The 57,310-nt window shown below is 59.6% G+C and carries 50 protein-coding genes and 2 pseudogenes (2 of these 52 cut by a window edge); 25 read left to right on the top strand and 27 right to left on the bottom strand.

Going from position 1 to position 57,310, the window contains the following annotated elements:
- The 12 genes from trbB to ABIE33_RS18830 form a co-directional block, all read left to right on the top strand.
- A protein-coding gene (gene trbB / locus ABIE33_RS18885) for a P-type conjugative transfer ATPase TrbB (protein ID WP_429127924.1) crosses the window boundary here: on the top strand, window positions 1–766 show its 3' portion. 212 nt of this gene lie to the left of the window's left edge; only the last 766 of its 978 coding nucleotides appear in the window; its start codon lies beyond the left edge, outside the window; its stop codon occupies window positions 764–766.
- Window positions 756–1,139, top strand: coding sequence for a TrbC/VirB2 family protein (locus ABIE33_RS18880; protein WP_429127922.1), 384 nt, complete (start codon window positions 756–758; stop codon window positions 1,137–1,139). The genes trbB and ABIE33_RS18880 overlap by 11 nt, the downstream gene beginning before the upstream one ends.
- A complete protein-coding gene (locus ABIE33_RS18875; RefSeq protein ID WP_429127920.1) occupies window positions 1,132–1,431 on the top strand; it encodes a conjugal transfer protein TrbD in 300 nt (99 codons plus the stop codon). The genes ABIE33_RS18880 and ABIE33_RS18875 overlap by 8 nt, the downstream gene beginning before the upstream one ends.
- Before the next feature lie 8 nt (window positions 1,432–1,439).
- Window positions 1,440–3,896: a conjugal transfer protein TrbE gene (locus ABIE33_RS18870; protein ID WP_429127918.1), complete on the top strand. Its 2,457-nt coding sequence runs from the start codon at window positions 1,440–1,442 to the stop codon at window positions 3,894–3,896.
- Window positions 3,868–4,671, top strand: coding sequence for a P-type conjugative transfer protein TrbJ (gene trbJ / locus ABIE33_RS18865; protein WP_429127916.1), 804 nt, complete (start codon window positions 3,868–3,870; stop codon window positions 4,669–4,671). The genes ABIE33_RS18870 and trbJ overlap by 29 nt, the downstream gene beginning before the upstream one ends.
- Window positions 4,665–4,841: an entry exclusion protein TrbK gene (locus ABIE33_RS18860; protein WP_429127914.1), complete on the top strand. Its 177-nt coding sequence runs from the start codon at window positions 4,665–4,667 to the stop codon at window positions 4,839–4,841. Before trbJ ends, ABIE33_RS18860 begins: the two co-directional genes overlap by 7 nt.
- 4 nt (window positions 4,842–4,845) lie before the next feature.
- The gene (gene trbL / locus ABIE33_RS18855; RefSeq protein WP_429127912.1) at window positions 4,846–6,030 is read left to right on the top strand and encodes a P-type conjugative transfer protein TrbL; all 1,185 of its coding nucleotides are present in this window, start codon (window positions 4,846–4,848) and stop codon (window positions 6,028–6,030) included.
- 16 nt (window positions 6,031–6,046) lie between these two features.
- Window positions 6,047–6,709 (top strand): conjugal transfer protein TrbF, encoded by a 663-nt coding sequence (locus tag ABIE33_RS18850; protein WP_429127909.1) that lies wholly within the window; start codon window positions 6,047–6,049, stop codon window positions 6,707–6,709.
- A gap of 16 nt (window positions 6,710–6,725) precedes the next feature.
- On the top strand, window positions 6,726–7,538 hold the full coding sequence (gene trbG / locus ABIE33_RS18845; RefSeq protein WP_429127979.1) for a P-type conjugative transfer protein TrbG: 813 nt from the start codon (window positions 6,726–6,728) through the stop codon (window positions 7,536–7,538).
- A gap of 2 nt (window positions 7,539–7,540) precedes the next feature.
- Window positions 7,541–7,978 carry a conjugal transfer protein TrbH gene (trbH, locus tag ABIE33_RS18840; RefSeq protein ID WP_429127906.1) on the top strand — a complete coding sequence of 146 codons (438 nt, stop codon included), beginning with the start codon at window positions 7,541–7,543 and terminating at the stop codon, window positions 7,976–7,978.
- Between the two features lie 10 nt (window positions 7,979–7,988).
- On the top strand, window positions 7,989–9,272 hold the full coding sequence (gene trbI / locus ABIE33_RS18835; RefSeq protein WP_429127903.1) for an IncP-type conjugal transfer protein TrbI: 1,284 nt from the start codon (window positions 7,989–7,991) through the stop codon (window positions 9,270–9,272).
- A 226-nt stretch (window positions 9,273–9,498) separates the two neighbouring features.
- On the top strand, window positions 9,499–10,203 hold the full coding sequence (locus ABIE33_RS18830; RefSeq protein ID WP_429127900.1) for an autoinducer binding domain-containing protein: 705 nt from the start codon (window positions 9,499–9,501) through the stop codon (window positions 10,201–10,203).
- On the opposite strand, the gene ABIE33_RS18825 is transcribed toward ABIE33_RS18830, so the two are convergent.
- Window positions 10,156–10,524, bottom strand: coding sequence for a transcriptional repressor TraM (locus tag ABIE33_RS18825; protein WP_429127978.1), 369 nt, complete (start codon window positions 10,522–10,524; stop codon window positions 10,156–10,158). The genes ABIE33_RS18830 and ABIE33_RS18825 overlap by 48 nt on opposite strands.
- Before the next feature lie 186 nt (window positions 10,525–10,710).
- Between ABIE33_RS18825 and ABIE33_RS18820 the strand changes: the two genes are divergently transcribed.
- On the top strand, window positions 10,711–10,923 hold the full coding sequence (locus tag ABIE33_RS18820; RefSeq protein ID WP_082523577.1) for a helix-turn-helix domain-containing protein: 213 nt from the start codon (window positions 10,711–10,713) through the stop codon (window positions 10,921–10,923).
- 255 nt (window positions 10,924–11,178) lie between these two features.
- Complete coding sequence (locus tag ABIE33_RS18815) at window positions 11,179–12,402, top strand: ATP-binding protein (RefSeq protein WP_429127897.1); 1,224 nt, start codon at window positions 11,179–11,181, stop codon at window positions 12,400–12,402.
- Window positions 12,403–12,490: 88 nt separating this feature from the next.
- On the opposite strand, the gene ABIE33_RS18810 is transcribed toward ABIE33_RS18815, so the two are convergent.
- The 4 genes from ABIE33_RS18810 to traA are packed head-to-tail and all read right to left on the bottom strand — an operon-like array spanning window position 12,491 to window position 18,149.
- Entirely contained in the window at window positions 12,491–13,108 is a 618-nt protein-coding gene (locus ABIE33_RS18810; RefSeq protein WP_429127894.1) for a TraH family protein, read from the bottom strand.
- Between the two features lie 16 nt (window positions 13,109–13,124).
- The gene (locus ABIE33_RS18805) at window positions 13,125–14,288 is read right to left on the bottom strand and encodes a conjugal transfer protein TraB (protein WP_429127892.1); all 1,164 of its coding nucleotides are present in this window, start codon (window positions 14,286–14,288) and stop codon (window positions 13,125–13,127) included.
- Entirely contained in the window at window positions 14,278–14,844 is a 567-nt protein-coding gene (traF, locus tag ABIE33_RS18800) for a conjugative transfer signal peptidase TraF (protein ID WP_429127889.1), read from the bottom strand. Before traF ends, ABIE33_RS18805 begins: the two co-directional genes overlap by 11 nt.
- On the bottom strand, window positions 14,841–18,149 hold the full coding sequence (gene traA, locus ABIE33_RS18795; protein WP_429127886.1) for a Ti-type conjugative transfer relaxase TraA: 3,309 nt from the start codon (window positions 18,147–18,149) through the stop codon (window positions 14,841–14,843). Before traA ends, traF begins: the two co-directional genes overlap by 4 nt.
- Before the next feature lie 253 nt (window positions 18,150–18,402).
- On the opposite strand from traA, the gene traC reads away from it, so the two are divergent.
- From traC to ABIE33_RS18775, 4 genes are all read left to right on the top strand, one after another.
- Window positions 18,403–18,705 carry a conjugal transfer protein TraC gene (gene traC / locus ABIE33_RS18790; RefSeq protein ID WP_429127883.1) on the top strand — a complete coding sequence of 101 codons (303 nt, stop codon included), beginning with the start codon at window positions 18,403–18,405 and terminating at the stop codon, window positions 18,703–18,705.
- A gap of 4 nt (window positions 18,706–18,709) precedes the next feature.
- Window positions 18,710–18,925: a type IV conjugative transfer system coupling protein TraD gene (traD, locus tag ABIE33_RS18785; protein ID WP_429127881.1), complete on the top strand. Its 216-nt coding sequence runs from the start codon at window positions 18,710–18,712 to the stop codon at window positions 18,923–18,925.
- Complete coding sequence (gene traG / locus ABIE33_RS18780) at window positions 18,912–20,822, top strand: Ti-type conjugative transfer system protein TraG (protein ID WP_429127878.1); 1,911 nt, start codon at window positions 18,912–18,914, stop codon at window positions 20,820–20,822. The genes traD and traG overlap by 14 nt, the downstream gene beginning before the upstream one ends.
- Before the next feature lie 410 nt (window positions 20,823–21,232).
- Window positions 21,233–21,490 carry a WGR domain-containing protein gene (locus ABIE33_RS18775; RefSeq protein ID WP_429127976.1) on the top strand — a complete coding sequence of 86 codons (258 nt, stop codon included), beginning with the start codon at window positions 21,233–21,235 and terminating at the stop codon, window positions 21,488–21,490.
- 99 nt (window positions 21,491–21,589) lie between these two features.
- Here ABIE33_RS18775 and ABIE33_RS18770 read toward each other — a convergent pair whose 3' ends face one another.
- The 5 genes from ABIE33_RS18770 to ABIE33_RS18750 form a co-directional block, all read right to left on the bottom strand.
- Window positions 21,590–21,754, bottom strand: coding sequence for a hypothetical protein (locus ABIE33_RS18770; RefSeq protein WP_429127876.1), 165 nt, complete (start codon window positions 21,752–21,754; stop codon window positions 21,590–21,592).
- Between the two features lie 290 nt (window positions 21,755–22,044).
- A complete protein-coding gene (locus tag ABIE33_RS18765) occupies window positions 22,045–22,353 on the bottom strand; it encodes a DUF736 domain-containing protein (protein ID WP_115422174.1) in 309 nt (102 codons plus the stop codon).
- A gap of 627 nt (window positions 22,354–22,980) precedes the next feature.
- Window positions 22,981–23,397, bottom strand: coding sequence for a hypothetical protein (locus tag ABIE33_RS18760; protein WP_429127875.1), 417 nt, complete (start codon window positions 23,395–23,397; stop codon window positions 22,981–22,983).
- Window positions 23,394–23,660, bottom strand: coding sequence for a type II toxin-antitoxin system prevent-host-death family antitoxin (locus ABIE33_RS18755; RefSeq protein ID WP_429127872.1), 267 nt, complete (start codon window positions 23,658–23,660; stop codon window positions 23,394–23,396). Before ABIE33_RS18755 ends, ABIE33_RS18760 begins: the two co-directional genes overlap by 4 nt.
- 127 nt (window positions 23,661–23,787) lie before the next feature.
- On the bottom strand, window positions 23,788–24,051 hold the full coding sequence (locus tag ABIE33_RS18750; RefSeq protein WP_429127870.1) for a DUF736 domain-containing protein: 264 nt from the start codon (window positions 24,049–24,051) through the stop codon (window positions 23,788–23,790).
- 173 nt (window positions 24,052–24,224) lie between these two features.
- Here ABIE33_RS18750 and ABIE33_RS18745 point away from each other — a divergent pair, with 173 nt between their 5' ends.
- Window positions 24,225–26,588 (top strand): TOTE conflict system archaeo-eukaryotic primase domain-containing protein, encoded by a 2,364-nt coding sequence (locus ABIE33_RS18745; protein WP_429127867.1) that lies wholly within the window; start codon window positions 24,225–24,227, stop codon window positions 26,586–26,588.
- Window positions 26,589–26,715: 127 nt separating this feature from the next.
- Here the strand turns inward: ABIE33_RS18745 and ABIE33_RS18740 are convergent.
- A pseudogene (locus ABIE33_RS18740) lies at window positions 26,716–26,866 on the bottom strand (DUF736 family protein); the annotation flags it as partial.
- Between the two features lie 709 nt (window positions 26,867–27,575).
- Entirely contained in the window at window positions 27,576–27,884 is a 309-nt protein-coding gene (locus ABIE33_RS18735; RefSeq protein ID WP_115422174.1) for a DUF736 domain-containing protein, read from the bottom strand.
- Window positions 27,885–28,363: 479 nt separating this feature from the next.
- Between ABIE33_RS18735 and ABIE33_RS18730 the strand changes: the two genes are divergently transcribed.
- On the top strand, window positions 28,364–28,540 hold the full coding sequence (locus ABIE33_RS18730) for a hypothetical protein (RefSeq protein WP_429127864.1): 177 nt from the start codon (window positions 28,364–28,366) through the stop codon (window positions 28,538–28,540).
- A gap of 20 nt (window positions 28,541–28,560) precedes the next feature.
- Here the strand turns inward: ABIE33_RS18730 and ABIE33_RS18725 are convergent, their stop codons facing one another.
- The 7 genes and pseudogenes from ABIE33_RS18725 to ABIE33_RS18695 form a co-directional block, all read right to left on the bottom strand.
- A complete protein-coding gene (locus ABIE33_RS18725) occupies window positions 28,561–29,499 on the bottom strand; it encodes an ArdC family protein (protein WP_429127861.1) in 939 nt (312 codons plus the stop codon).
- 302 nt (window positions 29,500–29,801) lie between these two features.
- Window positions 29,802–30,389, bottom strand: coding sequence for a hypothetical protein (locus ABIE33_RS18720; protein WP_429127858.1), 588 nt, complete (start codon window positions 30,387–30,389; stop codon window positions 29,802–29,804).
- A gap of 736 nt (window positions 30,390–31,125) precedes the next feature.
- Window positions 31,126–32,865 carry a ParB/RepB/Spo0J family partition protein gene (locus ABIE33_RS18715; RefSeq protein ID WP_429127855.1) on the bottom strand — a complete coding sequence of 580 codons (1,740 nt, stop codon included), beginning with the start codon at window positions 32,863–32,865 and terminating at the stop codon, window positions 31,126–31,128.
- Window positions 32,866–33,601: 736 nt separating this feature from the next.
- Window positions 33,602–38,706: pseudogene (locus ABIE33_RS18710) on the bottom strand (DEAD/DEAH box helicase family protein).
- Window positions 38,707–38,793: 87 nt separating this feature from the next.
- Window positions 38,794–39,399, bottom strand: a complete 606-nt coding sequence (locus ABIE33_RS18705; protein WP_429127853.1) for a DUF1419 domain-containing protein — start codon at window positions 39,397–39,399, stop codon at window positions 38,794–38,796.
- A gap of 73 nt (window positions 39,400–39,472) precedes the next feature.
- On the bottom strand, window positions 39,473–40,495 hold the full coding sequence (locus tag ABIE33_RS18700; protein ID WP_429127850.1) for a DUF3991 and toprim domain-containing protein: 1,023 nt from the start codon (window positions 40,493–40,495) through the stop codon (window positions 39,473–39,475).
- A 226-nt stretch (window positions 40,496–40,721) separates the two neighbouring features.
- Window positions 40,722–40,898 (bottom strand): hypothetical protein, encoded by a 177-nt coding sequence (locus tag ABIE33_RS18695; RefSeq protein ID WP_429127847.1) that lies wholly within the window; start codon window positions 40,896–40,898, stop codon window positions 40,722–40,724.
- A 409-nt stretch (window positions 40,899–41,307) separates the two neighbouring features.
- Between ABIE33_RS18695 and ABIE33_RS18690 the strand changes: the two genes are divergently transcribed.
- A complete protein-coding gene (locus tag ABIE33_RS18690; protein WP_429127845.1) occupies window positions 41,308–41,709 on the top strand; it encodes a SyrB-like regulator in 402 nt (133 codons plus the stop codon).
- A 113-nt stretch (window positions 41,710–41,822) separates the two neighbouring features.
- Window positions 41,823–42,386 (top strand): hypothetical protein, encoded by a 564-nt coding sequence (locus ABIE33_RS18685; protein WP_429127843.1) that lies wholly within the window; start codon window positions 41,823–41,825, stop codon window positions 42,384–42,386.
- A gap of 115 nt (window positions 42,387–42,501) precedes the next feature.
- On the opposite strand, the gene pepT is transcribed toward ABIE33_RS18685, so the two are convergent.
- The 7 genes from pepT to ABIE33_RS18650 form a co-directional block, all read right to left on the bottom strand.
- Window positions 42,502–43,737 (bottom strand): peptidase T, encoded by a 1,236-nt coding sequence (gene pepT, locus ABIE33_RS18680; protein WP_429127840.1) that lies wholly within the window; start codon window positions 43,735–43,737, stop codon window positions 42,502–42,504.
- A 73-nt stretch (window positions 43,738–43,810) separates the two neighbouring features.
- Window positions 43,811–45,046: a CapA family protein gene (locus tag ABIE33_RS18675; RefSeq protein ID WP_429127838.1), complete on the bottom strand. Its 1,236-nt coding sequence runs from the start codon at window positions 45,044–45,046 to the stop codon at window positions 43,811–43,813.
- A gap of 89 nt (window positions 45,047–45,135) precedes the next feature.
- Window positions 45,136–46,860, bottom strand: a complete 1,725-nt coding sequence (locus ABIE33_RS18670) for a dipeptide ABC transporter ATP-binding protein (protein ID WP_429127835.1) — start codon at window positions 46,858–46,860, stop codon at window positions 45,136–45,138.
- Entirely contained in the window at window positions 46,857–47,732 is an 876-nt protein-coding gene (locus ABIE33_RS18665) for an ABC transporter permease (protein ID WP_429127832.1), read from the bottom strand. The genes ABIE33_RS18670 and ABIE33_RS18665 overlap by 4 nt, the downstream gene beginning before the upstream one ends.
- Window positions 47,733–47,743: 11 nt before the next feature.
- Window positions 47,744–48,721 (bottom strand): ABC transporter permease, encoded by a 978-nt coding sequence (locus ABIE33_RS18660; RefSeq protein ID WP_429127829.1) that lies wholly within the window; start codon window positions 48,719–48,721, stop codon window positions 47,744–47,746.
- A gap of 6 nt (window positions 48,722–48,727) precedes the next feature.
- Window positions 48,728–50,329 (bottom strand): ABC transporter substrate-binding protein, encoded by a 1,602-nt coding sequence (locus tag ABIE33_RS18655; RefSeq protein ID WP_429127826.1) that lies wholly within the window; start codon window positions 50,327–50,329, stop codon window positions 48,728–48,730.
- 133 nt (window positions 50,330–50,462) lie between these two features.
- The gene (locus ABIE33_RS18650) at window positions 50,463–51,002 is read right to left on the bottom strand and encodes a hypothetical protein (protein WP_429127823.1); all 540 of its coding nucleotides are present in this window, start codon (window positions 51,000–51,002) and stop codon (window positions 50,463–50,465) included.
- A 188-nt stretch (window positions 51,003–51,190) separates the two neighbouring features.
- Here ABIE33_RS18650 and ABIE33_RS18645 point away from each other — a divergent pair, with 188 nt between their 5' ends.
- The gene (locus tag ABIE33_RS18645) at window positions 51,191–51,415 is read left to right on the top strand and encodes a helix-turn-helix domain-containing protein (RefSeq protein ID WP_429127974.1); all 225 of its coding nucleotides are present in this window, start codon (window positions 51,191–51,193) and stop codon (window positions 51,413–51,415) included.
- Window positions 51,416–51,705: 290 nt separating this feature from the next.
- Here the strand turns inward: ABIE33_RS18645 and ABIE33_RS18640 are convergent, their stop codons facing one another.
- The gene (locus ABIE33_RS18640) at window positions 51,706–55,659 is read right to left on the bottom strand and encodes an NACHT domain-containing protein (RefSeq protein ID WP_429127820.1); all 3,954 of its coding nucleotides are present in this window, start codon (window positions 55,657–55,659) and stop codon (window positions 51,706–51,708) included.
- 344 nt (window positions 55,660–56,003) lie between these two features.
- Here ABIE33_RS18640 and ABIE33_RS18635 point away from each other — a divergent pair, with 344 nt between their 5' ends.
- A complete protein-coding gene (locus ABIE33_RS18635) occupies window positions 56,004–56,294 on the top strand; it encodes an XRE family transcriptional regulator (RefSeq protein ID WP_429127817.1) in 291 nt (96 codons plus the stop codon).
- A gap of 165 nt (window positions 56,295–56,459) precedes the next feature.
- Window positions 56,460–57,310, top strand: the start of a protein-coding gene (locus tag ABIE33_RS18630) for an HsdM family class I SAM-dependent methyltransferase (RefSeq protein ID WP_429127815.1). Its footprint extends 2,179 nt past the window's final position; only the first 851 of its 3,030 coding nucleotides appear in the window; the start codon lies at window positions 56,460–56,462; its stop codon lies off the right edge, out of view.

Here is a 57,310-nt window from a genome sequence, read left to right as displayed (position 1 = left end):
TGCGCTCCAGTCCGAGGTCGATGCGCAACAGCCAATAATTTCGGGTGAGCTCCCGATTGGTGGCCACCGTTTCGAGGGACTGTTGCCCCCCATCGTCGTCAAACCTGCCTTCACCATACGGCGCCGGGCATCACATCTCATCCCGCTCGATGAGTACGTTCGGACCGGTATCATGACGGGTGATCAGGCGGCGACGATCCGCAGCGCAGTCTCCGCACGGCTGAACATCATCATCTCTGGGGGAACCGGTTCGGGCAAGACGACGCTCGCGAATGCTGTCATTGACGAGATTGTCAGAGCCGCGCCGGAGGATCGCGTCGTTGTTCTCGAGGACACGGCAGAAATCCAATGCACGGCCGAAAACGCCGTGGTCCTGCGCACAAGCGATACCATCGATATGGCGCGACTTCTCAGGAGCACCATGCGATTGCGTCCCGACCGGATCGTCGTCGGCGAGGTCCGTGATGGGGCGGCCCTGACACTGCTCAAGTCATGGAACACCGGTCATCCGGGTGGCGTCGCCACAGTCCACGCGAACACCGCCACCTCTGCTTTGCGCCGTCTTGAGCAACTGACCGCAGAGGCCAGCCAGCAGCCGATGCAGGACGTAATCGGTGAGGCGGTCGACCTGGTTGTTTCGATCGAGCGGACCTCGCGTGGACGCCGAGTCCGCGATGTTATCCACGTCGAGCAGTTTGCCGATGGCCAGTACCAGATCGAATCCGATCAACTCACCGAAGAACAAGAGGCACGCCATGTCGCCTAAGCAGGCACTGATCGCCATCACGCTCATTGCGGCGCCTAGCCTTTTTGCATCGGCCGCGCCGGTTCTGGCCGGTTCGGGCGGCGGCCTCCCGTGGGAAGGACCGCTTGAGCAAATTCAAGAATCGATCACCGGCCCGGTGGCCGGATACATCGCGCTTGCCGCCGTTGCCATCGCGGGCGGGATGCTGATCTTCGGCGGCGAGCTCAACGACTTTGCCCGACGGCTCATGTACGTCGTCCTCGTAGCCGGCATTCTTCTCGGCGCGACACAGATCGTGGGCCTCTTCGGCGCAACCGGCGCATCGATCGGGCTGATGGATGAGCAAATCACAAAGACTCCGTCGGGCCGAACAGTAGAGGGCACTGATGGTTGAGCCTGTGTCCAGACTGCAGCGCAACCGCATCCATCGCGCCCTTTCGCGGCCGAACCTGCTGATGGGCGCAGACCGCGAACTGGTGTTGATTACGGGACTTGCCGCCGTAATCCTCATCTTCGTCGTTCTGACCGCGTATTCAGCACTCTTCGGTATCGCCGTCTGGATCGTGATCGTCGGTCTGCTTCGAATGATAGCGAAATCCGACCCGCTGATGCGGAAGGTCTATCTGCGGCACATCTCCTACAAACCCTATTACAGGGCGACCACGTCGTCTTGGCGGCGGTACTGAGGGAAACCATGGTCGCTCTTAAACGCTTCCGGGCCACCGGCCCGTCTTTCGCTGATCTCGTTCCGTATGCTGGCCTGGTCGACAACGGCGTCCTGCTCCTGAAAGATGGGAGCCTGATGGCGGGCTGGTACTTCGCTGGGCCCGATTCCGAAAGCGCCACTGACCTCGAGAGAAACGAACTTTCGCGCCATATCAACGCAATCCTGTCACGGCTTGGCAGCGGATGGATGATCCAGGTCGAGGCCATTCGGGTTCCGACAATCGAATACTCTTCGGAAGATCGGTCCCACTTTCCAGATCCCGTGACGCGCGCGATCGATGCCGAACGCCGCGCCCATTTCGCGCGCGAGCAGGGGCACTTTGAGAGCAAGCATGCCCTGATCCTCACGCACCGGCCACCTGAGTCGAAGAAAACTGCGCTCGGCAAATACATCTACTCGGATGAGGACAGCCGGAAGAAAACCTACGCTGACACGGTCCTCTTCACATTCAGGAACAGCATACGCGAGATCGAGCAGTATTTCGCAAACACCCTTTCGATTCAGCGCATGGAGACGCGCGAGGTTGCCGATAGGGGAGGGGAGCGCAGCGCGCGATACGACGAGCTCCTTCAATTCGTCCGGTTCTGCATAACCGGGGAAAACCATCCGATCCGACTCCCCGACGTCCCTATGTATTTGGATTGGATCGCAACTGCGGAGCTTCAGCATGGGCTCACTCCGAAGATCGAGAACCGGTTTCTCGGTGTCGTGGCTATCGACGGCTTTCCTGCTGAGAGCTGGCCAGGGATCCTGAACAGCCTGGATTTGATGCCGCTCACCTACCGATGGTCATCACGCTTCATCTTCCTTGATGCGGAAGTGGCGCGTGAAAAGCTGGAGCGCACGCGCAAGAAGTGGCAGCAGAAGGTTCGCCCCTTTTTCGACCAGCTGTTTCAGACCCAAAGCCGGTCCCTCGATCAGGACGCGATGAGCATGGTTGCCGAAACCGAAGACGCGATCGCTCAGGCTTCGTCGCAGCTGGTCGCCTACGGATACTATACGCCGGTTGTCCTACTTTTCGACAACGACCGAGAGGCATTGCAGGAGAAGACCGAGGCGATCCGCCGGCTGGTGCAGGCTGAAGGCTTCGGTGCACGGATCGAAACGCTCAACGCGACAGATGCCTTTCTCGGCAGCCTTCCAGGAAACTGGTACTGCAACATTCGCGAACCGTTGATCAACACCAGCAACCTTGCTGATCTGGTTCCGCTCAATTCAGTCTGGTCGGGTAGCCCGATCGCCCCTTGTCCCTTCTTCCCCCCCAATTCTCCGCCCCTGATGCAGGTGGCGAGCGGTTCGACGCCATTCCGGTTTAACCTGCATGCCGATGACGTTGGACATACCCTCATCTTCGGCCCGACCGGGTCGGGGAAGTCGACGCTGTTGGCGCTGATTGCCGCGCAGTTCCGCCGTTACGAATTCGCCCAGATCTTCGCTTTCGACAAAGGAAACTCACTTCTGCCGTTAACGCTGGCCGCTGGCGGGAAACACTACGAGATCGGTGGCGATCATGAAGAAGAGGGGAGGGCGCTTGCCTTCTGCCCCTTATTCGACCTTTCGAATGATGGCGATCGGGCCTGGGCAAGCGAATGGATCGAAATGCTCGTTGCCCTGCAGGGCACGACGATCACGCCCGACCATCGAAACGCCATTTCGCGCCAGATCGGTTTGATGGCCAAGACCACCGGCCGGTCTCTATCGGATTTCGTCAGCGGCGTGCAGATGCGCGAGATCAAGGACGCGCTCCACCACTACACTGTCGATGGGCCAATGGGTCAGCTGCTCGACGCTGAGCAGGACGGGCTCACGCTCGGGGCTTTCCAGACTTTTGAGATCGAACACCTCATGAACCTGGGCGAACGCAATCTCGTACCTGTCCTGACCTATCTGTTCCGCCTGATCGAGAAGCGGCTAGACGGCTCCCCAAGCCTGATCGTCCTCGACGAGGCCTGGCTGATGCTGGGCCACCCGGTATTCCGCAACAAGATCCGCGAATGGCTGAAGGTCCTGCGCAAGGCTAACTGCGCGGTCGTGCTCGCGACCCAGTCAATCTCGGATGCCGAGCGCTCTGGCATCATCGATGTGCTGAAGGAATCGTGCCCGACCAAGGTTTGCCTTCCGAACGGCGCGGCCCGCGAGCCGGGGACGCGCGAGTTCTACGAGCGGATCGGCTTTAATGAGCGGCAGATCGAGATCATCTCGACGGCGGTTCCCAAGCGGGAATATTACGTCGTCACGCCAGACGGCCGGCGGCTTTTCGATATGGCGCTGGGTCCGGTTGCACTGAGTTTCGTCGGGGCGTCGGGCAAGGCGGACCTCAAGCGCATTCGCGCACTCAAGTCCGCACACGGTCAGGACTGGCCAAGCCACTGGTTGACAACGAGAGGAGTCCCCGATGCCGCGTCGCTGCTTAACATCGAGTAAGGTGCTTTCAGCCTTGGCTGCCGTCACCATTGTGGGCGGATTGCCGCTACCCGCTCGCTCCGGATCAGCAACAGGCGCTGCCACCGAGTGGACGCAACTCGCCAACAACGCTCAACTCGTCGATCTCCTCAAGACCAGTGGCTTGCAGGTCGACAACCAGCTCACCCAGATCACCCAGTTGGCCGAGCAAATCCAAAACCAGCTGAAGATCTACGACAATATGCTTCAGAACACCGCGCGATTGCCGAACCACATTTGGGGCGAGGTCGAGCGAGACCTCAACAAGTTGCGCGGGATCGTCGAAAGGGGGCAAAGCATCGCCTTTTCCATGGGCAACGCCGACGACGTCCTGCAGCAACGCTTCAAAAGCTACTCAGACCTCAAGGCGGATCTGCCAAACGGCGAGAGCTTCTCGTTGAGCTACCAGTCCTGGTCAGACACGAACCGCGACACGATCGCGGGTACCTTGAGAGCAGCAAAACTCACCGCCGATCAGTTCGACACCGAGGAGGGCACCATGGATGAGCTCCGATCGATGTCGCAATCTGCCGACGGACAGATGAAGGCCTTGCAAATCGGTCACCAGATCGCAGCGCAGCAAGTCAGCCAGATGCAGAAGCTGCGCGGTCTAGTCTCGCAGCAGATGACGATGATGGGCACGTGGCTGCAATCCGAACAAACAGACAAGGATTTGGCCCAAGCGCGTAGGGAGGAGTTTTTCGGGGCGACTGCCCCGTCCACAACCGGTGGCGAGAAAATGAAGGTGGAATGGTGAAAACAAAGATCATCGTGACCTCGCTCACCGCCATTCTTTCGCTCACCATTGTGAGTGTTTGGCTTTTCATCTCAGAAAAACATGCCGCTCAGGACGCGCGCGCAAAGTACTTCGGCACTTCGCAGAAGTACCCAACGTCGGGCGGTGAGAAGATGAAGTTTGAGTGGTGATCCCATGTCGTCAACGCTCCCTCTCAACGTCCGAATGATCGCGCTTTTCGCAGCGGTTGCAGTACTGGCGGCGCATCCTGCATTGGCTCAGGAAGGTTCAATTCTCACATCACTGCAAAACCAAATCACAACGGCAGCCAGAGGCTGGGAAGCCACGGTGATGAACGCGGCAAGATCTCTCTTCTGGATTTTGGCAACCATCGAGATCGGCATTGCCGCGGTCTGGCTTGCCTTGCAGGCGGCCTCACTGGACAGTTGGTTCGCCGAGCTTGTCCGCCGCATTATGTTCATCGGCTTCTTTGCTTTCGTGCTTGAGCAGGGACCTGTCTTCGCGAAGGCAGTTGTCGATAGTCTTTTCGAGATTGGAGCCGGTGGTGGTACGGCTTCGCCCGCAGATGTTTTCAACGCCGGCCTAACCGTCGCAACGAAGATGTCCGAAAAAGTCCAGTTCGGGCTCTTCGAGGACAACGCACTGGCAATCTCAGCGGCCCTCGCCATGGTCGTGTCGGTTATCGCATTTTCCTTGGTCGCCGCAATCTTCGTGTCGGTGATGGTCGAGATGTACCTGGGGCTACTTGCCGGCATGATCATGCTCGGGCTCGGGGGATCGTCGCTTACGAAAGACTTCGCCATTCGATACCTAGTCTACGCGTTCTCCGTTGGCATGAAGCTGATGGGGCTGGTGATGATCTCGCGTATTGGGTCCGAAGTTCTGATCGGGCTTGCGAATGAGCCGGACTCCGGCGATAAGTTCCAAACAGCGCTTGCAATAGCTGGTATCGCAGTCGTCGTTTTCATCATCGCGATGTACGTGCCAAGCATCATCCAAGGCGTGGTCCAAGGTGCCTCTGTGTCCGGCGGCATGGAAACCATCCGTCACGGAAGTCAAGCAGCGTCGTTCGCCGCTGGCGCGGCCTCGTTGGTAGCCGGCTCGGTTGGCGCCGGGGCTGCAGCAGCCCAGTCCGCCCGTGCTGCCGGTTCGTCGATCGGCGGTTCAGCGCTTAGCGCGGCTTGGTCAACTCTCAGCTCGGGAGCGAAGGCAACCGGTTCTGCCTCCAAGGAGAAAGCGATCGGGTCTCCTGGCGCCTATGCCGGTTCGCTGCTGGGTCTCGCCAACGCAAAGTTGGACGAGGCTCGCGGCCGTGGGAGTGGAAAGACGCCTCTTCCTGAGCGAAACGAGAAAACCTAGCCCCAAAGGATCGACTATGGCCACAAACCACGTCCCCGAAAACCCATACCTTGCGGCACGTCAAGAATGGTCTGAGCGCTACGGATCCTATGTCAAAGCCGCGGCCGCCTGGCGGACCATCGGGGTTCTCAGTCTGGCCATGGCCATCATCGGCTTCGGCTATGCGCTGTACCTCAGCACCCAGGTCAGGCTAGTGCCTTACATCGTCGAAGTAGACAAGCTCGGTACGCCGGTCACTTCGGGTTTCCCTGAACAGATCGAGTATGCCGATGCGCGTGTGGTGCGCGCGATGCTCGGCAACTTCGTCACGAGTTTCCGAAGTGTCTCTCCGGACGCGGTCGTACAGAAGCAATACATCGATCGTACCTACGCCCTTGTTCGCGCCGCGGACCCGTCCACCCAAAAAATCAATTCCTGGTTCCGCGGCAACTCCCCGTTCGAAAAGGCGAAGACTTCGACTGTTGCAATCGAGGTCAACAACATCGTTGCACTATCGAACCAGACCTACCAGATCGACTGGTCCGAGTATGAGCGTGACCGCAAGGGCAAGGAAACCGACACACGCCGCTTCCGCGGTATCGCGACCGTCGTACTCACCGCGCCGCAGGACGAAGCGATCATTCGCCTCAATCCAATCGGCCTCTACGTCCAGGACTTTGACTGGACCGCACAGCTCTGAGGGCAAGGACATCAAAATGCACAAAACAGTTTTCAGTGCGGCCGCGAGCTGCATGGCTGGGCTCGTCTTCGCTATGACCGCGGAGGCCCAAAGCATGAGTAAGAACGAAGCCAAAGGGACGAGCATTTCCGGTAAATGGCGCGGCTCTTCAGGTCTCGTCACAAAGGGAGCTGACGGGAAGGTCATTTTCCTTTTTGGCGAGACCCAGCCTTCTGTCGTCTGCTCTCCTTTGCAGGTCTGCGATATCGAGCTGCAGGGCGGCGAGATCGTTCGTGATGTTCTCGTCGGCGACACCGTGCGCTGGAAGATAGAGCCCGCGACATCGGGGGTGGCTGGCGGGCAGGCAATCCATCTCATCGTCAAGCCATCCGAACCCGGCCTCGTCACCTCAATGGTCGTCACCACCTCGCGACGCACCTATCATATCCAGCTCAAATCTCATCCCAGCCAGTATATGGCGAGGGTGGGCTTTGAATATCCCGAGGACACGTCTCATAAGCTGGCCGACATCAACTCGCGCCTGGAAACCGGTAGCTTTGCCGGAGCAAGGCCGGAGGCTTTGAGCTTTTCCTATTCCGTGAGCGGTAGCGCAGCCTGGAAACCGAAGCGGGTCTATTCCGATGGCATCAAGACCTACATCCAGTTTCCCCGCTCCATAGCTGGTCAAGATGCGCCAGTGCTCTTTGTCGTCAGCGGCGGCCAGAACCGCATCGTCAATTACCGAATGAAGAACGACATGATGATCGTCGACTATGCAGTCGAGAAAGCGCTGCTCGTTTCCGGCGTTGGTTGGCGCCGCCAGAAGATCACTATCCGGAGAGGCGGCTGACGATGCGCGAATTGCCCATGTTTGTTCTCACGGTCGGGCTGCTAACGGGTTGCCAGACGGGAGACGAAGCACTCACAACGAACTCTGCTCCGACGGCGGTCACCGGACCAGCTGCCAGTGCGATCGCCGGCGATATGGCAAGCCGGTTTGCCGAACAGACCGGCTCGCCAGAAACGACAACGATCAGGCTCGATAAAAGCGAAACCGAGTACGCGATCGCACTCGAAGCAGCCTTAAGGGGGTGGGGTTATACAGTTACTCCGGAGCGCAAGACAACCATAAAAGAAAGACCGGTAGCGCTTACTTATGCGATCGACATTTTCGATGGTCAGGTCCTTGCGCGCCTCACGACGCCTTCGATAGCCATTGCCCGTGCCTACACGCAGACACCAAACGGCGCGACGCCAGCGAGCCCGCTCTCGATCATGCGCCACAACTGAGGAAGAGTGAATGGTCCAGTCCCTTCAGCTTGGCGCTTCCGGCAATGATGACCAGCAGGAAATGCGTCGCCTCAATCGTCTTCCAATCATAATCGCGTTGATAGTCATCGTGCTGTTCTTTGGCATTGTGATCCTCGGTCTGTCCTGGCGAGGGCTTTCATTTAACCGGAGCAACGAGGTCGGCAACGCGGGGAGCACGCCAGCGACAAGTTATGGCGAACAGCTGAAGCGCGGTGTTACTGACGGCATAATCGGCGAACCCGATAAACAGGAGGCCCTTCAACCGACACCAGAGATCACTCAAAGAGAACGCGACAAGGAACCCATCATTGCGAACGGTCCGGTTGAACAACTGCCGCAGCCCGAAACTGACAAAGACTGGCAAACGCGACTGAAGCGGGAGCAAGATGAGCAGTATTTCCGGGAGGCGCAGCGCCAGCGCATGGCGCGGCTTCAGGCGCTTGCTACCGCCTATGACTCGCCGTTGAAGGTAGACGTTGCAGTCGTCTCGGGCACGCCCGACAATTCGAAGGCCTCTGTCGCCCGAGCAACCGCTATGACAAGCGGGACGTCAGATCTCTACGCGGCTGCGCTCAACGCAGGTCCCATGGACCAAAAAGGCGACCAGAACCGCCAGGCCTCGAAAGTGGATTTCTTCAACCAGGACATCAAGGATCTCGGCTATTTGCCCAACCAGGTGGTCCCGCAGCTGTCACCATTCGAATTGAAACGCGGATCGGTCATCCCGGCCACCATGATCACGGGGCTGAACTCCGATTTACCCGGCCGGATCACAGCTCAGGTCAGCCAGAATGTCTATGACAGTGCGACCGGTCACCGACTTCTCATTCCCCAGGGAGCGAAGCTTTTCGGCCGCTATGATTCCAAAGTATCCTTCGGCCAAGAGCGTGTGCTCGTCGTCTGGACCGATCTCATCTTTCCAAACGGATCGACGCTGCAGGTCGGAGGCATGGCGGGTACCGATGCCGAGGGATATGGGGGCTTTAGCGACAAGGTCGACCGGCACCTGTTGAGGACATTCGGATCGGCCGCGCTGATCGCCCTGATTGGGACTGGCATCGACATGTCGATGCCGGAGAGCTCGACGCGTGCGTCACAGGACACGGCATCTGATGCCGCTCGGCGAAACTTCGCAGAAACGTTTGGTCGCGTAGCCGAGCAAACGATCTCGAAGAACCTCAATGTTCAGCCGACAATCCGCATTCGGCCAGGCTACAAGTTCAATCTGCTCGTCGACCAGGACATCATCTTTCCTTCTATCTACCGTGGATAGCCCCAGTCCGGACCGCGACGCGTTGCTCTCTGAAGATTTGTGAGACGTTGCAACCAAAATGCCGCCGCTGGCACAAACATGCTGCTGCAATTTACGGTAGCGTGACTTGAAAAATCTCTTCTCACTCTTAGTGATATGCAACACGGGTCGAGAGAATCTCTCGACGCAGAACTACCAAAGGTTGCCAGGGGAATTTTTGCCAGATCAAGAAAACGGGAGGGATGATGTGAGTGACCACCTTCGATCGTCCATCGACAGGCTGGAAGCCGCCTGCGATGAGCTAATGATAAAGAGCGCTCTCAAACACTTCGCGAATATGCATGGATATGAGCGGTTCGCCTATCTTCAAACTGACGGGTTTCAGGTCAAGACCTTCAACTCGTATCCCGGCCCATGGGAACGCGACTACCTTAAGAGCGGATACTCCACCCTCGACCCCGTCGTCATCGAAGCGAGGCGGATGCGAGAGATGTTTGAGTGGGCCGCGGACGATTGGCCAGCACGCGGAAGCTCGGACCTGCGGCGATTTCGCGACGAGGCGATCGACCATGGTATTCGATCCGGTGTCACTATCCGCGTGGAGGGAAGTTATGGGTCCGCGATCATGCTGACATTCTCGTCGCCGGAAAAGAAAGCGAGCGTCTCAGGAGCACTCGATTCTAACAAGGCGCTCCAATTGCTGATGGCCATCCATTACCAGCTAAAGGCTGTTGCAGCGAAAGCGACTTTCAATCCCAAGCGGGCCTTGTCGCCGCGGGAAATGCTCTGCCTCATGTGGTCTGCGAAAGGAAAGAAGGGGGAGGAAATCGCGATGATCACTGGCATCAAGCCACGCACCGTCCAACACTATCTCGATCAAGCACGTCACAAACTGGGTGCGGATTCAGTTCCTCACCTCGTCGCCATTGCCAAGGATCGGCGCCTCGTTTGACTCATGGTCGGCGTTGTCGATAGGCACCGCCGGCAAGAAACCGAGCATGTCTAGAATCTCCGACAGCGCCTCTTGCTGGGACTCGGATTTTTTTTGGCGTGCCAGATATTCGTCCTGGAGAGTCTGTAGGACTGCGCTGGAGATCGACGGATCGTCGGTTGCGCGCAGCCACTCTTCGTATACGGCCTGATCCGCCGCGAGAAGCGCGCGGTGTTCGCGGATGGCTGAAACTGCCAGCCTCTCCAATTCTGACTTGCTGATCGAGCCGTATCGAGATGTGCGCTCCGCTCCCTTGTCTTTGAAGGATCCAGCGTCTTCCATCTTCATATTCCCCAAGCTCCGTGGCCTCGTTCGACCCGGTATGTAGTGGCCGTTTCTATGCCGAAGACCACTACTCTACTAAATCGTAACAGTGAGATGATCGACAGGTGCGTGATAGCACATGCATCGTCGAATCGGAACTATAGTTCCTGGCACGATAGTGCCGATTAGGGTTCCGCTCATGCGATGGATCTCAAGGAGGTCATGGCGATGAACTTGCGTCGAATACGTCATGGCAAGAAACTGACGCAGGAAGAACTGGCCCACCGTACTGGCCTGAGCGTCCGGCATATCGGGGATATTGAACGGGCAAACGTTTCTGCCACCGTCACAGTTTTGGGGCAAATTTCGGAAGGATTGGGTGTCGATCCGAGCGAGCTTTTGGCGAACCCAAACTAGCCCGGCGCTCCCAGCAAAATGGGCCAGTGTTCGGCTATTTCTTCTATCCCGTCAGCTAGCTCGAGCCCGTCACAGAACGTTCGACCGCGACCTCGTTGCGACTCGTAGCACGACTACTCAACCCAAGAATCGAATACCAGTCGCGGCTTACACTTGCCTATCTTTCAATTGGACGTCAAAGAGATTTCAAATGGACGCTCCTTGACTTTCAATTAGACGCAGCACTAATTTCAAACAGTCAGATGAGGGGGAACTATGGCGTTATATCCTAGGCTCGCCGAACAACGAATTAACGATGCTATGTTGGATACGCGCGTCGTGTTGATCGTCGGCCCCCGACAATCGGGCAAAACCACACTGGCCAAGAAAATGGCTAGCGCGGAAATGGAGTATTACACACTCGACAATGCCACGACCCTCGAAGCAGCTCGACAGGACCCGGTTGGGTTCGTCAGAGGTATGAACCGTGCCATCGTCGATGAGATCCAACGCGCGCCCGAACTGTTGTTGGCAATCAAGGAAAGTGTGGATACCGACCAACGTCCGGGACGTTTTCTCCTGACGGGCTCAGCCAATCTCATGACGCTGCCACGCGTGGCGGACTCGCTTGCAGGACGCATGGAGGTCGTTCGATTGCTACCGCTCGCTCAAAGCGAAATCAGGGCAGGGGGCGGCGACTTCCTGCGCGATGCCTTTCGAAACGACGTCAAAGCAGGAGATTCGATCGTCGGCGACGACTTGATGGCTGCAGTTCTCGCAGGGGGATATCCCGAGGCATTGGGGCGGAAAACTTTGACCCGCAGACAGGACTGGTATGCGGATTACGTCCAAGCGATCGTTCAACGCGATGTTCGCGATATCGCGCAAGTCGAGCAAATCGCTCAAATGCCGCGGTTACTGCGCATTTTGGCGGAGCATTCGGGACAACTCGTGAACTATTCCGGAATTGGCGCCGCTATCGGGATGAATCACATCACAACGCAAAAATATGTTGGCATATTCGAGAGCTTATTCCTCGCGCGGACCGTACAGCCCTGGTTTTCCAACACGCTGAAACGCCTGACGAAGACGCCCAAAGTACATTTTCTCGATTCTGGTCTTCTTGCATCTCTTAGGGACCTCTCGCTTGACCGGCTAAGGGCAGAAAGAGGGCATTTTGGGCCGTTGTTGGAAACTTTCGTTTTTGCCGAGATCCTGAAGCTCGCGAGTGGCGCGGAAGAACGCTTTGAGTTTTCGCATTTTCGCGACAAAGAACAAAACGAAGTCGACATCATTATAGAAGACAGAAGAGGACGAATTGTCGGCATAGAGGTAAAGGCAGCGGCGACCGTATCGAGCACCGATTTTTCTGGATTGCGAATCTTGGCAGAAGCGGTCGGAGAGAAATTCGTTTCAGGCATTGTCTTGTACGACCATGAAAAGGTGATCCCATTTGGAGAGCGGCTATACGCCGTACCCTTTTCCGCGTTGTGGCGTTAGCGCTTCGGAATTGTGCTTCAAGTGTCAGGCTCTCAAGGACGACCGCGCAGTCCCCTGGTGTTCTAGCGTCGCGCGAGGGCTCACGTGCCTACTTGCCTCCTATCCTCGTAAGATCGATCCGCATGTCCGCCGCACCAATATCTACCTTTTCCTGCAATGGATCAGCCGTCCGCTCGGCGTCCTCAGCTACAGGCGACTGTTTCTCATCCCCCTGTTCGCCATTCGCGCCACCGGTTCCCACCTCGTCGCGCGGATCTGCTGCCTGAAACACTCTGACGCCTTCAAACTCCCCCGTCTTCCATGCATAGACCGCATCGTCGAATATTTGCGGAAGGGCTTCTTCGCTCCTGGGATTGCCATACCACTTGGCGACAATTCTCAATATCTTGGCAAACAGCGCCGTTCCCTTGCGAAGGTTTTCGCAAGCGTCGACGAGTTCAGGCTTCAGGTCAGCGGCGCCCTTAACGCCGAGACCCGCCGGAAACTGTGTGAGGCCGACGCGGACCACCGCCCATCCGGAATATTGCCGCACGATCGCCATCGCCTCGTCGACCGAGGTCGGTTTTGGGACCAGGATCACCCGGCCGCCCGATTTGACCGTCACGGCGAGGGGATCCGTCGAACCCGCGACATCCACGAACTGCTCGACGATGGCGGATTGGAGAGAGGGATCGGCGCACTCGTTGATCAGGGCAGCGTCCAACATGACGTCTCCTCGTGCTTCAGGTGTTGAAGGAAAGAGTGAGCGGCTTTGAAAACAGCCTGGCCCAGGCGATGGTGCTCGCCTGTTGGATTGCGACGATGGATGTCCCCTTGGTCCACCATCCGTTTCCGACACCGACGATCAGGTCTGGATCGTGGAGCATCGATTGCAGTATCGGCCAGACAACAAGCTGCTCGTAACAGATCAACGGTGCGACCCGACGATCGGCCACCGTCGCAATTGGGTAGCCGAATAGATGCGCCCGCGCGCCACCGCTCTTGCCGAACCACGACCTCCACGGCTGCCACATCGAGCCGGGGACCGGCATCCGCTCGCGATAAAGGACCTCGCCGCCGCCCGCCGATAGGCCGATGAGCACATTATCATAAGTCTTTGCATCAAGCGTGGCCGCACCGGCCACCACGGTGATGCCAGTCCCTCGCAGGGCGCTGATCCAGAGCCGTTCAACCGTTGGTGTCCCGAAGCCCAAGGTGCTTTCAGGCAGGACGACGATTTTGATGCCAATCGGTGCGCGGTCCTTCACCGTTGCAATGAGGGTACGGTGACGCTCAAAACTCGCATCGCGGCCGAGTGAAGCCCCCAGCTTAAGATCGACGGCCAGCCAACCTTCGGGTAGTTTCGGGTCGGTCCAGTTTGCGGCGGACCAAAGCCAAAATCCCGAAAGGATAATGGCAACAGCCGGCCACGCACGGGTTACGAGGCCCATGAGGCCGGCTGTGACCGCAAACAATCCCCACCATCCCCATCCTGGGAAGACAACGCCTGCCGCCGTCACTGGATGCGCCCAGCCCGTGATGCCGAAGGGTGGAAGCGCCATAAGGATGACCGCCGCCAGATAACGGAACGGGCGAGCGCCGGGGCGCTTCGTCCAGAGCAGCGCATGCGCAGCAACAAAGCTCCCCGAGGCACATAGCCAAAGCAACAGGCCGGGCCACAGGTCGGAGGCGTAGAAGGCCGCGACGCCGTGCGGCAAACCACGGGACGCTGCGAGAAAATACCCAGCCGAGACAAGCAGTGCCACAGATCTCGTCGAGGCCCGCGACCAGAGGACAGGAAACACCAACGCGATCGGCAGAAGCAGGACGTTGCCGCTCCATCCGCTCCATCCGGCAACGATCGCAGCGATGACCAGAAGCGCTGGGCGATAGTGGTTACGGTGCATAGGTCCACACCTCTCGCGCCAGGCCGAGCACTCCCGCTTCGGGGATGGGCCCGAAATAACGGGAGTCGTAGGACCCCGCAAAGGGTGAGTGCAGGAACACAGAACCTGCCGGCACAATCCCGCCCGGGAACGGCGTCATCTTCCGTCCTTGTCCATCAAGCTGCACCACATTGGAGGAGGGAACCGAACGGCCGTCGACGTTGACGCCAACGCCCACTGCGACACGCTGTCCGGCGACGGCGATGATCGACTTGACGAGGGGCGCGACGCCGCCCGGGCAGAGACCAGAGCGCAGGTACCCGCGCGTGCGCGCCTCACGCATCCTCGAGGTTTGCGGTGGGCAAATGAAGACGAGATCGCCAACAGCGGCCGGACGATCGAGCTTGCCGATACGCCAGAGACCAAGCGGTTCGCTCGGCGTGAGATTGATCCGATAGTGACCGAACCAGGCGCTAGAGATCGCGCCGAGGAACGCCATTGTGATCATGGCCAGACCGAATAGGAGCGCGTTATCACGCCGCTTCATCGGCGCGGTTGCAATGTGGATGGCGGTCATTTCAGCGACAGCCCCTGAACTTTCGTCTGGCGTAGCGTCTCGGCCTGTTTAAGGGCATCGACCGTGCGCTCATGAGCGCTGAGCTGCTGCACCGCGCGCATCAACTTCCACGCCAACAGGACCTCTGCGGTTTCACCGGGTTTCATGCCAGCTGTGATCGTCTTGAACGTATCTCCGTTCGTGTCCTTGGCGGCGAGCGGCAGGAACGTGCGTTCCCCGAAGCGCTTGGTGACCGCCTTGGCAAACCCGTCCAATTCAGCCTTCACTCGTCCGTCGGCGAGAGCGAAGCCCAACGCCGCAGGGAGATCATTGCGATCGATGGCATCCCGCACGCGCTCCAGCGTTTGCCGAGCGCTCGCAGACAGCGCCGGAATGTCGATCTCCATTTTGCGTCGGGCGGCCAGTTCCTCGGCTTGATAGCGCTGTTCGGCCTGACTGCGCTGGCGTATGTAGTGATCGAGGCTCTCAGCGAGTGCCGAAGCATTGCGTTCCGCCCGTTCGCGGTCCTGCTTGTCAGCGCGGCTTGCGAACATCCCGGTTTTGCCCTTGAGCATACCAAAGTTTTCTGGTTGGCCGCCGATCTTCGTTAGTGTCGTTTTCGCAGCGGCCTCGTCCTTCAGCAACACGTCGACATTGACCGCCTTGAAGGCAGCTTCCGGTTGGGCATAGACGACATGGAAGCGGGTCGAGACATCCTCCCATTGCTGCTTCAAGCCCGGGTCCGCTTCGAGCCTGTCAGCGACTGCCTGCTCCATCGATTTCGCGAATGTGGCGACACCGGCAACCATGGGTCTGGTCTCCTTGAGGCTTTGCGCGTTGAGTGTTTTGGCGCCAACGGCGAACCCGAGCTGCTCGCCGATACTGGCGAGCCGGTGAGCCAGGTCAGCCAGTTTGCTTTTCTGCCGGATGGTCCATTCGAGCCGATCACGGGCGATCGTGCGCGCGACGTTCACGAGGTGCAGGCCGCGCACTTCGGCGAAGCGCAACGCTTGGCGATAGAAGGTCGCCTTCTCGTAATCGAGTGTGGTTTCCTTCGAATTCTTCCGCGACAGGATCTCAATCAGGCCGCCGGCCTTGGCGAATGAACGCCTGCCGTAATAGACGCTGAGATCCTCCCGGTGTCGGGTCATCGCAACATAGGTCAAATGCCGATCGAGGGAGAGCGAAGCGAGCACTTTCACCCGTTCCACGGTGGCGCCCTGGCTCTTATGGATCGTTGTGGCATAGCCGTGGTCGATATTGCTGTAAAAGCGGCTCTCCACCGTCACCTGGCGGCAATGCTCTCCTTCGCCAACTTCCGCGACGATGCGATTTTGAGCAGCGTTGACGACCTTGCCGAGCATGCCGTTCTTGACGCCCAGTGATCCCTCATTCTTGAGGAAAACGATCTGATCACCAGACGCGAAATGGCGGTTCCCGTCCTCTGTTCGAAACACGAAACCGTCGTCGAGCAAGCCCCGCTCAACGAGCCGCGCACGCGCCATATCGTTCAGCATCCTCACATCGCGCCGAAGGTGGGCGAGGATCAGCGTCGTCTTGGTTGGATCGTAGTCCCGGTCCCAGTCTGTAATGAGGTTCTGCACCGCTTGGGTCTTAAGCTCGGAGCCAAGGAGCCTGCCATTTGCGCGATAGGCTTCGACCGCCTTGCCGACATCGCCACGAGCAAGATCGAGCGACGCGTCGCGCATCCACTGCTCGCGTTGTCTATAGATAGTGCCAAGTTCTGCATAGCCGATACGATCGGCAATGGCCCGGAAGGCAGCGCCCGCTTCAATTGGCTGCAGCTGTTCCGGGTCGCCGATCTGGACGAGCTTGGCGCCAGCCTTCGTGGCGGTCTCGACGAGCAGCGCCATCTGCCGAGATGACACCATGCCCGCTTCATCGAGAACGAAGACCGTCTTGTCGTCGAGCTGGTTTCGGCCTTCTTTCCAGCGCAGTTCCCAGGCCGAGAGTGTGCGCGAGACGATCCCCGCGTCCTTCTCCAGCCCTTCGGCAGCCTTGCCGGCAAGCGCGCCACCGACGACACGATAGCCCGCTGCATCCCACGCTTCACGCGCAGCCTTCATCATCGTCGTCTTGCCGGCGCCGGCAAGGCCAATGACAGCGGCGATCCGCTCGGGCCCCGCCACATGCTCGATCGCCGACTTCTGCTCCTGGGACAGGCGCGAGTGACGCGCGAACGTCGCCTTGAGCACCGCCTCCCGAACGCCATGCGAGGATCGGCGTGACAACCAAACCGCGCGATTTGCCATCTCCGCTTCCAACCGGATCAGCTCGCGCGTGGTATATTTAGCAGGCGCCCGCACGCCCGCCACAAATGAAGCGCGTTCCCGGTCGAGACGAAGCGCCTGCGGGCTTTGCAGAATGCGGGCCATCAGCCCCTGGAACAGGCCGGGGTCATCGATATAGCGATGCAGGATTTTCGCCACGTCACACCCGTCGAAAACGCTCTTCTCGCGCGTGATCAGGTCGAGCACGATCTCCGGCCGCCGCTGGATGCGTCTCGCGTTCTCGCTTCGCCGTTCCTCCTGCAACTCAAGCCGCTCAAGAGCCGCCTTCTCCGCTTCCCCCTCTGTCTTCCTCTCGATCGCCTTCGTCCCGACCCCAAGGTGGATTGTCGGGTTGAGCTCGATACCCTGCTTTTCGAAGGAGCGGCCATCGATACGAATGTCGAGACCGGCAAGGGCCAGATGACGGTTCTGGCAGGCAAACCAGCCATCGCGAAACGCGTTGAACTCGGCCATGCCTCCGGCCCAAAGCTCGTAGACAATCTTTCCGTGATCATTGCGAATTGGATTGCCGTCTGGCCCCTGAACCGCGACCTTCTTGGCGCCGAACCCGTCTTCGGTGAGTGGGCGCAAAGTGGTCATCATGTGGATGTGCGGATTGCCCGGCGCGTCATGAAAGACCCAGTCTGCAACCATGCCCTGCGCGGTGATGAGCCTTGCCACAAAGTCCCGGACAAGCTCGATGTTTTGGTCGGGTGAAAGTTCGATCGGGAGGGCGATCGTCACGTCCTTGGCGAGCTGGGCGTCGGAGCGTTTCTCGAATTCCTCGACCTTGTTCCAGAAGGCTTCTGAGGCGCCGGACACCGATCGATCTGCAATCATCAACCGCAACCATTCGGGTGAATTGGCCGGAACGGCGAACTCCTCATGCAACAAACCCTGCTTGGCGCGATAGTCGATCGTTCTTGCTTCCCGCTCGTAGTCCATCTTTGCGCAGTGCCGATAGGCCGCCGACAGCACCGCGCTGCGACCGGAGCCGCGGGCCACTACACTGACGGAGAAATGGGGAACAGCCACGGCAGAAATCTTTCCTGATTGCGAACAAACTCAACGGGTTCGTGAGGAACGGCGGCCCCGCCAGAGGGAAAGCAAAGCGTCGCAGCTGCGACGTATAATTGCGCACTTTGATGCCGCTCCTTCGGAACGACCGTGATCATTCACAAAAGCATCGCCCTTGGCGATTGTAGGATTCACCGTAGTGCGTTGCGCCCTCCGGTCCGCAAAACTGGCTTCGAAAGACAAGCTTTCTGACGCCAGGGAGACGGACGGAATGAAGAAACCTTCGTCAAAAATTCGCGACGAAATCGCCAAGCTGCAGGAACAACTCAAGCAAGCGGAGACGCGTGAAGCCGAACGCATCGGCCGGATTGCGCTTAAGGCAGGCCTTGGTGAAATCGAGATCGACGAAACCGAGCTTCACGCAGCCCTCGAGGTTCTGGTGACGCGCTTTCGCGGAGGCCGGGGTGGCGCCGCTTCGACCGGAGGGAGGAGGAACACTGCCGAAAGTGGCGGACCGGCCGAGAGCTCGACGCTCGCGCCTGGCGCGGCTGAGAGCAGCAGTAGCGAGGCTTAAACGGATGGCGAGAACGAGGACATCGGATGCCCGCAAGAAGGACACGCGGGAAAAGATTGAACTCGGTGGCCTGATCGTAAAGGCGGGCCTGCGATATGAAAAACGCGCGCTTCTGCTCGGGGCGCTGGTCGAACTCAGGTGCAGGCTGAAGTCCGACGAAGGCGAGCGGGCACGGCTGATCGCGATTGGCGTGGAGGTCTTCAGCAATGACCACGAATAGGCTCGCGCTTGCAATCATCCCCGTCGCGTTGATGATACTGACGGTGATCGGCATGGATGGGACCGAGCACTGGCTTTCGCCATTTGGCAAAACGGATGCGGCAAGGCAGACGCTCGGCCACATCGGTATCGCAGCACCCTATGTCAGCGCCGCGGCGATCGGGGTGATCTTCCTGTTCGCAAGCGCGGGCGCAGTGTCCATCAAGTTCGCCGGCTGGGGCGTTCTCGTCGGATCCGCGGCAACGTTTCTAACGGCAGCACGTCTTTCTGCGTTTGCTCAAGATGTGCCCGAGGGCAAGTCCGTTGCCTCGTACCTGGACCCAGCAACCATGATGGGCGCAGTTGCAGCGCTGATGGCTGGATGTTTCGCGCTCCGCGTTGCGCTGATCGGCAACGCGGCCTTCAGACGCGCCGAGCCGAAGCGCGTAAAGGGACAAAGGGCTCTTCATGGCGAGGCCGACTGGATGAAGATGCGACAAGCGGAGAAGCTTTTTGCCGGTACCGGCGGAATTGTCATTGGCGAATGCTACCGCGTCGACAGGGATAGTACGGCGGAGCAATCGTTTCGAGCGGATGAACGCGAGACCTGGGGCGCTGGCGGCAAATCGCCATTGCTCTGCTTTGATGGGTCATTCGGGTCTTCGCATGGGATCGTCTTCGCCGGATCCGGCGGGTTCAAAACAACATCGGTGACGATTCCGACGGCACTCAAATGGGGTGGCGCGCTGGTCGTCCTCGACCCTTCGAACGAAGTGGCGCCGATGGTCTGTCGGCATCGTAAAGCCGCTGCGCGGCTCATCCGCATCCTCGATCCGAAGGAACCGGAAACCGGCTTCAATGCGCTCGACTGGATCGGTCGGTTTGGCGGGACCAGGGAGGAAGATATCGCCTCCGTCGCATCTTGGATCATGAGCGACAGTGGTGGTCCGCGGGGTGTGCGCGACGACTTCTTTCGCGCGTCGGCGCTACAATTGTTGACCGCGTTGATCGCTGACGTCTGCCTGTCTGGTCACACTGATCAGGAGAAGCAGACCTTACGACAGGTTCGGGCCAATCTGGCGGAACCCGAGCCGAAACTGCGCGAGCGGCTGCAGTCGATCTACGACAGTTCGAACTCCAACTTCGTGAAGGAAAACGTCGCCGCCTTCGTCAATATGACTCCGGAAACCTTCTCCGGTGTCTACGCCAATGCGGTCAAGGAAACGCATTGGCTGTCCTATCCGAACTATGCAGCCTTGGTGTCCGGTTCAAGCTTCGCGACTGACGCCCTTGCCGCCGGGAAGACCGATGTGTTCATCAACATCGACATCAAGACCTTGGAGACGCATTCCGGTCTGGCGCGGGTGATCATCGGCTCGTTCCTCAACGCGATTTACAATCGCCACGGCCAAGTGAAGGGGAGGGCGCTCTTCCTCCTAGATGAGGTCGCGCGCCTCGGTTACATGCGGATCCTGGAAACCGCGCGTGATGCCGGCCGCAAATACGGCATCACGCTGACGATGATCTACCAGTCGATCGGACAAATGCGCGAAACCTATGGCGGCCGCGATGCCGCAAGCAAGTGGTTCGAGAGTGCGAGCTGGATTTCTTTCGCCGCGATCAACGATCCCGACACAGCGGACTACATCTCTAAACGCTGCGGCATGACCACGGTCGAGGTCGACCAGGTCAGCCGAAGTTTTCAAGCGAAGGGAACGTCGCGAACCAGATCAAAACAGCTTGCCGCGCGCCCGCTGATCCAGCCACACGAAGTGCTTCGCATGCGCGCCGATGAGCAGATCGTCTTCACCGCCGGCAACCCACCGCTTCGCTGCGGACGGGCGATTTGGTTCAGACGCGAAGACATGAAGGCTTGCGTCGATGCGAACAGGTTCCACAAAATCGCGCAAGACGCCTGAGCCTGTGGGATCGAGCCGGCGCGAGGAGATCCGACCAAGGCTGATCCAGAACAATGAAGAGTATCGGAGAAATCAGCATCGCGACGACCGAAGGGCGGGATTTCGGGAATTCTCGTCGTGTGAGGGGCGGGAGAGGGGCAGCCGCAGGAGCCTCGACTGAGTACCCGAAGGGAGGCGGGACCGACTGCACCCCGCACCTCGCACACAATTTTGTCGCACTCAGAAGTTCAGTGACGGGCTCAAGATCGAGACAAGTTAAAAAAACGGGGGCGAGGAAGCTGACCGGGGTGAAACGAACGGCGGCTCGTCAGGGACCGCGCGTTCGATACATCACCGATATGAATCGATTCAAGCCAATCGATTCAAAAGTGTCGTTGGACGCGGCCGCCGGCATCGACGATTCTGGCCCCATGATCTCTCAACCCTATCGGCTTTATGTGGAGCGCTCCGATCCATCGAGAAACATGGCACGCTACTATGCCATGTCGATCGAACCGAACCTCTTCGGCGACATTTGTCTCTTGCGGAGGTGGGGCCGCATTGGAACGAAAGGACAGATGATGGTCCATCATTTCGGCCGGGAAGAGGAGGCTGTGCTGCTGTTTCTCGACCTCGTCCGACAGAAACGGAAACGCGGCTATCGACCGCAAGCGTGGCTGTCACAATGACGATCGGCGCGGTGGCTCGCCGGCTTGAGGCCCGACAAGTCTCCGCGCCTCCATAACTGCATAGATTGGCACCATGTTGGTTGCATGTAAAAACCTCCGTCAGAACGGAGGCACTGCGCTGACACGGCCGTCTTGCTCTGCCAGGAGGACCTCGCGCTCTGCCCGTGCAAGTTCAAGCTCGGTCTCGATCTGCCGACGCTCGCCAGCGCCAACGGCGTTCTTGAGCTCGGCCAGCAGTTCTTCGATGTGTTGCTCGATCGTCATCGTCGTCATCTCCTGATGTTTGAGAAAGATGACGTCTGCGGGCGGGGGGAGAGGGCCGGGTCAAGGAGCGCCAGGCGCCCGCAGCGCGGCGGGTGGGGGAGCCGAAATGCGCGAGCATTTTGGGGGAACCGCCCGTCCTTGAGGCGGCCCTTTCACCACGTCAAAATGGGATGATCTGAGCAAATCCCAACCTCTCGTGTGGCAGTGAAAAGCCGGAAACCGGCTCGATGCCTGTGTCCGGCTTCAGACATGAGGCCCGGCCCCGCTGCGTGAGCGGGGCCGGTAGCTCCTCAATCCCGGTTCGGGCGGGACCAGATGAGCTGGTATCCGTCTTCGCCATCGACTTCCGTCAACGTCGCGTAGATCGGAGCCGGGAAGCTCGGGTCGTCGAGCTTGACCGAGAGGTAGTCGCGGTCCTGCTCGGAGCGCTTCTGCCAGGCGGCGCCCAGTTCAACGGCGCCCGCAAAGATGCGGAACTGCGGGCCCTTGTCCGAGGGGGTCTCGACGCGGGCGATACGGGCCTTGACGTTGAGGGCGAGGGTGCGGATTGAGCCGGTGAAGCCGTTTTCGTTTGCGGTGAAGGTGCCGATGGTAGCCATTGTCGTATTCCCTTTTTGCTGTTTCGGGCCGCTCCATTGCGGCCTCGATGGCAGTCGCAAAGGCCGGGGACGATCGGACCGCACCCGAATGGGCCGAAACACCGTGGAGGACGGAGCGGAGAAACTTTCATGTTTCGCGCGGAATGGCGGTGATCCGGGGTTCCCACTCGACATCGTCAGAGTGGGGTGGTCTCCGCCGGGGGATGAAAGTTCTGGAGGGCCGTTGCGGGAGCAAGAGCGAGACGAAGCCGTTCCCCGGGCAGACATGCCCCATCGAGCCGCAGAAGGACTTGGCCTACGACGGCAATGAGAGGAAGAAAGAAATGGACCTCCCTCGGCAGACTTCATGCGCTGGCACGGTCACGCTAGACCCACTCCTGCTAACCGCGACATGGCCGGCCGAATTGCATCGCGCATGTGTCTTCGTCGCATGCTATCGATGACTGTGCCATCGGACAGATTTGAGCAGTCTTCAAGCCGGGCCACAGCACCATCTTTCGGGCGGTCCGCGGTCAACCGGCCTCGAGTGCCAAGGCCACATCCGAAAATTAGGCAGGACGTCGCCCCACGCCGCCAAGAGTAAGGTCCGGCCCAACCCGGCACTCCGGTCTGAACCATTCACGGCCGCTATTTGGACCGGCTGACCTCGGTCAGCGATTTGCGACGCGCGATAAACTCACGAAGAAGGGGAAGGAAGAAGGCCTTGCTCAATCGGCCAAGCGGTGGTTCCGGTTCAAGGTAGAAGGAGCGACCGACGACATCGGTGTTGAATTCATCAAGGATGATCCAGAGCCGGAGGTCTGCATCGAGCCCAGCCCGCCGTTTCTCAATGGCGGGGATCTCCGCGGTAAAGCGAGACTTCTCTGGCTGCTTCGTGGTGATCGCGAAGATCACTACCAAATCTCCATTGGGTCGTGAGAGCCTTACGCCAACCGCGACCGGTCGATCTTTGCGGCCCTCCGTCTCACCCTGGCCGGCTTCTCTCGCCCAAAGATAGGGATAGCGGATTACTGTCGCGGTTTGGATGGCGTCATAGCCGCTCATCGGTTGCCCTCTTCGCTTTCGGCATAGGAATCGACCGCCGCCTCAAATTCGTCGAGCAGTTCGCGCGGCATGGTTTCGAGCGTGCCCACCGATCGCGCATCGGATTGTCGCATCAACCGCTCATAGTCATCGATGTTGAGAAGCACGAGGCGCGGCTTGTTGCGCTGTGTGATCGTCACAGGATGCCGCAAGGCCTCAGCGATAATATCGCCGGATTTTCGGGAAAGATCGCTGGTTGAGTATGAACCACTATGACGTTTCATGCTTATCTCCGTTGTGCCTACGGCGGATCTGAATATTGCGGTTAAAATACAGTAATTACAGCACTGCTGTAAATGCTGTATTTTGCAGATGCTTGGCGCCGCTGCGTGAGCGGGGGCCGGCAGTTCCTTAGTCCCGGTTCGGGCGGGACCAGATGAGCTGGTATCCGCCTTCGCCATCGACTCCCGGCAGCGTCGCGTGGATCGGAGCCAGGAAGCTCAGGTCGTCGAGCTTGGCCGAGAGGTAATCGCGGTCATGCTCGGAGCGCTTCTGCCAGGCGGCGCCGAGTTCAACGTTATGTGGTGCACCACATAACTCTGAGAACGTGATTATGCGGAGTTCCGGTCGCTGAAGGCTGGATTTGTCGGCGGTCACGGGGATGCTGCTCCGCATAATTTCACCGAAATTTGCGCGGCAAGCGTTGGTATCTTCAGCCTGACGCCGCCTTGGCATATGGTCGGTCGAGACGTGAATTGTGAGAAGCTGAGATCTTGGCGGATGCGGGTGAAACTTCCGACGAAATCGCACGCGTTAGACGGCGGTTAGCCGCTCTGGATGCGGAGCGGATGGCGCTTGCCCTCGAATTGGAAACACTTGAGCGAAAGTTGATATCCGGTCACCAGGCTGGTGAGCGCACCTTGTTCACCGATGCTCCAGTTACGAACGGCTCGCCTTCGTCTGAGAAAATCGCCCTGTTCCGAAGTCTGTTCGCTGGGCGTTCCGATGTCTTCCCGACGCGATGGGAAAACAGGAAGACTGGAACCTCGGGATACTCGCCGACGTGTTCGAACGAATGGGCAAAAGGGATTTGTGGCAAACCGAAGGTGAAATGCGGCGAATGTCCGCATCAGGCCTTCATCCCAACGTCCGAGGGCGTCATCGAAAAGCACCTTCGCGGCGGCGATGCGCGGTCTGGCGACTTTGTTGCCGGCGTATATCCATTGCTACAAGATGAAACATGCTGGTTCCTAGCAACTGACTTCGACAAGGAAAACTGGGCGGATGACACCAGAGCACTGCTGGCTACGTGTCGTGCAAAAGGAATTGCCGCCGCACTCGAACGGTCGAGATCGGGGAACGGGGGGCATGTCTGGATATTCTTCTCCGAACCTGTTCCGGCGAAAATTGCGCGCCAACTGGGTGCGGCCTTGATTACTGAGGCGATGGAGAAACGCCCCGAGATCGGCTTCACATCCTATGACCGTTTTTTTCCCAATCAGGATACGATGCCGCTCGGCGGCTTCGGCAATCTGATCGCACTTCCCCTTCAAAGAAAGGCCCGCGAAATTGGCAACAGCGTTTTCGTCGATGACGACCTACGGCCTTATGACGACCAGTGGGCCTATCTATCGTCTTTGCCGAGGCTATCGGCAGACTCGGTCTTCAAGGTCGCTGACGAGGCTGAATTGTCTGGGCGGGTCTTGGGCGTTCGGATGCCGGTCGATGACGAACATGCCGACGAGCCGTGGAAGATGTTGCCGTCACGTCGTAGCGAGCCGCGGCGAATAGAGGCTCCGATCCCACCCAGTATCAAGGTCGTAGTCGCAGATCAGATCTATATCGATAGGACAGAGCTTCCGCCGGCGCTGATTGCGCAGTTTGTACGTCTGGCAGCATTCCAGAACCCTGAATTCTACCGCGCACAAGCGATGCGATTGCCAACATTCGGCAAGCCGAGGATCATCTCATGCGCTGAGCTTCACTCTCTTCATGTCGGTCTTCCAAGAGGCTGCATCGACGAAACGGTTGAGCTCATTAGAAGCCATGGCGCGATCGCTATCTTGGAGGATCTCCGCGAAGATGGAGAGGCTCTACCAGCCGGCGTCTCGTTCCAAGGGGAGCTACGCCGGCCACAGTCGCGGGCCTTTGATGCTCTTGTGGCCAACGATTACGGTGTGCTCGCCGCCACGACCGCCTTCGGCAAGACGGTTGTGGCCGCCGCCCTTATTGCACATCGCGCGCGCAATGCGCTGGTTCTCGTCCATCGCAGGGAGCTTCTGACCCAATGGGTGGAACGCCTGAGTTCCTTTCTGTCCATTGACCCAAGGCAAATCGGCATAATCGGAGGAGGGAAAAGAAAGCCGACAGGGATCATCGATGTGGCGCTAATCCAAAGTCTGGTGCGGAACGGTGAAGTCGAGGACATTGTCGGCGAATATGGTCATCTGATTGTCGATGAATGTCACCACCTGTCCGCCGCAAGCTTCGAGCTGGTCGCCCGGAGGTCCAAGGCGCGATACGTCGTTGGTTTGTCAGCCACGGTTGCTCGAAAAGACGGGCATCATCCGATCATCTTTATGCAATGTGGCCCCGTCCGCCATCGGGTAGATGCAAGGGTCCAGGCTGCCGAGCGTGGAATTCGCCATCGCGCGCGTGATCGGTCGACAAAATTTGACCTGCCAGCGTCTCTGGCGTCGGTTGAACGACCGTCAATGCCGGCAATTTACGCGGCCCTAGCGCAAGACCACAGCCGAAATGACCTGATATTCGATGATGTGCTGAAATCTCTCGAGGCCAGGCGTTCGCCGATTGTTTTGACGGAGCGGAGAGATCACCTCGACTACCTACAGCAGAGATTCTCACCATTTGTGAAAAATCTCGTGGTCTTGCGCGGTGGCATGTCAGCGAAAGACCGCACGCTGGCCAAGACAGCATTGAACGTCAGCGACGATGAGGAGCGTCTCATACTTGCGATAGGCCGATACATCGGGGAAGGCTTCGATGACGCCCGGCTCGACACGTTGTTCCTGACCATGCCGATCGCCTGGAAGGGAACTCTGGCGCAGTATGTCGGCCGTCTGCACCGCCAGCATGATGGTAAGAAGGACGTCCTTGTCGTCGATTATGTCGATGGCACCGTTCCGGTGCTGGCCCGGATGGCCGCAAAACGCCGACTGGGCTATCGCGCGCTGGGCTATGTCATCGAATGATGGCGCCCCGCTGTGAGCGGAGCGCCATCGCTCCAGAATCGGGACTATGCGGAGCAGAATCCCCCGTGACCGCCGACAAATCCAGCCTTCAGCGACCGGAATCCCGCATAATCAGGTTCTCAGCAAAATCGACGGAGCCGGCGAAGATGCGGAATTGCGGGTCCTTGTCCGAAGGGTTATCGACGCGGGCGATGCGGGCCTTGTCGTTGAGGGCGAGGGTGCGGATCGAGCCGTTTGAAGCCGTTTTCGTTGGAAGTGAAGGTGCCAACGGTCGCCATTGTCATGTTCCTTTCTGCTGTTTCGGGTCCGCTCCATTGCGGCCTCGATGGCAGCGGCAAAGGCCGCTGACAATCGGACCGCACCTGACATGGGCCGGAACAACGTGGAGGGCGGCGCGGAGACACTTTCTTGTTCGCGAGGAATGGCGGCAACCTGGCGCAGCTGTTCTCCCCGTCAGAAATGCCCCATCGAGTCTGCGGACAGGGCGCCGGCGCCAATAAAAAGCGGATAGCGCGCTGGTGTGTGGCTCGAATTAGAGAGCAGTCCGGATGTCGGCTCATCGGCGGACCGCAGTCACAGCGCTATTTAACTCAGACCATACTAGGTCCTTCGACCCGGTCCGAGTTGGGTCAGGTGCCCTTGGTCGGTCAATGCACGTAGAAGATCTTTGACTGTGTTTCGGCTTACACTGTCGCTTAACTTTCCTTCGATGCATGTAGACTATCCGATGCTTTCGATCGTTGCCCCCCGTCCACTTGAAAGTCGATCCGGAGCCATACGGCCCAAAGCACGCCATGCGCCTTTGAACTCGTCAACCCCGACAATCAATGACAGGATTTCTGGCGTGATCCGCTGTTAATAGAGGTCGATCGCCGGCATCCACTAATCCATCCGTTTCCATCCGAAAAGCCGGAAACCGGCTCGATGCCTGTGTCCGGCTTCAGACGTGAGGCCCGGCCCCGCTGCGTGAGCGGGGCCGGTAGCTCCTCAATCCCGGTTCGGGCGGGACCAGATGAGCTGGTATCCGTCTTCGCCATCGACTTCCGTCAACGTCGCGTAGATCGGAGCCGGGAAGCTCGGATCGTCGAGCTTGACCGAGAGGTAGTCGCGATCCTGCTCGGAGCGCTTCTGCCAGGCGGCGCCCAGTTCAACGGCGCCCGCAAAGATGCGGAACTGCGGGCCCTTGTCCGAGGGGGTCTCGACGCGGGCGATACGGGCCTTGACGTTGAGGGCGAGGGTGCGGATTGAGCCGGTGAAGCCGTTTTCGTTTGCGGTGAAGGTGCCGATGGTAGCCATTGTCGTATTCCCTTTTTGCTGTTTCGGGCCGCTCCATTGCGGCCTCGATGGCAGTCGCAAAGGCCGGGGACGATCGGACCTCACCCGAATGGGCCGAAACACCGTGGAGGACGGAGCGGAGAAACTTTCATGTTTCGCGCGGAATGGCGGAGACCACCCCACTCGACATCGTAAGAGTGGGGTGGTCTCCGCCAGGGGATGAAAGTTCTGGAGGGCCGTTGCGGGATCAAGAGCGAGGCGAAGCCGTTCCCCGGGCAGACATGCCCCATCGAGCCCGCGGATGGTGCCACGACGGTTTGTGAAAAGGGATATGACGGTGGCGATTGACATCAGACGCCCCGACCGATAGCTGCACCGCGTCGACCCTGACAGCCAGGACAACGGCAATACATGCTTCACTCAGATCCTCGGGCAAGGCCAACTTGCGAGACCAACTTGTAGCGATAAAGTTATGACGCGATTCGTCGCCTGGAGGAAAAATGCGTCAGCAGACAAAGCCGTTCATCGTTGAGATCAAGCATTCCCGAAAGCCGAAAACCGGCATGCATAAACCGTCGATCTGGGGGAAACTGGACCTGAGCGTCGCCGATAGCCCCATGGACCAGGTGGAGCCGGTCGTGGAGCCGGCCACCGCCGAAAGCGGCGACCGGCCTTAAGCTGTCAGACGACGAAACCGTCAAACCGCATCTCGCATTTCCGTCCCCTCGGGCTGAAGCCCGTGGAGAAAGGCGACCGCGCGCTGCGCGTGCGCCGCCGCCTGAAAGATTGCCCGCTTGTCTTCGGCGAGGACATTGAGCCAGGACTGTAGATAGGATGCGTGATCCGGCCGCGGCTCGAGCTCCGGGGCGATGCCGAGGTCGGCGCAAAGGAAGCAACCGCCGAGCTCCGAGATCAGCTCTTCGCGAGCGCGTTCGCTTTTGTCCTTGCTGTAGCGAGACAAGTCACGCCCAACCCGTTCGGTCGGTGCCGTCCAGTGGGTCGCCTCATGGCTAAGGGTCGCGTAGTAGCTTGCCGCATCCTTGAATGTTTCGAACGGCGGCATCTGAATCAGGTCGAGACCTGGGGCATAGAATGCCTGGTTACCGCCGTGGCGGATGATTGCGCCAGTATTGCGGAAAAACCGGTCCACTTGCCCGATTCGTTGAACGGGATCGGGGACCGCTTCGGAGCGATGATAGTAATGGTCGGGCAGCCCATCGATCTGCTCGATATTGAAGACGGAATAGGCCTTGAGGAAGGGGATTTCCCGATCGATCTCGCCGCCATTGCCATTGCCATTGCCATCGGCTTCGGATTTCGTGAACCGGCTTGCGAACACGACCGTCGATCCCGTTTCGCCCTTTCGGACGGCCGCACCAAGCTCGAGCGCCTGCTTGAACGTCATCCATATCGAGGAGCTGAACCCTCGCGACATCTGCTCTGACCAGAGAAGAAGCACGTTCATGCCCGAATAAGGCTGTCCGTTATACCGCAACGGTCGGGTGATGCGGCCATTCGTGTTGGCCGCGTTCCACGGTTTCATCCACGGCCGGACGCCGTTTGCAAGTTCCTCGATGATCTTGTCGGTGATCCGGGAATAGATGTCGGCGTGCCGGCCTTCGATTTTCCTGCTCATCTTCTTGCCTCCACTTCCTGGGAACCGCGCCAATCGCGGTCCCGTCGCGAAGACCAGAGGCAGGAGCCCACAAGCGGGCGACATGCACCGGAACGGCCGAAACATCCGTGGAGGACGGCGACGCCGTTGCATGTCGCTGGCGGCTCCTGCAGGTCCGAAGCCCAAGACGGGCCGCGTCGACCCGGTCTTCAACTCCTCTCTTTTGCCTTCCCGTCCCTGGAGACCGCATTAGAAATGCGGCCGGTCGGTGAGGGTCGGCGCTGTCAAGTTGAAGCAGGCGGGGCGAGCCCGCCTGGAACCGATCAGTCGAATGCTGACATCTGCGCCTCTGCGGCCATGCGGTTGACGGATTGACCATGGTTCTCGATCGGGCGGTCGAATGGCTTCCAGCTCTCACCTACAACATGGCTGTAGGCAGCAACGGCGCCTTCGGCAGCCATCCGCAGCGCGTGGGCCTGGACGCCCATGTCGGCGGCAAACTCTCGCTTGCGGTGAGCGGCGCTGTCATAACCGACCGGACCGTCGAGATCCTCGTCGCGAGCGTCGTTTGCGGCTTTCGCCGTGGCGTCCCGTGCCTCGGTGACGGCTTTGCTATAGAATTGACCTGCGCCGTGGGCGGACCCGACAAAGGCACCGACGATCCGCTGCAGGTGGATCTGCATGGCCCGTTCGCCGAGACCCTCACTCAAGGCATCTGCTGTCTCGCAGATGAGACGCTCGTGAAGATCACGGATACCGTCGCTGTCGATGACTGCAGTCCCGAAGCTTTCTGTGATCTTGAGCGTCTGGGCGGCGTCCGGGCAGGTGAGCCGGACCATTTCGACGGTGGCGCCTTTGCGAAGCTGGACGGTGCGGGTGGCTTGGCGAGGATTGGTAGCGGGCTTGGCCATGTCTCTTCCTTTCGAACCCGAAGCGGGTCCGGCCCGTGCCGGCTTGCCCTTCGGTGCGGTCGCCCAGAGCCAGCGGAAGACGGACGTTTCAAGGTCCGGACACGGCAGGAAAAGCGGAGCCGATCTGCGGGCAAGCAGGGCAATTGCCCTCGCGAAGTTCACGCGGGTCTGCTCTGCGCAGGAAGACGGGTGCCGGCCGCCACGCGGCGCTATAGCGGCCTTGAAGCGCACGGCCGCTGGTTCAGACCGCAACAAAACCGAAGGACAGACCGTCACGGGTCGCCCAATCGAAGGCGAATGGGAGAGTGTCCAGGCACGCCGACTCATTCCTCACCTCTGCGGCGACCATCAACCGCCATCACTGGGCTACCATCGACCTGGTCCGGTACGTTCGCTTGGGGTAATCGGTAGGTTTGAAGCCAGCTCGGACCGCGGGTATTTCGAAGACCGCGAAGGCTCCCGCCATCGTCAGAGGGTGCGCCGCCCATCCAAGCGTTATTCAGGATGCTCTTCCAGCGCCGGGACCGCGTATTGCTCGAGGTTGAGTTGCGGCAATCATTGACGCTTGGGCTTTTCAGGCAACTGTAGCTGTCTCTGGGAGAGCTGTCCCGCGTCTTTCATGCGCGGCAGCCGAGCTTCGTTTGGACGCGCGGACATTGAAATCTCCTGTGCTTGAAAAGCAGAGCGCCGCCGGAGTGACCGGCGGCGGGAGGGGGACAATGCTGAAGGTTCGAAACTATTCGGCCGCAATGCCGAAGGCGGTCTCGCGATCGTCGAGCGAACCGGCGTCCTCATCGAGACCGCCGCCATCGGACGTAGCCCCATTGTGATCGGCCTCCCATTCGATCCGCCCGCTGTCAACGCCATCGGCAGCGTCTTCCACGCCGGCGCCTGCGTAATCAGCATGCCGGATGAGATCGGACACGTCCTTAGGGTCAGGCGCGAACAATGCGGCTGGATGGATCAACGTCGCGTCCCCGTTAAAGTGCTCAACGAGAGCAGCCCGGGTTTCGCGCACACGTGCGCGCGGCTGGATGTTGGCGTCCATTGCAGTGGATTCGAGTGCCTGCCGTGACAGGCATGCGAGGAAGTCCTCCGTACCCATGTTCGGCAGATAGCAATCCGCGCCGATTGCCGCGCCGGCAACGCGCGAAACCACGCCACTGTCCGACATACCGCGCCGGCATGAGAGCACATCGGTCAACGCCGCGCGCGCAGCAACGCGCACCGTATCCATGTCGAAAGAGAGTCGTCCGTCCTCGTTGAACAGACGGGCGGCGTGGCGTGTGAAACGCTTCGGACCAAACACATGGTCGTTGGCGCCGGAGTCGACACGCACGTTCTGGCTCGCGAATGCAAGCACGAGGAGTGCCATCAGCATGTCATCCTCAATCGGCGCGCGGGCGAGCGCCTCATGAAGCGCATCAGTGCGGAAGTCACCGATCATGTCGTGACCCTTCTGGGTCACGTCCGGGCGCGCCTTGATGATTGCGGTGCCGTCTTCGACTTCACCATCCGCCGGTGCAGCCGTCTGTCCCTTTGGCTCTTTCGCTTCCGGCATCCGGTAGTGCACCGTCTGAACCTTGCCGTCACGGTCGAGGTAAAGGCCGGTATGGTCGCCCTTGCCCGGCTTGCCATAAACATGCTCTGCCTTCTTAGGCAATTCAGGTTGGCCCCAGTTGGTGGTTTCGACGATGGTGCCTTTCTTTGGAAGATTGTTCGCCATCCACTCCTGCTGAGCACCGAGGAACGCCTCGACGTTGGTTGTGAAGCGGTTGTCCTGGTCGGCCGGCCCGAAGAGGTCGTCTGCCCATTCGATACCATAGGCGTCACGAAGGTCGTCGCCGAAGCGCGCGTCGCGGGCAAACATTCGGGCCTTCGAAAGGCCGTTGGCAATCTGCCACCATTTTGCAGTATCGCCCTTCTTCGGCTTATGCGCCTTCCAGACCTCCTTCTGATCATCGAGAGACGCGGCCGCAATCGTTCTGAGTTGCTGTTCATTCGGCATGTCGCCCTTGGCCATCTGATCGAGCAGCGCCGGCAGAACATTGGCAAGCAGCCGCAGCTTGCGGATCTGGCGGACGGGCAGCGCCAGCGCGACGGCGATCGCTTCCTCGGTCCAGCCAAGGGCGACCAGGCGCTCAACACCGCGCCATTGATCGACCGGGTTGAGCGGCTCGCGGGCGATGTTCTCGACCATTGAGCGCATGGCGCCGTTGTCATTGGCCGCCTCCTCGACGAGCACCTCGATTTCTTCGAGGCCCGCCGCGATCGCCGCCTGCACGCGCCGGCGCCCTGCCTGAATGGCATAGCCGTTTCCGCCATCCACTTGCGGCGAAACCACAGGCGGCTGGATGATGCCGACGGCTTTCACCGTGGCGAGTAGAAGCGCGTCGGCCTGTGGGGAAGATTTCGACCGCCTGATGTCATCGGGATTTTCGTTCAGCGCACGCGGGTCGATCTTGATGATTTGCATGGGGAAGCTCCTTTTCCGGGTGCGGAGCGACGTTCGTGCCGCTCCTTCCTGTCTTCATTTCTTTGCGAAGACACTTCCCGGACTGCGGAGCGGACGGAACGATGCAAGCGCGGGCGAGCGTCCCTGCTGCGCGACACGAGCGGGGCTCAAGAGCCCTGCGAAGGACGCGTCAGCCGGGATCGCGCAGGCGGCGTTTGAGCGCAGCGCCATTGGGAGGCCCGCTCTGCAACCACTTTGCTCAAGCTCTAACTCTTTGCTTTTCTCGATTGCACCTGCAGATGCAGGGCATTCCTTGAAGCAGGTGAATTTTCTTGAGAGCCGCAGCGAGCTCCACCACCCCGATACGTGAGCCCCCGCCGGCAACAAAAAAGGCGCTCGACCCGGATGGGGAGCGCCCTTTTTGACCCGGACGGTATCGAACATGGCGAGAGACTCGCAACAAGATGCCGTTCAAACGGGAAGTGCACGGCATTTACTTGCGGACCGGATGGATTTCAAGTGCGCCCCTCAAGAAAAAAGGGCCGACGGAAAACCGCGGCCCATAAGGTATGAAGGTCATTCAACCTCCAGAGGGGAACAGCCGGTGCGGCGGCAATTGGAAGGAAGGCCGCCATGTGCATCAGCTGGGGGCAGAATGCCCGGTTTTTGATCTCGTCGAAACCAATTATTGTGCAAGGCAGCCATGCAGATGCTGCACCACATCCAAAACAACGCCTTCCGGATCACTTCGATTTACTCAGTCTGCTCGCGGTTCCGAGCCTGTGTCGTCACTGCCATCAGCTGCAAGCGCCGCTTCCACTTCTTTTAGCGTGCGGCGCGTCTCAGCCAGCTCCTCAGCAAAGGCGAACTGACCGCCGTCGCGCAAACGATAGGATGTGAGGCGCTGCCGCACTTCATCCAACTGCTTTCGATAACGCCTCTGTTCATCGTCGAAGCCACCCAAAGCGTGCTCAATCCGGGTGATCGCGCCAAGCGGGGTGACGGTCACCGCCAGATCGATCTCACAATCAGCCCCGGTTCGCTGCAGAACAGTCTGATAGTGGTACCCATCCTTGCCGATGCGCTCGCCATCAAAGACGAGTTCAAATCCGCCAATCGTGGCCAGATGGACCGTGCCTTGCCTCTGGAGTTGGACGAGCGTGAGGATCTCTTTCATCATTGCGCGGCCGGCTTCCTTGCGCTCGGTGTAAGACGTGCCAAGAGCGACCATCGCAAAGGCGTCGCCACCGGTCGGGATAAGACGCTCGATGTCCTTGCCGATTTCATCAATCCGGCGTGTCGAATGTTCGATATCCCGCTCAGCATCGCGGATCTGCCTGCGCACGGCGTAAAGGTCGTCGTCATGCGCGGCCCGAAGGCGCTCGAGACGGGCGATGTCGGCTTCAAGACCAGCTTTCTTCATCAGGCGCTCGTCGCCCGACGCAATCGCCTTGGCCATCGCGAACTGGTTTGCCTGGCCTTCGCCCAGGTCCTCCAGCCGCCGGATGGAGGTATCGCCGGAAAGTGCGGCGGCGATGAAGCGCGCCTTTCGTTCATTGTTCTGCCACATCGAGGCGTCGAGCGAGCCTTGCGTGGCATAGGCGAAGATATCGACGACGTCGTTCTGGTTGCCCTGCCGGACTATGCGGCCTTCGCGTTGCTCGATCTGGGATGGAAGCCACGGCACGTCGAGATGATGGAGTGCCTTGAGCCGAAGCTGCGCATTGACGCCAGTGCCCATGGTCTCCGAGCTACCGATAAGGAAACGTACGCGGCCGGCACGGACATCGCCGAACAGCCTCTGCTTGGCCTCGGTCTTCTTGAAATCCTGCATATAGGCGATCTCCGATGACGGTACGCCGAGACGAACCAGTTCGTCGCGGATCCAACGGTAGGCAGAGAAGCCTCGCGATTTCTCGAAATTGATCGTGCCGAGATCGCAGAAGATCATCTGTGCTGCACCGGGCGCTCATAGGCTTTACAGTCCGGGCGGAGATAAGTGCTTGCGGACGTCTCCTGCCAAATGCGATATGCGTTCTGGATCAGGAGATTGAGCTTGTTGTCTGGCTCATTGTCGCTCGCCGGCAGAACCAGACGGAGATCGATCGCAGCGTGGCGACCGTCGGTGATGATCGACAGCAAGATGTCATCGCCGGGCTGTGCTGGCCCTTCGCGCTCTTCAATCGCCTTGATGCGACTTTCCAGAAGCTGCTGATAGAACCTGAATGCCGCCGTCGGCGGAGCAGTCAGTATCTGTCGGCGACCGGTTGAAATTTCCGGCACCCGCACATATTCGCGAAGATCTGACGGCATCACCACGTCCGCAAACCGGCGGAACATCGAAATCAGCTCAGGAACGTTGACGAAGGACGCGAACCGGCTGACAGGCTTGTATTTGCCGGACGGCTGGATTTCGAGCTCCGTCACGGTGTCGCCGAAGCACGAGGCCCAGGCATCGAACTCATGCAGGCCTCGCTCGTGCAGGTCGTCATATCCAAGAAGCCGCTGCATCGAGAACATCTCTCCAAGCGTGTTGGTGATGGGCGTACCGGAGGCAAGCACCAGCGCACGGCCCGGGTTCTTCGTTTCGATGAAGCGGGATTTGACATAGAGATCCCACGCGCGCTGCGAGCCGTTCGGATCGATGCCCTTGAGCGTCGACATGTTCGTTGCAAAGGAGAGTTTGCGGAATTCCTGCGCTTCATCGACGATGATCTGGTCGACCCCGATTTCGGAGATGGTGAGAAGGTCGTCCTTGCGGGACGTGAGTGCCTGCAGGCGCTCTTCAAGTCCTTCCTTTAAATGCTCGAGCCGCTTGCGCGACACGCGGTCCTTGCTGTCGACCTTGTTCAGAAGCTCCTCGTAAAGCTGAAGCTCATCCTGGATCATTTGCTGTTCGAAGGCTGACGGCACGCCGATGAACTTGAAGGCGGAATGCGTGATGATGATCGCATCCCAGGTCGCGGTCGCAGCACGGCTCAGGAACCGGGCACGTTTGTCCCTGGAAAAGTTCGTCTCGTCAGCAACGAGGATGCGGGCGTTCGGATAGAGCGCGAGGAACTCGCGTGCCGCCTGCGCAAGGCAATGACCGGGGACGACCATCATCGCCTTGGCAACCAGGCCAAGCCGACGTTGCTCCATCACGGCCGCCGCCATCGTCATCGTCTTGCCGGCGCCGACGGCATGGGCGAGGTACGTCGAGCCATCAGCGATGATCCGCCAGATACCGCGCTTCTGATGAGCATAAAGAACGAAGGCGCCTGAGGCGCCGGGAAGTTTGAGATGGGAGCCGTCGAATGCGCGTGGCGCAATATTGTTGAAGCGATCGTTATAGACGCGGGCGAGCCGATCGGTGCGATCGGCATCGGTCCAGATCCAGCGCTCGAACGCGGTTCGGATTTTCTGCAGTTTCTCGCGAGCCGCTTCGGTATCAACGACGTTCAGCACGCGCCGTTCGCCGCCAACATCCTTGAAAATGTCGAAGATCTGAGGGACGCGACTGTTGAGTGCATCCGAAAGCAGCTCGCCGGCATGCCTGCGACTTGTCCCCCACTCAGACGTACCTGCGGCAGAGTAGCCGAGTTGACGTGCTTCCACAGTCCAGGAGCCAAGCTCCGGCATGTGGTGGATGCGGATGTCCGCCGCCATCGTCTCCTTGACGAAGGCAACGACGTCGGCGGCCGCGATCCACGGAGCACCAAGGCGAGCGGTGATGTCCGACGGCCTAAGGTCTGCCGGCTGTACCGCCTGCAGGGCACGCACGTTCCGCTGGAAGGCAGGATCGAGATTGGCCGCTGCCTCCGCGACAGCGAGCTTCGAGCGAACCTGCCCAGAGAGATAGGCGTCAGCGGTCTGCCAGACACCGTCGGCGGGGTTTCGAAAGACGGTTTCGCCGAGTTGATCGACTACGGCCTCGATATCGCAGTGAAGCAGTTCCGCGATGTGATCGAGGTCGACACAACCTTGTTCGTTGAGAACGACGGCAAGTGCGTCGGCGGCGCTGGACACGATGGGTGGGGAAGGGCGTGCGATCACCCGTTCGCAGAAGATCGGACCGGGCTTGGCCGTGTCGGTATCAAGATCGTAGTCCTCGATCGATGCCACGAGCCAGCAATCGGGATCGTCACGGAAGGGTGCGAGGTTCGGCTGCCGGTCGACCTCGCGCACCTCGCCACTATCTGCATCCTCCCGGATCGAGACTTCGGTGCGGTTGATCGGTCCGAAGTCGCGAACAAAGCTCGACCAGGCGATCCGAAGCCGAACCTGAGCATCACGCCATGGGTGATCTGCCTCTTGGGCTTTCAAGACGTCCCGCACAGCGTCTCGGATGGGGATCAGCTTGCTGATGATCCGGACATGCTTCTCGGAAAGCCCTTCACTGCTCCGGCTCTTGCGGACATCGATTGCGATCGGAGCACCATCGACGATCTGCATGAGGTCATGCTTTTGGTCGATGAAATAGCTGCCCTCACGCACCTTGGCGTTGCCGGACATGACGTCGACGACCTCCGCCAACTCATCCTCAAGATCGAGATCGATAGCGCTCGGCTCGCCATCGTAAATGTCCTCAGGAAAGCGGCCGATGGCAGCGTTCAACAGCACTTCAAGATCCTCACCCGCGCGCGGCCGGCAAGTATAGGTTTCGCCGAACGGGCCAGACGTCAGGGCATGATCGCCAAGCACAAAATCCGGGTGGCGCACAAACCAGCGGTTCACTCGGATCGCGCCTTCGTCTTCCGATGCGCCCCGAACCTCGTCCACATCGAGCCAAGAGACGTCGCCCTCGGGCTCGTCTGTCTTCCGCTTCCTGAAGAAGAGTATATCGACAACCGTGTCGGTCCCTGCGTCACGCCGGAAGCTGCCTTGGGGCAGCCGGATGGCCGCAATGAGGTTGGCGGATTTGGCGATGTGCGCTCGTGCGGTGCTATCCCACTTGTCCATCGTGCCGGCGCTGGTGACGAAGGCTGCAAAGGCTCCCGGCTTAAGCAGATCGATGGATCGGGCGACGAAATAGTCGTGCAGACGCAGACCGAGCGACCGATAGCTCCGATCAGAACGAACTGTGCGGTCGCAGAAGGGGGGATTGCCGATGGCAAGGTCATAGATCGGCGCGAGATCCACCCTCGCAAAATCGCCATTGACGATCCGTGCGCGGGGCTGAAGCAGCCGTGCGATCCGGTCTGTCACGGGATCGAGTTCAATCCCGGTGACATAAGCACGATCCCTGAACTGCGGGGGCATCAAGGCCGGAAACAGGCCCGTGCCGATCCCCGGTCCAAGGATCCGGCCGCCGCGCCAACCAAGGCGCTGAAGTCCAGCCCAGATCGCCCGGACGATGAACTCCGGCGTGAAATGCGCATATTGAGTGCAGCGCGCGAGCGACGCGTAGTCCTCGTCATTCACCGCCGCCTCCAGTGAACTGCCGAGCTCGTTCCAGCCGTCTTTGAACGCTGCCTCACCGGGTCGACGAAACATGCCGTTCGCCAGCTCTGACGCGCCGAAGCCCGTAAAGCGAATCAACCGCTTCTGATGCTCCCGCGTAACCGGCACATTGTTTCGCAAAATCTCATTGGCGGTCAAAATGGCCGCAACGTTCACCCGCGCCCGCTCCTTCCAAGTCCTGGCCAGGCTGCGATCCTCTCCATCGAGATGGAAGTTCTCACGCTGCCCTGGACTGCGCGGCTCCGATCTCGAAACCGCGCCGATGGCACGCGCCGGAGCTGGCGAGGATGGTGGTGGATCCGGATCGTCGTCATTGACGGCGACCGGGTCGAACCCGCCAAGCGCAGTCACGCAGAGTCCAAGGCCAGACGAAAGGACAGAGGTACCTGATATGCCGAGAGAGAATGGGTCGTTGCTCATCAAGAAATTCCTTCAAGGATGCGCAAAACCGTCCGCCGTAAACGGCAGGCGTCGGATGCGCGGGTTTGGAAAAGAGCGGTGCCGGGCTTAAGCCACGAGCGGCGCTGGGAGATGTCGCAGCTGAACGGGCAGTTTCGCCGAGATCTCGTCGTCGGTCAGATCGCTCAAAAGCTTGTGAAAGGCGCGCCTTGGTTCGCCGCACAGGACAACGGTTCTTTGGCCCCGAACGGGTTGCGGCCAACGGTCGTCTGCATAACCACGATAGGCTTCCGTGGTGCTGCTCCAGATATGTTCGAGGCACTCATCTCGCGTCATCGTGCGCACAGGCCGGCATTCACGCTCAAGGATCGCAAGCCGCATGGCCTCTGTGGACCCGCGGTCCGAGAGATCACAATAGCCATGAAAACGTCGGTCCACGCCATCGATCCCCAGTGCGAAGAACACTGATGTTAACGAGCCGGTCAGGAACTCGCGAATCGCGAACATAGAGCCATGGATCCAAAGCGGCGGCAGAATTTCGAACATGTAATCGTGTGCGGCTTCGGTGACCTCGAACCACTCGCCGGCATAGAGTGCGGATGCGCCATCCTCCCATCGGCTAGGCCGCTGGGCGTGGCGATCGAACAGCGAGAACATCTGTTGGCGCGTGGCCGTTCCCTGGAAGACCTTCCGGATCGGACTGAGGATTGTCATCTGCAGCTCCTTCTGTGCTTTGCCGGATCGAAGGGCTGCGGATCCTCACGACCTCACTCTTCTCTTCGATCCTTCATGACACCTCCCTGTCGCCGGCATCCCGATCGGCCGGGTCCAGGGCCGGCGAAGCCGGGCGAAGCTTCCCTTGATGCGGCCGGTGGGAATACGGTACGTCTCCCTCCAATTTCCGCTCCATTCTCTCCTTCTCCCGCTGCTTCAAGACTTCATTCCAATCATCGGCTGAGGGACGAAGCCGGAGCCATGTGCAGCCGACGTCGTCTGACAATGCGCGAAGCCTGTCAGCGTAGGCGTCGCCTTGAGAATTGGCGTCCGTCGCCGCCACGAGTTGCACGTCCGGTCCTGCTGCCAGCAAGCGTAAAGCTGCCTCGGTCGCCGGCGCCCAGCCACCGCCGGTACTGAGATAGAGTGTGCCGTCCCGCATCCCTTCGAGGGCAGCCAGGCTCATGGCATCGATTGCCGCCTCGGTCACACAGAGGCGAAAGGCGTAGCTGCAGCCAAGTCGGAACAGGGTCTTACGGCCGCCCGTCGCAAAGCCGCGCCATTCCGGTCCGCGGGCCTCCCATCCGCAAACAGCACCCGTCTCGCCGGTGTGTGCCGCCCACATGCTTCCAAATGGCCCCTCACGCAGGGTACCGTGGCCGATCGCAGCCCGGATGATAGAGGCAGGAATAGAACGCTGCCAACGCAGATAGCGCCATGACGCTGAGCCCGGCCATGGCGGTCTCCGGAGGGCCCAAATTTCGGATATGGATGTGAGGTCGGCGAGCGCGCGATCTTCGTGGACCCAGATGGACTGCGACGGCTGAGCGCCCGCAAGGGCGCCAACCCGCTCACATGCTTCAAGAAAAGCGCAATTCTCGAGACAGGCCATCAGGCTAAAGACGTCGCCCTTCTCCGCGCCAAGGGGATTGAACCATCCCCGCCCGGCATGCGTGACGATGATGATCTCGCTGCCACGGCGATACTTCATGGCACGCCTTGTGCTCTCTTTGATATCAAGGGCGAAGCCGAACGCCTCCACCACGGTTTGGCAGCCCACTGTTTCCCGCAGCCGCTCGATCTCGCTTCTATTCATCTTTCCCTCCTCCGGTCGCTACCCGTCGATCGGCCTCTCATCTCTTTTCTTCCCGTGAATATCGCGGGCCAACTTCCACCGGCCGCGAAGAGCAAAGGCTGCAAGGGCGTGGCTGGCAATTGTCGGATTCACCAATGCTTGCGTCCCGGCCACGGCGAAGCCTCCCTTGCGGCCGCCGGCTCGCAAGCGGCAGCCGGAACGGCCAACAAGCGACGGCAGCGGCGGCTCAATGAGCCGCCCAGGGATGAAACTCATGGATGACCTCGAGATCGTCGCTTGCGTCGATCTCGTCAGAGGGAAGGACGCCATATTCACCGTCGACTTCGAAGACGGTGACCGGGACCATCAGGTCGCGGGAAAGCTGGAAGGCGTGGGCCTGTGCGAGAGAAAGATCGTGCGACATCTGTGAGGCTCCATCTGGGGGCGGGCCAATTCCCGCTTGATGGCTCCCCAAAGGGCCCGGAAACGGGCGCGATCACCGCGGCGGCGATAGCCGAGAGCGGCCGCAGCTGGCTAGCGGACCCCTTGCGGGTTGATCGTGGAAGATCCGGAACCGGGCCAGGACACCATCACAAACAAGCGGGATTGGAACGCTCTGAATTGCGGGCCTCTCTTTGAGCCGTCGATTTCATGTCGCACCTCTACCGCGCTGGCCACCGTGCAGTGGCAAGACGTTGACCGGTCTGGATGCGCGCGGCCCGGGCACAGTCGTGACCTCGCAGATCCAATCCGTAAACCGTCATCAACACGCGAGATTGACTCTTTTTTGCGTCCATTGGACAAGAGTGCACGGTTGGAGAGGAAAACAACTCATGGCAGACGAGAACGCGACTGAGATCGTAGAGACAACGCCGGCAGAAATAGCGCCGGTTAAGAAAAGCCGGGGGCCGCAGCCCAAGAAGGCTGCTGTCGAAGCAACATCGGGAGACCCCGAGGCGATAGCTGTGCCGAAGACCAGGGGGCGCAAGAAACGCGCGGCGGACACTGCCTCAGTGCAGCCGCAGGCTGTTGCCAAGACGAGGGCAAAGAACCTCGCCAAGAAACCCGTTAGCGCCGCGCCAGAAAAGCAACCGGCGGAAACGCCTGCTCCAGCCCTCGATGAGTTTGCGGATCTGCTTCAGCTTGAAGAAGAAAACGCTCGGCTGCGTAAGGCCCTGGCCGAGAAGCTGAGGGCTGAGAATGCTGATCTGCGCAAGCGGCTTGGTCTTGTTTGATCTTGGCGATGAACCGATCAAATTGCGCGATCGGTTCTCGTCATCGCGTTCTTGCTGGTCGCGCCGCGAACCAGCAAGAATGCCGGAGCGATTGCTCGGGGTGACGCCACACGATGAAATCACCATGGAAGTATCTGGTTGAACTTGCGTCTCTGGGGCGAGCGGCAAAGGAAGCGGAGCGCGCGCCGGAAAACACGACCGACAAGGCTCATACGCCACCAGTTGCGTCGGTAGATGCCCCATCGGCACAAAGTCTTCCGGATGGCGCACCTGCGGAGCCGATGGTGGAAGCGTCCAATGAGATGGCGGCCACTCTTGATGTCGCAACTTCGGAACCCATTGCCACGCCCGTCGACCAAAGCAGAGAGGCGGCCAGCCGTTCGCTCGATCGGCCAACTGGCAATCATGCGTTGCTTCCGGATCGCGCACGATCCACGCAACCAAGGCCCTCGAACGCACAACCCCGGACGAAAACCAAAAGGGTTAAGGACGGGACCGTTCGTGGCGACGTGGAATTCGCAAGCGCCAACTCCGCAGCTCAGCGACCGCCAATGACCTTCCTCGAGGAGGTTGCTGCACTGGACGCAGAAGTCATGCAGCTTAGGCGCCAGCTTACGGCAAAGTTGCGTTTGCAGAACACGCAGCTCAGGAAGATGCTTGATCGATATGACGCATGAAGAGCCACACTCGAACACGCAGAGCGCCAAACAAAACGCCTGATGGCAATTCGGCTTCGAAACGAGTGCAAGCAACCTGGGCGAATACATGAGCGGCTCGCGCAGGCTCACTCTTTCAAGAACGCGCACAGATGACTGCCGCCAATCGACAAATCCCCAACGCGACTTCGAACGATTGTTCGAACGCCGGAACCGGCAGGAACTCAAAACGCGAATGGAAGTTATGGGCGCCGGTAAAGAAGTTCGGCGTCGGGACGCCTCTGGCCGAAAGCACCGCGCCATCGGTGCCACCGCGCATCGAGATAAGCTTCTTCTCAATCCCGAGCTCGCCCATCGCCTGAAACAATAGAGCGACGGCGCGATCGTCGTGAACAAGACTGGTTGCGATGTTTCGATAGGTGTCGGTGATCTGGTGGTGGACGTTCCCGGTGGGATAATCCAACTGGATCCGCTCAGCCACCTCGGCGATCCCTCGCTTGCGCTGATCAAAGCCCTCGGTGTCGAAGTCGCGGATCAGGCAGGTCAGGGTCGCCTCGCTGTCATTGGCGACGAGATCCTTGAACCAGAAGAAGCCCTGGCGACCGGCGGTGTTTTCGGGCGTGTCGTTGCGCTCGAAGTGGGAGATAAAGTCCATTGCCATCGTGAGCGGATTGACCAGCGTGCCCTTTGCCGACATCGGATGGGCGCTGACCCCGGTAAAGGCGATCTCTGCGGAGGCGGCATTGAAGGTCTCGAGCGCGACTTCGCCCAGTTCGCAGCAGTCGATCGTATAGGCAAAGTCGCAAGGAAAGCGTGCAAGGTCGAGCGCCTTGGCTCCGCGCAAGCCGATTTCCTCGTCGGGCACGAAGGCGACGAAGACATCGCCGAGCTCCTGTTGATCCAACCGGCCAAGCAGCGTCATGATCACGGCGATTGCCGCCTTGTTGTCTGCGCCGAGCACACTGGTGCCGTCACCGACGATGATGTCCTCACCCATCCAAGGGCGAATCTCCGGATGCTCGGCGACCCGCAGCCAAATATCCTCCGCCGCGTTGAGGCAAAGATTCTTGCCCTCGAAGCGCAGGATCTGCGGGCTGATGACGGGCGAAAGTCCGACGTCGACGGTGTCGAGATGGGCGATAAAGCCGATCGAAGGAGCGTCGGGCCGACTACCGCGTTTGACACCTGTGACGATGGCACGAGCATCAACGAGAACGTCCTGCAAGCCAAGAGCCCGCATCTCGTCGGCAAGCAGGGCGGCGAGTGCCGCCTGTCCCGGCGACGAGGGCAAGGATTGTTCACTGCCATTGCTTTGGCTGTCGATCGCAGCATAGCGGAAGAAGCGGCTGATGAGTTCTTTACGGACGTCCATGGTTATTCCTCGTGCGCAAGATGCGGGCCGTGTCGGCCCGCCTTGTTCTGGCGATCAGCCGATACAACACCGACTAGATGCGGATGATGCCGACACCATCCGAGACCTGGATATCGACGCCGAGCCCGGCCGATTGTTCTGACAGCCGTCCAAGGATGCGCTTGGCCCTGTCGCCGACCGCAAGATGCGGCGCCAGGCGCCGCTCCAACACCCCGTCCCGCAATGCCGCATCACCACCAATGACAACCGGATGCAGCGTGATCTCGACGAGACGGTTATCGGCGCCGAAGGTGGAGACCGCAACGACGCTCTCCCAGACTTCCGGTGCCGTCCAGGTCGATTTCTCCGAGCGCACGTGAAAGATGAAGTTGCCGAGACTGTAGAAGATCGGCCGGCCGCGATGGATCTCGATCGGCTGGAGCACCGGGGCGCCGTGGCTGACGAACATCGACGCCCCCGCATCGATACAGGCTTTGGCGACGCCACTCACCCAGTCCGGAACCTGGTACCAGTCGGACGCCCAATGATGATGATGCAGATAGGCGACCACCAGCGATCCGTCCTTGGCCGCGGTGGCGATTGCGGCAAGATTCCTCTCAAGATCCGTCTCATTGATGCTGACGCTTCGTCCGCATCGGTCGGAGCGCTTGAACACAGCGCGGGCAATGGCGATCTCGGTGTCCGGGTCGAGGTGCGGGCGATCATCCGGTTGACTGTCATTGGCAAGATCGATCGCCGTATAGCCGATCTGGTCGCGGATCGCTGCCAACTGTTCGAATGCGGGCCCGTCGACAGAGATTCTCTGGGTGATCCCCAGCCGATTGACGCCCGGGCGTGCAGGCCGGCCTTCATCTGCGTCTGCGGCATACATGAAGTCCGGACCGGGACCTCCGTCCATGGCCACGATCGCAACCGGCCGCCCGGATATCGTCGCGGTGCTCGCCCGCGACACTGTCGCATGGTCGTGGCCTAGACCGGCATGGAGGAAGTTGCGCTTCTCGACCTCCTCCAGCGTCGACAACACGCCTGAGGGACCGAGGTCGAAGGCATGGTTGTTCGAAAGCGACAGCGCCTGGAAGCCGATGTCCTGAAGGGTATCGAGCACGATCGGATCACTGCAGCCGAAGAACGAGCCTTTAAGCGGCCAGCCGCCGTGACGCCCAAGGATTGTGCCTTCGAAGTTGGTGAAGGCGAGGTCGGCCTCACGAAGCACAGACTGAACCCTGCGGAAGGCCGGAGCGGTGGTGTTACGGATATCGTGTTTGATCAGCGATTGGCCGGTCACGGCCAGGGTGAAGTGTTCGTTCATGGGAGGACTTTCTTGGGCGATGCGCACCGGCCGTTTCGAATGCCTGGTGGTTGCGGGTTGGATCCGCACGTTGAGGACTTGCGCGCTCCTCAGCACGTGAAGCGATCAGGCCGGGCGGCAACCAGGGCGCGGGTGTAGGGATTGTCGGAGCGCGAGAAGATGAAGTCCGAGGACCCAAAATCCTCGACCCGACCGTTTTTGAAGATGTAGACGGCGCTGCACATGGCCTGCACGATGGCGAGATCATGGGAGATGAACACCATCGTCATGCCGCGCTCAGCGATGGTCTCCTTCAGCAGACTGACGATCTCGGCTTGAACCGAGACGTCAAGCGCCGAGGTAGGCTCATCGGCAACAATGATTTCAGGGTTTGCAAGCAGCGCCCGGGCGATGCAGACGCGTTGCTTCTGACCGCCGGAGAGCTGATGCGGCTGGCGGGCAAGCAAATTTCGAGCAAGGCCCAGCCGCTCCATCATCTTGGCGGCCGCCTCGGAAGCCGGTCCGTCCCTAGAACTCACCTGCGCACCAAAGAGAATGCTTTCCTCCAGCGTCTCGCCGACCGTCAACCGCGGGTTCAGCGACACGGACGGATCCTGGAAGATCATCTGCACCCGGCCGAGAAGACCGCTGCGCCGGCCGCTTGAGGCCGCCTCATAGCTTTGCTCGCCAATCACAATCCGGCCTTGATGCGCCGTGTCGAGACCGGCGAGGATGCGGCCGAAGGTGGTCTTGCCGCTGCCACTCTCGCCAACGATGCCCGTGATCGTGCCACGCGGCAGGCGGATGCCAACACCGCGCAGGCCGAAACCTGGCCGCTTCCGCCAGTACCCAAATCCTCGCGACATGAACTCTTTCGAGATGCCTTCGGCCACAAGCAGCAGGCGCTCAGCCTCCCCGGCGGCAACACAACCGTCCGGATCATCGCTGTCTGCCACCTTGTCTTCAGCGGTCGCAACCTGTGCCGGGATGCGAAGCCTTGGAACGGCGGCGAGCAGCTTCTTCGTATAGTCTTGGCGTGGTCGATCGAGGATGGCTTCCGTCTCATCCGTCTCCACCACCTGGCCCTTCTTCATGACCAGCACCCGGTCGGTGATCTCGGAGATCACGCCCATGTCGTGGGTGACAAGAATGACGGAGACACCGGTCTCATCGACAAGTGTTCTCAGCAATTGCAGCACCTGCTTCTGCACCGTGGCATCGAGTGCCGAGGTCGGCTCGTCGGCGATGATGATGTCGGGAGAGCCGGCAAGGGCGATGGCGATGACAATGCGCTGCCGCTGGCCACCGGAGAACTGGTGCGGGTAATTGCCATAGCGCCGCTCCGGTTCCGGAATGCCGACACGCGCCAGAAGGGCGATGGCGCGAACACTGGCTTCGCGTCTCGACAGGGCCCCATCGACCGCAAGGCAGGTTTCCTCAACCTGCGCGCCAACACTCATCAGCGGATCGAGCGAGGCGGTGTGATCCTGGAAGATCGCCGAGATGCGCTTGCCCCGAAGTGCCTCACGCTCCCCGGTCGTCATCTCGTCGAAGCCCTTGCCGTCGAAAGCGATCGTTCCCGATGTCTGCTGGAACTCCGGCGCAAGCAGTCCGAGGATGGCGTTGCCGACGGTCGATTTGCCAGCGCCGGATTCACCGATGATCCCAAGGATCTCGCCGCGTCCAAGCTCAAAGCTGACGTCGCTCAGGATCGTCGTCGAGCCGGTCGGGGAGACATGGCGAAGGCCGAGGTTCTCGACCCGCAATAAGGGCGGTGATGGCGGCAGTCGAAGTGAGGACGACTGCAGGGCGGGGGTGATCTGTTCCACTGTCATCGCGTCTGGTTCCTTGGATCGAGGCTGCGGCGAACGTCCTCGCCAACGAGATTGATGGAAGCGATCAGGCCGAAGAGGGCGAGACCCGGAAACAGGCTGATCCAGTATTGGCCGGTCATGAGATACTGGAAGCCGTTGGCAACGGCAGAGCCGAGCGAGGGCTTGTCGATCGGAACACCCAAGCCGAGGAACGACAGCGTCGCCTCCAGCGCCACCGCATGGCCGACCTCGATCGGGATGAGCGTGATGGCAGGCGCGATGCTGTTGGGCAGCAGGTGGCGGAAGATGATCCGTGATGTCGGAAGCCGCATCAGCCGGGCCGCATCCATGTAGGGCTTCTTGACCTCGCTTAACGCCACGCCACGGGCGATCCGCGCATAGGTCGCCCATTGCACGATGACGAGCGCCAGGATGATCCGGTCGATGCCCGGTCCAAGCGTGACGATGGCAATCAGCGCAATCAGGATGGTCGGCAGGCTGAGCTGCAGGTCGACGACCCGCATGATGGCGACATCGACCCATTTGCCGAAGTAGGCGGCACTGACACCGGCCGTCAGCCCGATCAGGGCGGCAAGGGCTGAACTGACAATCGACACCACCAGGCTGATGCGCAGACCATAAAGGATCGTGCTGACGATATCGCGACCGAGCCCATCGGTGCCCAGCAGATAGAGGTAACCACCGCTTCCCATTGTTCCTGGCGGCGACGAGGCCTCCCAGCCAAAGATCTGAAGCGGGTCGTAAGGGTTCTGCGGTGCGATCAACGGTGCGGCAATGGCAACCAGCACGTAGCTCACGAGCAGTATTTTGGACAGGGTGAGGACCGGTCCGCGCCGGCGCTTCTTAAAGGCGCTCAGGATTTGGGCTTTCATGACGGTCCCCTTCAGGAAGACAGGCGCACGCGCGGATCGAGCACGGCGTAGAAGAGATCGACGAGGGCGTTGAGCCCGACGAAGGCGACGGCAATGAAGGTGAGCGTCGCCATCACCACCGGCCGATCGAGCAACTGGATGGAATCGATCAGGAGCTTGCCGACGCCCGGCCACGAGAAGATCGATTCCACCACCACGGCAAAGGCGAGCATGCCGCCGAACTGCAGGCCGATGATCGTCACGATCGGAACGCTGATGTTCGGCAGCGTGTGACGCATCAGGATGCGCCGCGACGACAGCCCCTTGGCGCGGCAGAAGCGGGCAAAATCCTGGCTCTCGACCTCGATCGTGCCGGAGCGCGACAGCCGTGCGATCAACGCGATGTTCGGTATGGCAAGCGCCAGCGCCGGCAGCACAAGGTGCCAGAGGCCGCTGGAGGTCAGCCAGCTCCAGTCCTCACCGAAGACACGTTCGGTTGCCCCTCTGCCACCGGAGGGAAACCAGCCAGTGAGGATGGCCCCGACGAGGATCAGCATCATCGCCAGCCAGAAAGAGGGAATGCTCAGCGCCGAGACGCTGCTGTTCAGCAGGGCTCGATCGAACAGCGAGCCCACGCGCCGGCCGGCAAGAAGGCCGAGCCCGGTTCCAAGGGGGGCTGCGATCAGCATGGCGATCGAGGCAAGCTCCAGCGTTGCCGGCAGCTTGCTCATCACCAGCGTGAAGGCCGGCTGATGATAGATGTAGGAGGTGCCGAAGTCGCCGCTGACGACATTGCCGACGAAGACGAGGTACTGGCGCCAGATCGGCTGATCGAGACCGAGCGCGATTGTGGCTAGCCGAATGTCCTCAGGCGTGGCGGTTTCGATGTTGACGACGTTGAAGACCGGATTGCCGACGCTGTGGATGCCAACAAAGCCGATCAGCGACATGGCGATGAGAAGGAGAAGGGCCTGTGACAACCTTCCGAATGTGAGCGAGATCATGCCCATCAGCATCTACTCCGCCGCGGCCAAGGTCTGCATCGCCGTGGTCCAGCCGCGCGGATGCATGACGTAGGAGCCGATGCGCGGTCCGTAACCGACGATGTGATGGAAATGGTAGAGCGGGATGATCGGCTGGTCCGCCATGACAACCTCAGTTGCTTCCGCCAGTGCGGCATTGCGCTCCGGCCCAACCGCAACGCTCTCGGCCTGAGCCAGCTTAGCGTCGAAGGCTACGTTCTGATATTTGCCGAAGTTCAGCGCTCCGGTCCCGCGCTCCCGGTCCGGCGAGGCGGCCAACGCGCGAAGGATGATGTCGACGGCCTCGCCGGAGGTGCCCCCATACCAGACGGCATAGTCGCCGGCGGCACGCTTGGTGTTGAACACCGAGAAGGGTGCGGCCGATGGCTGTGCCGTCACGCCTATACGGGCCCAGCTCTGCGCGATTGCCTGAAGGCTTTCGGCGTCGCCGGGATAACGACCGGCCGGTCCGGCAAGCACCAGGTTGAAGCCGTCAGGATATCCGGCCTCAGCCAGCAACGCCTTCGCCTGCTCGTAGTCGGGTTTCTCGGGCAAAAGCTTGTCCGACGTGCCCGGCAGACCGGTCGGAAACACCTGCGATGCCGCCGTGCCATAGCCGGCAAGGATCTTGTCGACGAGAATGCCGCGGTCGGTCGCGAGCGCCAGCGCCCGTCGGACGCGCGGGTTCTTAAACGGATTGGAGATCGGCGCACCCGCCTTGTCGGTCACACCGGGAAGCGTGTCGCGGGCCACATCGAACTGGACGAAATTGATGCGGGCGGCACCGACGCTCGCAATCCACGCGCCGCGATGTTTCAATCCATCGACATCGCGGGCCGGGATGCTATCGGCGACATCGACCTCACCGGTGCTGAGCGCTGCCACCCGAGCGGCGGGGTTCTCGATCACGCGGAAGCCGACCTTCGGCCAGGCGGGCTTACCGCCCCAGTAGGCATCATTGCGAACCAACCTCAGGCTCTCGCCGGAGCTCCAGCTCTCGAACCGGTATGGTCCGGTACCATTGGGGGGCGAACCGGCATTGAGCGCCTCGGTCGTCTCGAAGCCGTTAGCCGGCTTGTTCATCATGAAGATGGAGGAGAAGGTGAGGGGCAGGGTGGGCACGGGACCGTTGGCTTCGATGAGGACCGTCAACGGGTCGGGAGCAGACACCGACTTGATGCCGCTCACTGCCGAGCGAAACCCGCCACTCGGCGGCTTGAGGAAGTCCCGGATGCGCTCGATAGAATAGGCGACGTCATCGGCGTCAAACACCGAGCCGTCATGAAAGCGGACGCCATCGCGCAGCTTGAACTCCCACTGGGTCGGGGACACAGCGCGCCAGGAGGCAGCAAGGCCAGGCTTCAGCTCCAGCGCCTCGTCCTGATAAACAAGTCGCTCATAGATATGCGAGAGCAGAGAGGTGTTCTCGTTGAGGTTGGCATAGTGCGGATCGAGCGTCATCAGCTTGTAGGAGGTGCCGATCCGCAGTTCGCCCTGTTCCTGCGCCAGAGCCGGCGTCGATGCTCCACTCCAGAGCGAGACGGACAGCAAAAGCGCCGACAGCAGGCGCGGCCGAAAGAGTCTTCCCAGTTTCATGTGCGTTCCTTTTTGGTTTTTGACAGAGTCGGAGTGATCGCGCCGGAGGGTCTCCAACGCGGGGCTCATCGATCGATGGTCTGAACCCGGCGCCGAGATGCCGGGTGTTGCCCGCCTGCAGCGGCCGGGATGTTCAGCCGCTCTGTGGAGCGGGTTGGCGGTCGCGCTCGGCAGGACGACGCGGCCGCTCATGAGCCTTGTCGATCCCGAGAAGCTCCGCGATGAACACCCGGATTTGTGGCCACGGCTCGCAGGGACTGATGGGGGAGGGCTGCCCGCGGCTCAGGATCGCATCGAGTTTGGCGGCGGCGCCAGCGACCGACTTCGCTGGCGTGTTCCACAGGGCGGCTGCCGCTTCGTCCTCGGCAATCGCCGCGCGTTCCTCGGCTTCGAGCGCCTGACCATAGTCTGCGTCGCGCCCAATCGGCGTGTCTGCCGCCTGGAAGAGCTTTGTCTCGATCCGCTGCTGATTTGCGGTCGATTCGCTCAAACGTTGCCAGGCGTTGCACCACCGGTGCCAAGCTGCGACCGCGGGATCATCGGCGCAACGGCTAAACCCTGGATTCTGATGGGCCGCAACCTCTGGATTTGTGGGTAATGACGCCGCCACGAGAGAATGAAAATCTCTCCGGGTGACCGTAGACAAAGTTCTGCTATTGTCGGAATCAGCCATGATCCGAGCTCCCGTAAGCTTGGTTGTGGTCAGGCTGCATTCGGTGTTGGCGCACCGGATGTAGCCGTCAGTTCCCTTGGCACCACCATTCGAGGCGGACTGGAGTATCAAGTAACGTCTAGGTAGCACACGAGTCCGATTTGATCAATTCGAAATCACATGATGCCCATGAAATCACTGGCGCTCAAATGCGGGCGGCTCGTGCTCTGCTTCGCTGGAGCGCAAAAGAGCTCGCGAAAGCAGCAGGTATCGGCGTCGCGACGGTGAGCCGCGCAGAGGTCGAGGACGGGGCTACGTCCCTTACGAGTGCCAACTTGACAGCAATTCGACGATCTCTTGAAACCGCCGGAATCGAGTTCATCTCTGAGAATGGTGGCGGCGTGGGTGTTCGTTTCAAAAGATCGACTCCGTAAGCGATCCTAGGATAGTCACGGAGCTGCCGATAACCGAGGCGCTGAAAGGCTCGGGTGCAGCAAAATCTGACAACCGGCGCTCGACTCGTGCTCTGCTCCGCTGGGACGCAAAAAGAGCTCGCGAAAGGGGCGGATCTTGGCGCCGGGACGGTGAGCCGGGCAGAAGTTGAGGACGGAGCCACGTCCCTTACGAAGGCAACTTAACAGTTATTCGACGAGCTTCGGAATCCCTGACAATGGTGGCGTGGTGGGTGCGCGTTCCGTCACGATTTGACCGAGAGGCCCTCCAACTAAACCGGTTTTGGCAGTTTCAGCGCTTCAAAGGTTCCAGCGTCTCGCAAGCCCGATTTGGCTTTCTCCATTATCTCGCTAAGAAGGCTGTGCAGGGGTACGAGGCCGGTGGTGTCATTGGACAGGCGCCAATAGCAGAAATCCTGGAAAAACCTGGCTTGGGTGGCCGAGCGCCCGGAACCGTGTTCAACAAGGCGCTTCACTATTAACGGCGACAAGGTCGGAAGGGCGGTGAAGTCAGCGGAAACACCATAGCAGAGCTTCAATGTGTGGATTGCTTCTCTGGTCAGTCTATCGTCTCCAGCGACGCTCTCGATTTTCGTGGAGAACGGTTGGATGAGGGACTGCCTCCGCCTAGTGTTTTCAACGATAAGAACCGACGCTAGAAGCACGAGGTAGTGCCGCTCTTCGGTTTCGATAAAGAGCTTTACCAACTCTGGTGCTGAAGCGCCTGCTACACGAATCGCTCTTAGCGATGTAGATTTGGAACAAAGCTGACGGAGATTTTCCCGTATACGGGCATCTGCCAATCCGCCCTTGATAGACAAGTTTGCGGCGACTTCTTGCGTAATGTCGACGTCCGACACGGCTTCTCGCACACGCTGGCTAAGATATTCAACGAGATGATCTGATACTGCTTGTCGCGGATATCTTGCGAGAGCTCGTCGCAGCGCTTTCTTGTAGACGCCGGGCGAGGCCGCGCTTTCGGCAATGTTCAGCAGCTTTTGCAAGAACAACCGGCTGGCCTCTTCGTCTTGCTCGAATTTCCTCGACGTAGGGATCAATCGCAGCAGCAGCGGCTGGAGCCTGAGGGGCGTGGAAACATTGGTCTCAAGCTCGTCGAACGTTATTCCTTCTTCCCACCGATTTTCCGCAGCCAGCCAATCGTCTGGCTGCCCCAGCGCGCCCGCTTCAATTTTGGCCACGGCCTCGCTGCTTGTTGCCATCTTCAGTGCCGCTGCAACAATCCACGGCAACTCTTTCGTGGGGATATCTGCTGGATTTTGTGACGCAAGAACAGTGGCAAGGCGCCCCAACCGTTCCAGGGTAGGATCACTGCTGAATTCTCCAATGGAATGGACAATCTTCCACTCAGTATGTGCGTCATCCGGAATGTTGGAGGGCCGAACGATGTTGCGGATCTTGCGGTAGGAAAACGATACATCGCTGGGCCCTACTCCATCGAAACGAAGACGAGTCGAGTCCAGCGATGTGCTTTTTATACCGAATCTTCTGAAGAGCTCCCCGTCATCTGTTAGCCGCTCCGAAGGCTCAACATTCTCAATCCACGAGCGGGCCTGGGCGATTGGCACACGCCACAGCGCTTCAAACACTCGCTGGCGGATATTGCCCTTCACTAAGAACCTGCCGTTTGCCAGTTCTAGAACCTCGGTATTTTCTGACGGCAGCCATCGCCCGAGCAATGCTGATGACCATTGTCGCAAAGTTTCGTTCTCCGCATTGCCAAGGAGCGCTAATAGCCGCATCGACTGATCTCGACGGATCCCCGGCTCTCGCAAATGCTGGATAAGAAGTGTCTCAACCGATTTCATGGTTGACGCATCAATCGCGTGCTGAAGCAGCTGTGGCACGGCGGGATCCGGCGTACCAACTAGGCGCATCGCGCGTGACAATAGATTTCGTTTTGCCGAGGGCGCCTGTCCCGGGACACCATCTCCCAGCATCTGGGCCGCGAGCCGGGCACCACTCATAATAAGCGCATCTTCTGGGTTGCGATCTCCGGAATCGAGGCCATCAAGTATCGCGGTGATTTCTTCCCGCAGCTCCTCGAGGTCGGCCGAAGAGTAGACCTTGCTGCAAGCAATCTTGAATACGTGCAGCCAGTGGGAGATCCCTGCGATCTTGCGCAGCCTTGCCTTTATCAGCGACTCTGGACTGGTCATAATTCGTGCAGCCGCCATGAACTCCTGAAGCGACCTGACGTCGAAGGCGATTTGCCCGTCAGTCCGACAGCGGAGAAAGACCAGACGCAAGGTGGCCAGATTCACAATTCTGGCTGCCAGCGCCTCCTGGCCATCTTCGTAGCCCGACCGCTGTAATTGTGCCGCCACAATACCGGTGAACTCGTTTTCAGTCAGATATGAATTTGCTCCTCCGCTCTCTTCGCCCCTGAGGTGAAGAAGGTAGCCGATCTCGTAATGCAGCCGATCTATTTCATTGCGGTACTGACCGATTAGCTCACCGCTTTCCCCGCCTTTCGCGATCTCGCGATCGCGCAGGATCTCGTAGTAGCGGTAAAACAGCGTCCAGCGGTCCTTTGGAATATTGTTGCGTGTTTCGACGAGCGCAAAGAGCAGTGACACTTGCAGCGGGCTCGTCATAAGAGGCGCCGTAGCCTCTTCCTTTGCCGCGGCTGAAAGACTGTCCATAATTTCTTGCCGGCGGGCTTCGTCGGAAACCAAAACAGTCGCCAGTTGGTGCCCGTAGCGTAGTGCATCTTCGCGGTCGAGGCTGGCCATGTCCCAATGTGAAAAGACCTTTGAAGATAACTCGTTTTGGTAGCCCTGTGGGCGACTGGTAACAAGACAAAAGAAGTCGGCGTCAAGGTCGTTGAGCGTATCAGTCAGGTCGGAGATGGCCGCAACAACCTCTGCCCGATTACTGGAATGAGGAACCTCATCGAGCCCATCCAGAATGAAGATCGTTGGTACGGCAGCAAGCCAGCGTCGTAATGAAGCGACAGACAGATTGCCTTCACCATTGGGGATGATTTCTGCAATATGGGTAAGTAAGGAGTACGGATGTCCAAGCTGCATACGACGGCTCAGTGCATCGGCAAATACGGGCAGATCGACAGAAACCGGGAAACGGGACGGCCCGGTCAAGCGAATCCCCTCACTTTCTGCACGCTGCAACACATGCTCAATCAGTTCGGGAAGATCGTCGGTATTGCCGGGCATGACACTTAGGAGCCGCGCTCTATAAATCTGTGCCAGAAACTGCGAGAGCGTCGACTTCCCTTGGCCCGGTCCGCCAATGATAACAACACAGTTGCGACGTCGAGATGTGCTCTCGGCCTCGCTGGAGGAGTTACGCGAGAATTTGTCAGCACATCGTTCTACAACCGTGCGCACAATGGTGGCTGGAGGCTCACCTTCTTGATCATCATGCAGATCGTCAAGGTCGATTTCCAGTGTCTCCGAATCGTCGGCGCTGTCCGGCTGGAGCTCTGCAGCACCTTCGACCTCTTGTTCGAAGACAAGGCCGAATTCTTCCGAAAACAGGGAATACTGATCGACTGGAAGATCGATAAAGATATCGTCAAGAAAAATTCGCCTGCTTGTCGTCTGACCGGCATCTTTAGTCTTGACGTCTCGAGCCTTGCGAAAATGGCTCCTTAGGTAGGTGGGCAAGAAAGCCTCTACGGAATCATCCTTAAGCCTCGCAAGCGCCTCTGTCAGTACGTCTCCCGGCGTGACCCAGAAGTCGAAACCCGCCCTGAAAGCGGGCTCGCTATCGAGAAGCGCCTGCAGCGTGTCGGCGTGCCACAGTGCACACCCCTTCATTCCAAGTTTCTCGCAGCGACGTCGAAGGTGCCCCTCAACCTTGTCTATACCGCCTTCGCCACTGCCGGCGCTGTCTGCCGCGGCAGCGCTGAGGCGCACATTTGACGCCAGAACGTAGTAATCCGGACGCTTCAGGTTTCGATTTTTGTCCTCGAACTTGTTCAGCTCAAGATCAATCTGGCGGATAAGCCAAGTGACATTTTCGGGAGATTTTCCAGGTAGTTGCTGGTACTTCGCCTGTACGACGGTATACCCGTCCCAGATTTCCTGGTTGTTTATCGCGATCTTCCCGTTGAAGGTCGCTTCTCGCGCGCCGTCCTTGCCCATCCCGAAAATCTGAGTTACCGCGCCAAACTTTTTTACCGCCAACGCCTGGATGAAACGCTCAAAGGATTGTGTTGAAAACCGTGATAGGTCGTAGCTCATGAGCAATTTCCGATGGACCGCCAACGCTTCATAAGGACATGTCGAAGGCGAAAATTTATTTTCGCACGGCGAAGTTGAATCGGGCTGGAAATTATCGGCTGTTCGTGACGTGGGCAAGAGCGATCTTCAATTTCTCAGTGGGTGACGATGCGCGTAGATATGTCCAGTGACGATGATGGCACCATCCATGCGCCCGCTACCTTGGGAAGAGCATGGGGCCGTTTTCCAGAGAACCTTGCGCCCTTCGAACGAATCAGACTCCGATCACGTAACGGCCCCGTATCCGCCGTTGTAGGCACATGATTTTATGTGTTACGCTCACTAAAGTGTGGGTAGTTTTCGCTTTGACTTATGACGATTTCATAGCAGAACTAAACAAAGCGGGACTCACCGTCCGGCGCTTCGCGGATCTTATGGGAATGCAACCGAATTCTATCTCAAATAACAAGAAGAAGGGCGAGATACCTATTCACCTCGCAGTTATCGCCAGCCTCCTCGCCGAAATGTCGAGCCACGGCCTTGATTTCAGCCCGACCTTTGCGCGTGTCGCGCCCACCAGAAAGAAGCCTCGTGGTGCATCGAGATCGGGGAAATTTGCCGGAGATCCACAAGGCGTTTTGGAGTTGGACAAGTGAAAGGAGCGACGAGCCTCACCCATTGTCTGTTCTTGTTTTGTTCCAAGAACAGCTCTATAGGTGCGTCCTACATGGGCCGCGGGGGGGCATGGCGTGGTCGATAGCTTGGGTCCGCATTGGCTGGAGGCGCTCGCTCTTGATCGGCGAACAGCGCCTGAGCTTTACATGTCTGCCGCAGAGGTGGGGCCCGGGCCGCACGCGGAGGCAATACGTTTCGCGCTGAGCGATCTGGGGCTCGTCGCGGTATTTTGCATTGAGGGAGTGCCGACCGTCGGTTTCCTCAACCAACCGAACGCGTCTGTCGCGCAAATTGACGACTTGCACAGGATTCTTTGGAATCAGGGTCTCATGAGCCTGCTTCTCGTCCTTAAAGAGGACGAGCTGGTCGCCTATTCGCTGGTTCAAAGGCCGTTCCAGCGCGAAGAACGACAACGTACCGATCCGCGCCTGGTTGCGACACTCTCGCTCGTCTCCGATGCCCTGAAACTCCGGGAATTGATCGATTCCACCGAGTCAGGACGGTTCTGGTTCGAAAACGATAAATTCTTCGACCCGGATAATCGGGTCGACAGCGTTCTGCTATCAAACCTCCTGGATGCGTTTCGCGACATGCGCGATGACTTGGGCGGGGAAGCAGCCCAAGCGCTTTTGATGCAGACGATGTTCATCGCATACCTAGAGGATCGCAAGATCATCAAGGAAGCCGTGTTTCAGGATGCTTCGAACCAGACGTGCTCCAGCCTCGCACAAATGCTTGAGGCAGATACGCCCGCCCATTTCGAGGCCTTGTTCGTTTGGTTGAAGGGGGCTTTCAACGGCAATCTCTTCAATGCGCCTTGCGCCTTTGAAACCGGTGACTCCATTCCACCAAAGCTGGATGTGCGGCACCTGCGAACGCTTGCACGTTTCCGGCATGGACGCGAGGAAATGGCATCCGGGCAACGCCGCCTGTGGGGCTATGATTTCCAATACATGTCCATTGGTCTCATCAGCGCGGTTTACGATCGGTTTCTCAA

The sequence above is a fragment of the Ensifer sp. 4252 genome (assembly GCF_050434565.1).
GTDB lineage: Bacteria > Pseudomonadota > Alphaproteobacteria > Rhizobiales > Rhizobiaceae > Ensifer.
This window is presented reverse-complemented; position numbering and strand designations above follow the sequence as displayed.

What these genes read in the sequence shown, in the direction of transcription:
- ABIE33_RS18880 (WP_429127922.1), top strand. Translation starts at nt 756, where the DNA reads ATGTCGCCTAAGCAGGCACTGATCGCCATCACGCTCATTGCGGCGCCT.
- ABIE33_RS18875 (WP_429127920.1), top strand. Translation starts at nt 1,132, where the DNA reads ATGGTTGAGCCTGTGTCCAGACTGCAGCGCAACCGCATCCATCGCGCC.
- ABIE33_RS18870 (WP_429127918.1), top strand. Translation starts at nt 1,440, where the DNA reads ATGGTCGCTCTTAAACGCTTCCGGGCCACCGGCCCGTCTTTCGCTGAT.
- trbJ (WP_429127916.1), top strand. Translation starts at nt 3,868, where the DNA reads ATGCCGCGTCGCTGCTTAACATCGAGTAAGGTGCTTTCAGCCTTGGCT.
- ABIE33_RS18860 (WP_429127914.1), top strand. Translation starts at nt 4,665, where the DNA reads ATGGTGAAAACAAAGATCATCGTGACCTCGCTCACCGCCATTCTTTCG.
- trbL (WP_429127912.1), top strand. Translation starts at nt 4,846, where the DNA reads ATGTCGTCAACGCTCCCTCTCAACGTCCGAATGATCGCGCTTTTCGCA.
- ABIE33_RS18850 (WP_429127909.1), top strand. Translation starts at nt 6,047, where the DNA reads ATGGCCACAAACCACGTCCCCGAAAACCCATACCTTGCGGCACGTCAA.
- trbG (WP_429127979.1), top strand. Translation starts at nt 6,726, where the DNA reads ATGCACAAAACAGTTTTCAGTGCGGCCGCGAGCTGCATGGCTGGGCTC.
- trbH (WP_429127906.1), top strand. Translation starts at nt 7,541, where the DNA reads ATGCGCGAATTGCCCATGTTTGTTCTCACGGTCGGGCTGCTAACGGGT.
- trbI (WP_429127903.1), top strand. Translation starts at nt 7,989, where the DNA reads ATGGTCCAGTCCCTTCAGCTTGGCGCTTCCGGCAATGATGACCAGCAG.
- ABIE33_RS18825 (WP_429127978.1), bottom strand. Translation starts at nt 10,524, where the DNA reads ATGGAAGACGCTGGATCCTTCAAAGACAAGGGAGCGGAGCGCACATCT.
- ABIE33_RS18820 (WP_082523577.1), top strand. Translation starts at nt 10,711, where the DNA reads ATGGATCTCAAGGAGGTCATGGCGATGAACTTGCGTCGAATACGTCAT.
- ABIE33_RS18815 (WP_429127897.1), top strand. Translation starts at nt 11,179, where the DNA reads ATGGCGTTATATCCTAGGCTCGCCGAACAACGAATTAACGATGCTATG.
- ABIE33_RS18810 (WP_429127894.1), bottom strand. Translation starts at nt 13,108, where the DNA reads ATGTTGGACGCTGCCCTGATCAACGAGTGCGCCGATCCCTCTCTCCAA.
- ABIE33_RS18805 (WP_429127892.1), bottom strand. Translation starts at nt 14,288, where the DNA reads ATGCACCGTAACCACTATCGCCCAGCGCTTCTGGTCATCGCTGCGATC.
- traF (WP_429127889.1), bottom strand. Translation starts at nt 14,844, where the DNA reads ATGACCGCCATCCACATTGCAACCGCGCCGATGAAGCGGCGTGATAAC.
- traC (WP_429127883.1), top strand. Translation starts at nt 18,403, where the DNA reads ATGAAGAAACCTTCGTCAAAAATTCGCGACGAAATCGCCAAGCTGCAG.
- traD (WP_429127881.1), top strand. Translation starts at nt 18,710, where the DNA reads ATGGCGAGAACGAGGACATCGGATGCCCGCAAGAAGGACACGCGGGAA.
- traG (WP_429127878.1), top strand. Translation starts at nt 18,912, where the DNA reads ATGACCACGAATAGGCTCGCGCTTGCAATCATCCCCGTCGCGTTGATG.
- ABIE33_RS18775 (WP_429127976.1), top strand. Translation starts at nt 21,233, where the DNA reads ATGATCTCTCAACCCTATCGGCTTTATGTGGAGCGCTCCGATCCATCG.
- ABIE33_RS18770 (WP_429127876.1), bottom strand. Translation starts at nt 21,754, where the DNA reads ATGACGATCGAGCAACACATCGAAGAACTGCTGGCCGAGCTCAAGAAC.
- ABIE33_RS18765 (WP_115422174.1), bottom strand. Translation starts at nt 22,353, where the DNA reads ATGGCTACCATCGGCACCTTCACCGCAAACGAAAACGGCTTCACCGGC.
- ABIE33_RS18760 (WP_429127875.1), bottom strand. Translation starts at nt 23,397, where the DNA reads ATGAGCGGCTATGACGCCATCCAAACCGCGACAGTAATCCGCTATCCC.
- ABIE33_RS18755 (WP_429127872.1), bottom strand. Translation starts at nt 23,660, where the DNA reads ATGAAACGTCATAGTGGTTCATACTCAACCAGCGATCTTTCCCGAAAA.
- ABIE33_RS18750 (WP_429127870.1), bottom strand. Translation starts at nt 24,051, where the DNA reads ATGCGGAGCAGCATCCCCGTGACCGCCGACAAATCCAGCCTTCAGCGA.
- ABIE33_RS18745 (WP_429127867.1), top strand. Translation starts at nt 24,225, where the DNA reads ATGGCGCTTGCCCTCGAATTGGAAACACTTGAGCGAAAGTTGATATCC.
- ABIE33_RS18735 (WP_115422174.1), bottom strand. Translation starts at nt 27,884, where the DNA reads ATGGCTACCATCGGCACCTTCACCGCAAACGAAAACGGCTTCACCGGC.
- ABIE33_RS18730 (WP_429127864.1), top strand. Translation starts at nt 28,364, where the DNA reads ATGCGTCAGCAGACAAAGCCGTTCATCGTTGAGATCAAGCATTCCCGA.
- ABIE33_RS18725 (WP_429127861.1), bottom strand. Translation starts at nt 29,499, where the DNA reads ATGAGCAGGAAAATCGAAGGCCGGCACGCCGACATCTATTCCCGGATC.
- ABIE33_RS18720 (WP_429127858.1), bottom strand. Translation starts at nt 30,389, where the DNA reads ATGGCCAAGCCCGCTACCAATCCTCGCCAAGCCACCCGCACCGTCCAG.
- ABIE33_RS18715 (WP_429127855.1), bottom strand. Translation starts at nt 32,865, where the DNA reads ATGCAAATCATCAAGATCGACCCGCGTGCGCTGAACGAAAATCCCGAT.
- ABIE33_RS18705 (WP_429127853.1), bottom strand. Translation starts at nt 39,399, where the DNA reads ATGACAATCCTCAGTCCGATCCGGAAGGTCTTCCAGGGAACGGCCACG.
- ABIE33_RS18700 (WP_429127850.1), bottom strand. Translation starts at nt 40,495, where the DNA reads ATGAATAGAAGCGAGATCGAGCGGCTGCGGGAAACAGTGGGCTGCCAA.
- ABIE33_RS18695 (WP_429127847.1), bottom strand. Translation starts at nt 40,898, where the DNA reads ATGTCGCACGATCTTTCTCTCGCACAGGCCCACGCCTTCCAGCTTTCC.
- ABIE33_RS18690 (WP_429127845.1), top strand. Translation starts at nt 41,308, where the DNA reads ATGGCAGACGAGAACGCGACTGAGATCGTAGAGACAACGCCGGCAGAA.
- ABIE33_RS18685 (WP_429127843.1), top strand. Translation starts at nt 41,823, where the DNA reads ATGAAATCACCATGGAAGTATCTGGTTGAACTTGCGTCTCTGGGGCGA.
- pepT (WP_429127840.1), bottom strand. Translation starts at nt 43,737, where the DNA reads ATGGACGTCCGTAAAGAACTCATCAGCCGCTTCTTCCGCTATGCTGCG.
- ABIE33_RS18675 (WP_429127838.1), bottom strand. Translation starts at nt 45,046, where the DNA reads ATGAACGAACACTTCACCCTGGCCGTGACCGGCCAATCGCTGATCAAA.
- ABIE33_RS18670 (WP_429127835.1), bottom strand. Translation starts at nt 46,860, where the DNA reads ATGACAGTGGAACAGATCACCCCCGCCCTGCAGTCGTCCTCACTTCGA.
- ABIE33_RS18665 (WP_429127832.1), bottom strand. Translation starts at nt 47,732, where the DNA reads ATGAAAGCCCAAATCCTGAGCGCCTTTAAGAAGCGCCGGCGCGGACCG.
- ABIE33_RS18660 (WP_429127829.1), bottom strand. Translation starts at nt 48,721, where the DNA reads ATGGGCATGATCTCGCTCACATTCGGAAGGTTGTCACAGGCCCTTCTC.
- ABIE33_RS18655 (WP_429127826.1), bottom strand. Translation starts at nt 50,329, where the DNA reads ATGAAACTGGGAAGACTCTTTCGGCCGCGCCTGCTGTCGGCGCTTTTG.
- ABIE33_RS18650 (WP_429127823.1), bottom strand. Translation starts at nt 51,002, where the DNA reads ATGGCTGATTCCGACAATAGCAGAACTTTGTCTACGGTCACCCGGAGA.
- ABIE33_RS18645 (WP_429127974.1), top strand. Translation starts at nt 51,191, where the DNA reads ATGCGGGCGGCTCGTGCTCTGCTTCGCTGGAGCGCAAAAGAGCTCGCG.
- ABIE33_RS18640 (WP_429127820.1), bottom strand. Translation starts at nt 55,659, where the DNA reads ATGAGCTACGACCTATCACGGTTTTCAACACAATCCTTTGAGCGTTTC.